The organism is Pseudomonas sp. NMS19W (assembly GCF_051554255.1).
GTDB classification, from domain to species: domain Bacteria; phylum Pseudomonadota; class Gammaproteobacteria; order Pseudomonadales; family Pseudomonadaceae; genus Aquipseudomonas; species Aquipseudomonas kribbensis.
The window spans coordinates 292,256-349,926 of the sequence record NZ_CP136718.1 but is presented as its reverse complement, the minus strand read 5'-3'; the positions used below and the strand labels follow the sequence as shown (position 1 = coordinate 349,926).

Genomic DNA, 57,671 nt, shown 5'->3' with positions numbered 1-57,671 from the left:
GCCACGCTCTTGAGACCGGTGCGCGCCTTGGCCAGTACCCGGGACAGGGCATGCCCGACGCCCTCAAGTTCGGCGATGTTCTTCTCGACCACGGCATTGGCCGGCAACGGCTCCACCGCGTACGCCTCGACCCGGTAGCGCTCCCCCTGGCGACTGAGCTCCAGCAGCTTCACCGAAGTGGAGCTGATATCGATCCCCAGCAACGTATTGGTCTTTTTATTGAAGAGTCCTAGCACTACCAATTCCCTATGACTTTCCGTGAGTTACGGACTCTGTAATGCGCATTGCGTTCCCTCGCCCCGTCTTGACAGAAGCGCAAATGACGCCCCCAGCGGAAAAGTGCTTATAATGCCCAGCGATTTTTTCCGCTTTTTACTGCCGGCGCGGGCCGTTCTGTGTGTTCCCGGAACCCTGTCGCCCAATTCATTCTTTGCCCTGGATGTCCAAAAGCCTTGATTCGTCTGCTGAAATTCTTCGGTTGGTCCATCGTCGCCGTTTTCTGCGGACTGCTTTTAGTTCTCAGCGGCGCGTTTCTTTACCTTAGTCCGGGTTTGCCATCTGTGGAGGCGCTGAGAAGCATTCAGTTGCAGATTCCGCTCCGGGTCTACAGCAGCGACAACAAGTTGATCGCAGAATTTGGCGAAATGCGCCGTACTCCGATCCGTTTCGCCGACATTCCCCCCAATTTCATCAATGCGTTACTAAGTGCTGAAGACGACAACTTCGCCAATCACTATGGCGTCGATCCGAGCAGCCTGATGCGTGCCGCGACCCAACTGGTCAAGAGCGGGCACATCCAGTCCGGCGGCAGCACCATCACCATGCAGGTGGCGAAGAACTTCTTCCTGACCAGCGAACGCAGCTTCTCGCGCAAGACCACGGAAATCCTTCTGGCCCTGCAGATCGAACGCCAGCTGACCAAGGACGAGATCCTTGAGCTGTACGTGAACAAGATTTATCTGGGCAACCGCGCCTACGGCATCGAGGCGGCGGCGCAGGTGTATTACGGCAAGTCGATCCGCGAGGTCAGCCTGGCGCAGATGGCGATGATCGCCGGCCTGCCTAAGGCTCCGTCGCGCTTCAACCCGCTGGCCAACCCGGCGCGCAGCAAGGAGCGTCGCGACTGGATCCTCGGGCGCATGTACAAGCTCGGCAAGATCACCGAAGCCGACTACACCGCTGCCATCAACGAGCCGCTGAACGCCAGCTACCACGTGCCGACCCCGGAAGTGAACGCGCCGTACATCGCCGAGATGGCCCGCGCCGAAATGGTCGGCCGCTATGGCAGCGACGCCTATACCGAAGGTTTCCGCGTCACCACCACGGTGCCGAGCAACCTGCAGGAAATGGCCAACACCGCGCTGCACGAAGGCCTGATGACCTACGACCAGCGTCACGGCTACCGTGGTCCTGAATCGCGCCTGCCGGGCAAGACCCGCGAAGCCTGGGCCATCGAGCTGACCAAGCAACGCACCATCAGCAGCCTCGAACCGGCCATCGTTACCCAGGTCGACAAGAACGGCCTGCAAGTGCTGACCCGCACCGGTGAAGAGCATGTGGCGTGGGACACCATGAAATGGGCCCGTCCGTTCCTCAATACCAACAGCATGGGCGCCGCGCCGCGTCAGCCATCGGATGTCGCGCAGGTCGGCGATCTGGTGCGCGTACAGCGCCAGCCGAACAACTCGCTGAAATTCAGCCAGATTCCACAGGCCCAGGGCGCGCTGGTGTCGCTGGATCCGCAGAACGGCGCAATCCGCTCGCTGGTCGGCGGTTTCGCCTTCGAGCAGAGCAACTACAACCGCGCCATGCAGGCCAAGCGTCAGCCGGGTTCGAGCTTCAAGCCATTCGTCTACAGTGCCGCACTGGATAATGGCTACACCGCCGCCACGCTGGTCAACGACGCGCCGATCGTGTTCGTCGACGAGTATCTGGACAAGGTCTGGCGTCCGAAGAACGACACCAACACCTTCCTCGGCCCGATCCGCCTGCGCGAAGCGCTGTACAAGTCGCGCAACCTGGTTTCGATCCGCCTGCTGCAGGCGATGGGCGTAGGCAAGACCATCGACTACATCACCCGCTTCGGCTTCAACAAGCAGGACCTGCCGCCAAACCTGTCCCTGGCGCTGGGCACCGCGACCCTGACCCCGATGGAAATCGCCACCGGCTGGAGCACCTTCGCCAACGGCGGCTACAAGATCACTCCGTACATCATCGACAAGATCGAAAGCCGCAACGGCGACACGCTGTTCGTCGCCAACCCGCCGACCGTGCCACAAGGCGCCTCGGCCACTGACGGCATCGCGGCGCCGGCCAGCCAGTCGTTCACCGTCAACGCCGCACCGGTGCCGGGCGAAGCGCCGGGTGCTGCAGCGGTGCCACAAGCGCCGGCAGTCGCCGAGCGCATCGTCGATGGCCGCACCACCTACATCCTCAACAGCATGCTGCAGGACGTGATCAAGCTCGGCACCGGTCGTCGCGCACTGGCCATGGGCCGCAGCGACATCGCAGGCAAAACCGGTACTACCAACGAATCCAAGGATGCGTGGTTCTCCGGTTACAACGCCGATTACGTGACTACGGTCTGGACCGGTTTCGACCAGCCGGAAAGCCTCGGTCGCCGGGAGTTCGGCGGCACCGTGGCGCTGCCGATCTGGATGAACTACATGAGCGCCGCGCTCAAGGACAAGCCGCCGCATGTCCAGCCGGAACCGGAAGGCATCCTCAGCCTGCGGGTAGACCCGGTCAGTGGCCGCGCAGCCTCGCCGAGCACACCAGGCGCCTACTTCGAGCTGTTCAAGGCCGAAGACACGCCGCCGTCGGTCAACGAGATCGGCAACGGCACGGCACCGGGCAGCCCGCTGCCGGCGGACGAACAGGCGCCGATCGATCTGTTCTAGAAAAGCAGCCAGAAGTTTCGAGCTGCAAGCCAAAAGCAAAAGCCGTACTCGGCGCTTTTAACTCGCAGCTTGTAGCTTGTAACTTGAAGGCCATAAAAAAACCCAGCGCTTGGCTGGGTTTTTTATGGCCGGCTGCTCTTAACCGTTGAACACGTCATCCACGCTTTTCAGCGGGTAGTTCTTCGGATACGGCAGGGTCGCTACGCCGGTCTCGATCGCAGCCTTGGCCACGGCGTCGGAGATCACGGTGATCAGGCGCTTGTCCATTGGCTTCGGAATGATGTACTCACGACCGAATTCCAGGGAGATACCGCCGTAGGCGTCGCAGACTTCCTGAGGAACCGGCAGCTTGGCCAGTTCGCGCAGGGCGTTGGCGGCAGCGATCTTCATTTCTTCGTTGATGCGCTTGGCGCGAACGTCCAGGGCACCGCGGAAGATGAACGGGAAGCCCAGCACGTTGTTGACCTGGTTCGGGTAGTCCGAACGGCCGGTGGCCATGATCACGTCGTTGCGGGTGGCGTGAGCCAGTTCCGGGGAGATTTCCGGATCCGGGTTGGAGCAGGCGAAGACGATCGGGTTGGCCGCCATGCGCTTGAGTTGCTCGGCGCTCAGCAGGTTCGGGCCCGACAGGCCGACGAATACGTCAGCACCTTCGATGGCGTCGTCCAGGGTGCGCTTCTCGGTCGCGTGGGCGAACACAGCCTTGTACTGGTTCAGGTCGTCACGGCCAGCGTGGATCACGCCGGTACGGTCGATCATGAAGATGTTCTCGACCTTGGCGCCCATGCTCACCAGCAGTTTCATGCAGGAGATGGCGGCAGCGCCGGCGCCCAGGCAGACGATCTTGGCTTCGCCGAGGGTTTTGCCAGCGATTTCCAGAGCGTTGATCATGCCCGCAGCGGTCACGATCGCGGTGCCGTGCTGGTCATCGTGGAATACCGGAATGTCGCACTGTTCGATCAGAGCGCGTTCGATCTCAAAGCACTCAGGCGCCTTGATGTCTTCCAGGTTGATGCCACCGAAGGTGATGGAAATGCGTTTTACGGTGTCGATGAAGGCTTGCGGGCTTTCGGAGTCGACTTCGATGTCGAAGACGTCGATGCCGGCGAAGCGCTTGAACAGCACGCCTTTACCTTCCATCACTGGCTTGGAAGCCAGTGGGCCGAGGTTACCCAGGCCCAGAATCGCGGTGCCATCGGAAATGACTGCAACCAGGTTGCCCTTGCCGGTGTACTTGTAGGCCAGTTCAGGATCGCGGGCGATCTCGCGCACTGGTTCAGCTACGCCGGGGCTGTAGGCCAGCGACAGGTCGCGGGCGGTAGCAGTGGCCTTGGTGAGCTCGACACTCAGCTTTCCTGGACGAGGATTGGCGTGATATTCGAGAGCGGCAGTTTTCAGATCAGACATTTTGGCATTCCGCTTTTTACTGTTGGACAGACTGGTCAGCGAGGATACGCGCCTCGCAAAGTCCCCACAAGACTGCCCGGTCACCCGTGTCAAGCGCCCTGCCCTACGACTTTGGGCCAAGAGCCACGGCGCACAAGGGCTAGACTGTTCACAATCGGCTGAAAAAATGTCTACAACTTTTTCTTCAGCGGGACGATTGCAACATTGAAGGGTCGGTCAGCGGCAACAGCCAGCGAGCCTGACCGGGTTTCAATCCGCCCCGTCGTGAGCGGTCGACCACCCAGCCCCGAGCCTCGATCTGCCTGCCCTTCAGCGCTTGCAGGGCGTTGCCATCAAAACGCTCCAGCAGATTGGGTGCAACGCGCAGTACAAGCTTGTCCTGCAACTCGATCCAGATTCCGCCACGATTGCGCTGAACCTTGCTCACACGCCCGCTGACGATGGCGAAACCCGGGCGTTCGATCTGCTCCGCTTTCAGTACAGGCGAGCGCTTCCACAAGCCAAGCCCGGCCTGCCGCGCGCTGCGCTCGGCGGCTTGCTGACAATCGACAAGATCGACATTCGGTGCCACCGCGACCTGGAATCCAAGGCCATCGGCGAGCATTTGCGCTTCGAGACTGGCGCCGCTGACGCTGTAGAGGTGGGCAAGCGTACGCCCGTAATGGTCTTTTGCTTGCGCGCCGAGGCGCAAACCAACCCGTCCGCCACTGTCTGCCACCAAGGCTTCCAGGCGTTTGCGCGCGGCCACGGCAAACGGTTCGTCGCTGCGCCCCTGCTTGCCCAGCTCAGGCGTGTTGAGGCCGATCAGGCGTACGCTGCGGCCGTCACTCAGGCGCACCGTGTCGCCATCGACAACTCGCTGAACCACCACGCTCGATAGCCCCGAGGGCATCGGGCAGAAGGCCTGGGCGCCGGACAGCCAAATCGCGGACACAAAAAAGGCGCCCACAAGGGACGCCTTTTTCATCAGTCTGGAGAAGCCGATATGACTTTCCAAAATGATCAGCCTCAGGCTTTTTTGCCGACGCCGAAAGTAGCGAAACGGTCTGCGAACTTCTGCACACGGCCGCCGGTGTCCAGAGTCTTCTGCTTACCGGTGTAGAACGGGTGGCATTCGTTGCAAACGTCGATCGCCAGGGCTTTGCCGAAGGTCGAACGGGTTTCGAACTTGTTGCCGCAGCTGCAAGTTACTGCAACTTCTGGGTAATTCGGATGGATATCGGCTTTCATGGTGTTTTCCTCAGCTGGCGTGCCGCCATCCAACACGATTGTTGAATACCGCACGTAATTAGGCCGCGGATTCTACCAGACAATGCCAATCACGCAAGCTGTCGCTGAGACCGACCGTCTGCTAGGCTCCGGCCCTTCTTTACCCACACGCCCATTGAGATCCCCCCGCGTGCCCGACGCCATTCTGCGCCTCGCCCTGCCTTCGCCCCTGCGCCGCCTGTTCGACTATCGGGCCCCGGCCGGTGTGCTGCGCTCGCAGTTGCAACCGGGCATGCGCCTGCGGGTGCCGTTCGGTCGGCGGGAGATGATCGGGATTCTGGTGGAAGTCACTGACACCAGTGAAGTGCCGGTAGAGAAACTCAAACCGGCGCTGGCCCTGCTCGACGCCACGGCGCCGCTGCCGACGGCATTGTTCAAGCTGTGCCTGTGGACCGCCCAGTATTACCAGCACAGCCTCGGCGACACCCTGAGCTGGGCACTGCCGGTGCTGCTGCGTCAGGGCGAACTTGCCGAAGCCCGCCAGGAACGCTTCTGGTCCGCCGCCCCCGGCGCCAGCCTCGATGACCCGCGCATCGCCCGCGCCCCGCGCCAGCGAGAAGCCCTGGCAACGCTGGCCCAGCACCCTCATGGCGTCGCCCATCAGTTGCTGAGCAAACTGATGCTGAGCAAGGACAGCCTCGATCTGCTGCTGGCCAAGGATCTGGTGCAGGTCGAAGTGCGCCGCCATGCCCCCGGCGCGCGCCACGAACACTGGTTGGCCCAGCCCGAGCTGCCGCTCAACAGCGAGCAACGCGCCGCGTACGAGGCGATTCGCGCCGGATTCGACAGTTATCACGCGTTCCTGCTGGCCGGGGTCACCGGCAGCGGCAAGACCGAAGTCTATTTGCAGTTGATCCGCGAAACCCTCGAGGCCGGCAAGCAGGCACTGGTGCTGATCCCGGAGATCAACCTCGGCCCGCAGACCCTGGCCCGTTTCGAACAACGTTTCAATGCGCGCATCGCCCTGCTGCACTCGGCGGTCAATGACCGCGATCGCCTCGATGCCTGGCTCGCTGCCCGGGACGGCGAAGCCGACATTATTATCGGCACCCGCTCGGCGCTGTTCACCCCGATGAAAAATCCGGGGCTGATCATCATCGACGAAGAACACGACGGCTCCTATAAACAGCAGGAAGGCCTGCGCTACCACGCGCGGGATCTGGCGCTGGTGCGCGCGCGGCAGGAAAACATTCCGATCGTGCTCGGCTCCGCGACGCCATCGCTGGAAAGCCTGCACAACGCCTACACCGGACGGTACGGACTCCTGCGCCTGAACGAACGGGCCGGCGGCGCCAAACAGCCACGCTTCCTGCGTCTGGATGTGAAAAGTCGCCCACTGGACAGCGGCATTTCCGGGCCGATGCAGCAAGCCATCGGCCAGACCCTCGCCGCCGGCCAGCAGGTGCTGGTGTTCCTCAACCGCCGGGGGTTTGCCCCGACCCTGCTGTGCCACGATTGCGGCTGGATGTCTGAGTGCCAGCGCTGCGATGCGCGGATGACCGTGCACCAGCGCTACGGCGAGCTGCGCTGCCACCACTGTGGTTACGTCGAGCGCGTGCCGCGCCAGTGCCCGAAGTGCAACAAGGTCGATCTGCGGCCGGTGGGCGCTGGCACCGAGCGGGCCGAGGAACGGCTGGCGATTCTGTTCCCGGACTATCCGGTACTGCGCGTTGATCGCGACAGCACGTCGCGCAAAGATGCGATGAACCAGTTGTTCGCCACCATTCAGAAAGGCCAGCCGTGCATCCTGGTCGGCACTCAGATGCTGGCCAAGGGTCACCACTTCCCCCGCGTCACTCTGGTGTCGATCCTCGATGCCGACGGCGGACTCTTCTCCGGCGACTTCCGCGCCAGCGAGCGCATGGCGCAGCTGATCGTGCAGGTTGCCGGGCGCGCCGGGCGGGCGGAAGAGCCGGGCAAGGTGATCATCCAGACCCATCTGGCCGACCATCCTTTATTGGTACAACTGACCGAACAGGGTTACTTCGCCTTCGCCGAACAGGCCCTGAGCGAACGCCGTGCCGCCGGCCTGCCGCCGTTCGCTCATCTGGCGCTGCTGCGCGCCGAAGCGCACAAACCGGGGCAGGCCGAGGGCTTTCTCGATGAAGCCTGCAGCGAGGCCGAGCGTTTACTGGCCGAACAGAACTTGAGCGGCATTGAACTGCTGGGGCCGGTGCCGGCACCGATGGAACGCCGGGCCGGACGCTTCCGCGCGCAACTGCTGCTGCAGGCCACGGCCCGGGCGCCGCTGCACCGGTTGCTGGCGAGCTGGCTGCTGGTGCTGGAGCAGATGCCGAGCGGCCGGGCGGTGCGCTGGTCGCTGGATGTCGATCCGGTGGATCTGTACTGACCGGGCAAAACCGCTCGAATTGTCACCACACATCCGCATCCTGCCTGCTAAGGTTGGCAAGCCCGTCTTCGCAACGGATAATGCCCAGTTTTTCCACCCGCGCATCGATGCGCCGCCGCGCTTGCGGTCGAAAGAGAAGACCATGAAAGACACCATTCGCCAGCTGATCCAACAAGCCCTCACCCAACTCGTCAACGAAGGTGTGTTGCCTGAAGGCCTGACGCCGGCGATCCAGGTGGAAAACGCCCGGGACAAGACCCACGGCGATTTCGCCAGCAACATCGCCATGATGCTGGCCAAGCCTGCGGGCATGAAGCCGCGTGACCTGGCGGAAAAAATCATCGCCGCCCTGCCGGCTGACGAGAACGTCACCAAAGCCGAAATCGCCGGCCCAGGCTTCATCAACTTCTTCCAGAACACCCAGGCGCTGGCCTCGCGCCTCGACGCCGCCCTGGCCGACGCTCACGTTGGCGTGCGCAAGGCCGGCCCGGCGCAACGCACCGTGGTCGACCTGTCGGCACCGAACCTGGCCAAAGAGATGCACGTCGGCCACTTGCGCTCGACCATCATCGGCGACGGCGTGGCCCGTGTGCTGGAGTTCCTCGGCGATACCGTGATCCGTCAGAACCACGTCGGCGACTGGGGCACCCAGTTCGGCATGCTGATGGCGTATCTGCAGGAAAACCCGATCACCAGCGACGAACTGTCGGACCTGGAAAACTTCTACCGCGCCGCCAAGCAGCGCTTCGACGAGTCCCCGGAATTCGCCGACCGCGCCCGTGGCCTGGTGGTCAAGCTGCAGGCCGGCGATGCCGAATGCCTGGCGCTGTGGACCAAGTTCAAGGACATCTCGCTGTCGCACTGCCAGAAGATCTACGAACTGCTCAACGTCAAACTGACCATGGCCGACGTGATGGGCGAAAGCGCCTATAACGACGACCTGATCAACGTGGTCAACGACCTGAAAGCCGCCGGCATGCTGGTCGAAAGCAACGGCGCCCAGTGCGTGTTCCTCGACGAATTCAAGAACGCCGAAGGCGAGCCGCTCCCGGTGATCATCGTCAAGGCTGACGGCGGCTATCTGTACGCCACCACCGACCTGGCCGCCGTGCGCTACCGCAGCGGCAAACTGAAGGCCGACCGTGCGCTGTACTTCGTCGACCAGCGTCAGGCCCTGCACTTCCAGCAAGTGTTCGCCGTGGCGCGCAAGGCCGGCTTCGTGACCCATCCGATGGAAATGGAGCACATGGGCTTCGGCACCATGAACGGCGCCGACGGCCGTCCGTTCAAGACCCGTGACGGCGGCACCGTGAAGCTGATCGATCTGCTGACCGAAGCGCAAGAACGTGCCTACAGCCTGGTGAAGGAAAAGAACCCTGAGCTTGCTGAAGACGAACTGCGCGCCATCGCCAAAGTCGTGGGCATCGGTGCGGTGAAATACGCCGACCTGTCGAAGCACCGCACCAGCGACTACAGCTTCAACTTCGACCTGATGCTCAACTTCGAAGGCAACACCGCGCCATACCTGCTGTACGCCTACACACGTGTGGCCGGCGTATTCCGCAAACTGGGCAAGGATTTCAGCGAAGTCGACGGCCAGATCGTCCTCGAAGCGGCGCACGAGCAGGAACTGGCGGCGAAACTGGCGCAGTTCGGTGAAGTGCTGAACAACGTCGCGGAAAAGGGCACGCCACACACCCTGTGCACTTACCTGTACGACGTGGCCGGCCTGTTCTCCAGCTTCTACGAGAACTGCCCGATCCTCGCGGCCGAGACCCCGGCACAAATGCAAAGCCGCCTGCGCCTTGCCGCGCTGACCGGCCGTACCCTCAAGCAAGGCCTGGAACTGCTCGGCCTGGAAACCCTGGAGCGCATGTAAGTTGGCTGCCAAGAAAAAACCTGCACCCAAGCGTGGCGCCAGCCGTTACCAAGCTCCAGCGAAGCAGCCGATTCCGGGCTGGCTGTGGATGGCCATCGGCCTGACGGTCGGTGCGTTCATCGTGTTCCTGATGAAACTGGAGCCGGGCAAAGGCAGCGACACGGTCAAGCGCGAGAAGGTCGAACAACAGCAACAACAGAAAGCCACCAAGATCGCCGAGGCCAACAAGACCCCGCCGAGCCCGACGCAACCGGTGAAGCCGAAGTACGACTTCTACACCCTGCTGCCGGAATCGGAAGTGATCGTGCCGCCTGACGCCGTGCCGGAGAAAACCCTGCCGACGCCACAGGTGCCGGCGATCCCGACCACGCCAGTGACCCCGGCGGAAGCGGCGAAGATCGACACCGCACGGGCCCAGGCTGCTCTGGCCGGGATCACCCCGCCGCCAGCGCCACCGGTGACCAAGGCTGCACCGGTGACCAAGTTCTTCCTCCAGGCCGGCTCGTTCCGCAAGCAGACAGATGCCGACAAGGTCCGCGCGCAGATCATTCTGCTCGGCCAGGCGGTCGCAGTTGAATCCGGGACGGTGAAGGATGAAACCTGGTACCGCGTACTGGTCGGCCCGTTCAGCAACCGCGAACAGCTGACCACCGCCCAGAAGCAACTGGCGGGCGCCGGCTTCAGCAACCTGTTGTTACAACAACGCCAGAGCCGCTGATTCCCCTCGAATGATCCTTCCCCCGCTCTGCGTGGGGAGGATCAGCGCAACACCACCGCTCGTCCCCTCTCCCTCCCCGCAGTTGAAATCCTCTCCACCACCCCCATATGAATGGGCATAAGGCATTTTCGCCCCGCAGTGTGGAGACTCTTCCCTTGACCACCATCGTTTCAGTCCGCCGCCACGGCAAAGTCGTCATGGGCGGCGACGGCCAGGTTTCTCTCGGCAACACCGTGATGAAAGGCAACGCGAAGAAAGTTCGTCGCCTGTACCACGGCCAGGTCATCGCCGGTTTCGCCGGTGCCACCGCCGACGCCTTTACCCTGTTCGAACGTTTCGAAGGCCAGCTCGAGAAACATCAGGGCCACCTGATCCGCGCCGCTGTCGAACTCGCCAAAGAATGGCGCACCGACCGCTCCCTGAGCCGCCTCGAAGCGATGCTCGCGGTCGCCAACAAGGACGCCTCCCTGATCATCACCGGCAACGGTGACGTGGTCGAACCCGAAGACGGCCTGATCGCCATGGGTTCCGGTGGCGCCTATGCGCAAGCCGCCGCCAGCGCCCTGCTGAAGAAGACCGACCTGTCGGCCCGCGAAATCGTCGAGACCGCGCTCGGCATCGCCGGCGACATCTGTGTATTCACCAACCACACCCAGACCATTGAGGAGCAGGATCTCGCTGAATAAGCCTGACGCGGCCCTGTGCCACGGCTTGTTTCTGCTTGAGGACCGTCAATTATTATGTCCATGACTCCCCGCGAAATCGTCCACGAACTCAACCGCCATATCATCGGCCAGGACGATGCCAAGCGCGCCGTCGCGATTGCCCTGCGCAACCGCTGGCGCCGCATGCAGCTGCCTGAAGAGCTGCGCGTTGAAGTGACCCCGAAGAACATCCTGATGATCGGCCCGACCGGTGTCGGTAAAACCGAGATCGCCCGTCGCCTGGCCAAGCTGGCCAACGCGCCGTTCATCAAGGTCGAAGCAACCAAGTTCACCGAAGTCGGCTACGTCGGCCGTGACGTCGAATCGATCATCCGTGATCTGGCCGATGCCGCGATCAAGATGCTGCGCGAGCAGGAAATGACCCGCGTGCGTCACCGCGCCGAAGACGCCGCCGAGGATCGCATCCTCGACGCCCTGCTGCCGCCGGCACGCATGGGCTTCGGCAACGAAGACGCGCCGACCCAGGACTCCAACACTCGCCAGCTGTTCCGCAAGCGTCTGCGCGAAGGTCAGCTGGACGACAAGGAAATCGAGATCGAAGTCGCCGAAATGGCCGGCATCGAGATCGCCACGCCTCCGGGCATGGAAGAAATGACCAACCAGCTGCAGTCCCTGTTCGCCAACATGGGCAAGGGCAAGAAGAAGGCCCGCAAGCTGAAGGTCAAGGAAGCGCTGAAACTGGTGCGCGATGAAGAAGCCGGGCGCCTGGTCAACGAAGAAGAGTTGAAGGCCAAGGCCCTGGAAGCGGTCGAGCAGCACGGCATCGTGTTCATCGACGAAATCGACAAGGTCGCCAAGCGCGGCAATGTCGGCGGCGCCGATGTCTCCCGCGAAGGCGTGCAGCGTGACCTGCTGCCGCTGATCGAAGGCTGCACCGTCAACACCAAGCTGGGCATGGTCAAGACCGACCACATCCTGTTCATCGCCTCCGGTGCGTTCCACCTGAGCAAGCCGAGCGATCTGGTGCCGGAACTGCAAGGCCGCCTGCCGATCCGCGTCGAACTCAAGGCCCTGAGCCCGGAAGACTTTGAGCGCATCCTCAGCGAACCGCACGCCTCGCTCACCGAGCAATACTGCGCGCTGCTGAAGACCGAAGGCCTGAACATCCAGTTCCAGCCTGAAGGCATCAAGCGTCTGGCGGAGATCGCCTGGCAGGTCAACGAGAAGACCGAGAACATCGGTGCCCGTCGCCTGCACACGCTGCTCGAGCGCCTGCTGGAAGAGGTGTCGTTCAGTGCCGGCGACCTGGCCAGCGCCCACGACGACAAGGCGATCCTGATCGACGCCGAGTACGTCAACAGCCACCTGGGTGAATTGGCGCAGAACGAAGACCTGTCCCGTTATATTCTGTAGAGCTGCAAGCTCAAGCTACGAGCGGCAAGCTGAGTTAAGCTTGCCGCTTGTAGCTTGCAGCTAAAGGCTTTTTCTATGCTTCCCACCGACATCAAACTGCACAAAGCCTCGAAAACCCTGTCGCTCAAATACGCGTCCGGCGAGGAATACACCCTGCCCGCCGAATTCCTGCGCGTGCGTTCCCCCTCCGCCGAGGTCCAGGGCCACGGCAAACCGATCCTGCAATTCGGCAAGCTCCACGTCGGCCTGACCAAGGTAGAACCGGCCGGTCAGTACGCACTGAAACTGACCTTCGACGACGGTCACGACAGCGGCCTGTTCACCTGGGATTACCTCTATGAACTGGGGCGACGTTATGACGCACTCTGGGCGGATTATCTGGCCGAGCTAAAAGCCGCCGGCAAAACCCGCGACCCGGACGAGTCCGTCGTCAAGCTGATGCTCTAGTCCGCGCCTCGGACTGTTTAGAGGGCATTTTCTAAATTCATCTGTTTGAATGCTCCGCTAAAGCGGCCCGGGATCGGCTGCTTGCGAAAAAAATTAAACTCGGGTAACCAATGGAGCTGGCAAGTTCCCTGCAGTGCTCTACGACTGTAAAGCAGCTATGCAGAATCAACGGTCACCCGAGCAGTAGTACCTGGCATTGGCTGTGGAACTGCACAGCAGAAACCGGGTACTCGTCTCAGGACAATGGAGCGTCGTAGATGAGTAACAAGAATAACGATGATTTGAAGTACCAAGCCTCGGAAAACACCCTGGGGCTGAATCCTGTCGTTGGGCTTCGCGGAAAGGATCTGCTGGCCTCTGCTCGAATGGTGCTGACCCAGGCCATCAAACAACCGATCCATAGCGTCAAACACGTCACTCATTTCGGCATCGAACTGAAGAACGTGCTGTTCGGCAAATCAGAACTGCAACCGGCAAGCGATGACCGTCGCTTTGTCGACCCGGCGTGGAGTCAGAACCCGCTGTACAAACGTTACCTGCAAACCTACCTGGCGTGGCGCAAGGAACTCCATGCCTGGATCGACGACAGCAGCCTCTCGCCCAAGGACATCGCGCGCGGCCACTTCGTGATCAACCTGATGACCGAAGCCATGGCGCCGACCAACACCGCAGCCAATCCGGCGGCGGTCAAACGCTTCTTCGAAACCGGCGGCAAGAGCCTGCTCGACGGCCTCTCGCATCTGGCCAAGGATCTGGTGCACAACGGCGGCATGCCGAGCCAGGTCAACATGGGCGCCTTCGAGGTCGGCAAGACCCTGGGCGTGAGCGAAGGCGCGGTGGTGTTTCGCAACGACGTGCTGGAGCTGATCCAGTACAAACCGATCACCGAGCAAATCCACGAGCGTCCGCTGCTGGTGGTGCCGCCGCAAATCAACAAGTTCTACGTATTCGACCTGAGCCCGGACAAGAGCCTGGCGCGCTTCTGCCTGCGCAACAATGTGCAGACCTTTATCGTCAGCTGGCGCAACCCGACCAAGGAACAGCGCGAGTGGGGCCTCTCGACCTACATCGAAGCCCTGAAGGAAGCGGTCGACGTGGTCACCGCGATCACCGGCAGCAAGGACGTCAACATGCTGGGCGCCTGCTCCGGCGGCATCACCTGCACCGCCCTGCTCGGCCACTACGCCGCCACCGGGGAAAACAAGGTCAATGCCCTGACTCTGCTGGTCAGCGTGCTCGACACCACCCTGAACAGTGACGTCGCCCTGTTCGTCGACGAGCAGACCCTGGAGATGGCCAAGCGTCATTCGTATCAGGCCGGCGTGCTCGAAGGCAAAGACATGGCCAAGGTCTTCGCCTGGATGCGCCCCAACGATCTGATCTGGAACTACTGGGTCAACAACTACCTGCTGGGCAACGAGCCGCCGGTGTTCGACATCCTGTTCTGGAACAACGACACCACCCGGTTGCCGGCGGCGTTCCACGGCGACCTGATCGAGATGTTCAAAAACAACCCACTGACCCGCCCCGATGCACTGGAAGTGTGCGGTACGCCGATCGACCTCAAGAAAGTCACGGCCGACATCTTCTCGCTGGCCGGCACCAACGACCACATCACCCCGTGGAAGTCCTGCTACAAGTCGGCGCAGCTGTTTGGCGGCAAGGTGGAGTTCGTGCTGTCCAGCAGCGGGCATATCCAGAGCATTCTGAACCCGCCGGGCAACCCGAAATCGCGCTACATGACCAGCGACGAAATGACCGCCAATGCCGATGACTGGCAGGAAAACTCGACCAAGCACGCCGACTCCTGGTGGCTGCACTGGCAGGCCTGGCAGGCGGCGCGTTCGGGCGAACTGAAAAAGGCCCCGACGAAGCTGGGCAACAAGGCATATCCGGCAGGGGAAGCCTCGCCGGGTACTTACGTTCACGAAAGATAGCCGCAAGCCTCAAGCTACAAGCTTCAAGCTGAGCAGGTTCAGCTTGAAGCTTGCAGCTCGTAGCTGCTCCCCGCTAACCCGAAGGGCCCTGAAGCATGCCGCAACCGTTCATCTTCCGTACCGTCGAGCTGGATGGCCAGACCCTCCGGACCGCCGTACGCCCCGGCAAGCCTCACTTGACGCCCTTGCTGATTTTCAACGGCATCGGCGCCAACCTGGAGCTGGTGTTCCTTTTGTCGCGGCGCTGGATCCGGACCTGGAAGTGATCGCCTTCGACGTGCCCGGTGTCGGTGGTTCTTCGACGCCGAGCCGGCCGTATCGCTTTCCGGGCCTGGCCAAACTCACGGCACGGATGCTCGATTACCTCGACTACGGCCAGGTCAATGTGATCGGCGTGTCCTGGGGTGGCGCGCTGGCGCAGCAGTTCGCCCATGACTATCCCGAGCGCTGCAAGAAGCTGGTACTGGCCGCCACGGCGGCGGGCGCGGTGATGGTGCCAGGCAAGCCGAAGGTGCTGTGGATGATGGCCAGCCCGCGCCGCTACATCCAGCCGTCCCATGTGATCCGCATCGCCCCGATGATCTACGGCGGCTCGTTCCGTCGCGACCCGACCCTCGCTGCCAGTCACGCGGCCAAGGTGCGTTCGGCGGGCAAGCTCGGCTACTACTGGCAACTGTTCGCGGGCCTTGGCTGGACCAGCATTCACTGGCTGCACAAGATCCATCAGCCGACCCTGGTGCTGGCCGGCGACGACGATCCGCTGATTCCGCTGATCAACATGCGCCTGCTCGCCTGGCGCATCCCCAACGCGCAATTGCACATCATCGATGACGGGCATCTGTTCCTCATCACCCGGGCCGAAGCCGTGGCGCCGATCATCATGAAATTTCTCCAGGAGGAACGTCTTCGCGCAGTGATGCACCCCCACCCGACACCGCTGGGCGGATAACCGGCCCGGTCCGGTTTTCTGGACAGCTCCTTGCAGAGCTTTTCCAACACGCGTGACAGGACGCCGCGCAGGCAACAAGCCGCAACAGCGTCTATGGTGTTCTGGTTCGGTGTGTTTGTTTTTGACCTGAAGACGAAGGAGTGTTGAGTCATGCGCGACAAACCAGCGACGGGCGTAGTGCCCAGTCCCGCCGTTTTCATCAATGCACAAAGTGCAATGACCGGCCTGCGAGGCCGCGACCTGATTTCGACGTTGCGCAGCGTAGCCGCCCATGGTCTGCGCAACCCCATTCACAGCGCGAAGCACGCGTTGAAACTCGGTGGCGCGCTCGGACGCGTGCTGCTCGGTGAAACCCTGCACCCGACCAACCCCAATGACAGCCGGTTCGCCGATCCGGCCTGGAGCCTCAACCCGTTTTACCGCCGGGGCCTGCAGGCCTATCTGAGCTGGCAGAAACAGGTGAAGAGCTGGATCGACGAAAGCAGTATGAGCGACGACGACCGCGCCCGTGCGCACTTCGCTTTTTCCCTGATCAACGATGCCGTGGCGCCCTCCAACACGCTGCTCAATCCACTGGCGATCAAGGAGCTGTTCAACTCCGGGGGCCACAGTCTGGTGCGCGGTTTGAGTCATCTTTTCGATGACCTGCTGCACAACGACGGCCTGCCGCGTCAGGTGACCAAACAGGCTTTCGAAGTCGGCAAGACTGTCGCCACCACCACCGGTTCGGTGGTGTTTCGCAACGAACTGCTCGAGCTGATCCAGTACAAGCCGATGAGCGAAAAGCAGTATTCGAAACCGCTGCTGGTGGTGCCGCCGCAAATCAACAAGTACTACATTTTCGACCTCAGCCCGAGCAACAGCTTCGTCCAGTACGCTCTGAAGAACAGCTTGCAGACCTTCATGATCAGTTGGCGCAATCCGGACGTGCGTCATCGCGAATGGGGCCTGTCGACCTACGTCGAGGCCGTGGAAGAAGCGATGAACATCTGCCGGGCGATCACCGGTGCCCGCGAGGTCAACCTGATGGGTGCCTGCGCCGGCGGGTTGACCATCGCCGCATTGCAGGGGCACTTGCAGGCCAAGCGGCAGTTGCGGCGGGTCTCCAGCGCGACCTATCTGGTGAGCCTGCTCGACAGTCAGATCGACTCCCCGGCAACGCTGTTCGCCGACGAACAGACCCTCGAGGCGGCCAAGCGGCGCTCCTATCAGAAAGGCGTGCTGGACGGTCGCGACATGGCCAGGGTGTTCGCCTGGATGCGCCCCAACGATCTGATCTGGAGCTACTTCGTCAACAATTACCTGCTGGGCAAGGAGCCGCCGGCGTTCGACATCCTCTACTGGAACAACGACAGCACCCGCCTGCCCGCCGCGTTTCACGGCGACCTGCTGGACTTCTTCAAGCACAACCCGCTGATTCATTCGGGCGGCCTGGAAGTCTGCGGCACGCCGATCGATCTGCAGAAAGTCACGGTCGACAGCTTCAGCGTGGCCGGCATGAACGACCACATCACGCCATGGGACGCGGTGTATCGCTCGACCCTGCTGCTGGGCGGCGAACGACGCTTCGTGCTGTCCAACAGTGGCCACGTCCAGAGCATTCTCAACCCGCCGAGCAACCCCAAGGCCAACTACGTCGAAAACGGCAAGATGAGCAGCGACCCGCGCGCCTGGTACTACGACGCGAAAAAAGTCGACGGCAGCTGGTGGCCGCAGTGGCTGGAATGGGTCCAGCAGCGCTCCGGCACCCTGCGCGAAACCCAGATGGCCCTTGGCAACGCGAACTATCCACCGATGGAGGCGGCGCCCGGCACTTACGTGCGCGTGCGCTGACCGGCCCCAACCGCCCTTTAAGAAGACTGGATGAAAACAAGCGAACGGATCCTCGAATGTGCCCTGCAGTTGTTCAACGAAAAGGGCGAGCCGAACGTCTCGACCATGGAGGTTGCCAATGAAATGGGGATCAGCCCCGGTAACCTCTACTACCATTTCCACGGCAAGGAGCCGCTGATCCTCGGGCTGTTCGAGCGTTTTCAGAGCGAGCTGGCGCCACTGCTCGACCCACCCGCCGATGTCGAACTGGCACCGGAGGATTACTGGCTGTTCCTGCATTTGATCGTCGAGCGCCTGGCGCAGTACCGGTTCCTGTTCCAGGACCTGTCGAACCTGGCCGGACGCCTGCCGAAACTGGCCAAGGGCATTCGCAGTTTTCTCAATGTCCTGAAGCGCACGCTGGCCTCATTGCTGGCGCGGTTGAAGGCATCGGGGCAACTGGTCAGTGATACCCAGGCGTTGGGGCAACTGGTGGAGCAGATCACCATGACGCTGCTGTTCTCACTGGACTATCAGCGGATTCTTGATCGCGAGGGGGAAGTGAGGCTGGTGGTGTACCAGATCATGATGCTGGTGGCGCCGCACCTGTTGCCGCCGGTGAAGGTGGCGACGGAGCGGATGGCTTTGCAATATCTCGAAGATCACGAGTGAGTCAGGTAGATCGCTGCCCTCACCCTAGCCCTCTCCCGGAGGGAGAGGGGACTGACCGTGGGATGCTCGGGAATTACGCCGACCTGAAGTTGTTATACCGAATCCATAATCGACTCGAGCTTTCAGGTCGATGCATAACGCGAAACACCTCGGTCGGTCCCCTCTCCCTCGGGGAGAGGGCTAGGGTGAGGGGGCTCTTGGATCAGACATACAAAAACGCCCGACCTTCACAGGCCGGGCGTTTTCTTGTGCCCTGAATATCAGGACTGACTGGTCGGCGTCGACGGAGTCGATGCAACAGTCGAAACAGGCGCCGGGGTTGGAGCCGAGGCGGAGTTCGACGTGCTGGCCAGTGCTTGCGGTGTGGTCACCGGTTTTGGTGCAGCTGGTTTCGGCGCAGCGGCTTTCGGCGCGGCCGGTTTTTTCACTGCAGGTTTTTTCGCTGCAGCCGGTTTGGCGGCAGGCTTGGCAGCGGGTTTGGCGGCAGCGGTTTTCGCTGCTGGCTTGGCCGCTGGTTTTGCAGCAGGTTTGGCGGCGGCCTTGGCGGCAACCGGTTTGGCTGCGGCTTTCGCTGCTGGCTTGGCGGCAGCAGTTTTGGCTGCTGGTTTTGCTGCCGGTTTGGCGGCGGCTTTAGCCAGTGGCTTGGCAGCGGTTTTGGCCGCAGGCTTGGCTGCTGCGGTTTTGGCCGCGACAGGTTGGGTTTTCAGGCCGGTGAGTTTCTCGATCTGCTTGGTCAGGGTATCGACCTTCTTGTGCAGATCCTTCACCTCATTGCGGCTCGGTACGCCCAGGCGCGAAATCGCACTGTTCAGGCGCTTGTCGAAAGCCCCTTCCAGTTGATCCCAGGTGCCCAGCGCGCGATCTTTCACGCCGCTGATGCGCGATTTGGCCGAGCTCGCGGTGTCCTTGGCAGCATCGACTTTTTTGCCGACCGCAGCCTTGGTGAGCTTCTCGGCTTTCTCGCCGTCTTTGACCAATGTATCGAAGAGCTTGCTGCCGTCAGTGTCGATCTTCGAGTACACGCCTAAACCAGCCAGCCAGATCTTGCGGGAATAGTCTTCGACTTTTCCGATCCACGAGCTGCCTTCTTTATCGGTGTTCTTTTTACCAGCCATCCCGTTCTCCTTAAGATTTACGCGCGACGCGTTCGAGCAATGCCGTCAGCTCATCGAGCTTAGCAGAGAGTGCCTCAACGTCATGTTTAGACGGAATGCCGATACGATTCAAGGCACTGGCGACACGCGTGTCGAACGCCTTCTCGACCTTGTCGAGCTGAACTTCGACGCGACCTTTGAAAGAGCTGACTTCACTCCTGGCTTCGTCGATCTCGGCGTTGGCCGCTTCGAGTTTTTCGGTGACGGCTTTTTTGCCTTTCTTTTCAACAGTTTGACCAGCCTTGATCAACTCCTGAAAGTACTCGCTGCCCTCCTGACCGACCTTGGTGTAGGCACCCAGGCCTGCCAGCCAGATCTTGCGGGCATAGGATTTGACGTCGCTCAGGGCAGAAGTCGAGGCGTCGATTTTTTTCTTCAAAATAGCTTTGGCCATGGTGCACCTCACGCGCAGAAGGTTTGAGGAACTGCCCTGACGAGTGTCGGGCTCAGGCACAAAGTAGGGAGAAAAATTAGAAACGGCACCCTAACAACTGACATAAAAGGCAGGTGCACAAGAAAAGAAAGGGGAGCCCGAAGCCCCCCGCTTGTCCTGATCAGACCAGCGCTTTATCCAGCGCCTTTTCGATCTCGGCTTTGATCATGCCGCTCATGGCCGACATCATCAGGCCCAGTTCGACATCGACCCGGATCGAATCCTCGGCCACATGCACCGCACCCTTCACGCCCGAACGCTTGAGGTTCAGGGTGTCACCCGCCCACTGCGGCTCGAGGCCATATTGATCGGAGAGTTTCTGCGCCAGTTTGTCGGCTTTCTCGCGGGCAACTTCCTTGCCCAGGCTGTGGGAACGCTCAACACTGATATGGGCCATTGAATGACTCCTGCTTTTTGAATGGGGCTATGAATGCCTGCAACGAATCTTGACCGCCACTGCGGCAAATCGTCCCGAAGGTTGCCCATCTTACCTTTAGCCATTCCAAGACAAAGCATGGCTTGGGGATTAGAATGTCGCGCATTCTCTTTTGGTGACAGCGATATGACTGATCAGCGCAAAGGCAGCGATGCCGAACCCACCACTCACTTCGGCTTCAAAAACGTTCCGGAAAGCCAGAAAGCGGAAAAAGTCGCTGAGGTGTTCCACTCCGTGGCCGCCAAGTACGACCTGATGAACGACCTTCTGTCGGGCGGCATGCACCGTCTGTGGAAGCGCTTCGCAATCGAACTGTCGGGCGTGCGCGCCGGCAACCGCGTGCTGGACATCGCCGGCGGTACCGGCGACCTGACCAAGAAATTCTCGCACCTGGTCGGCCCGACCGGTCAGGTGGTTCTCGCGGACATCAACGAATCCATGCTCAAGGTCGGCCGTGACCGCCTGCTGGATGTCGGTGTGTCGGGCAACGTCGAGTTTGTCCAGGCGGACGCTGAAAAGCTGCCGTTCCCGGACAACCATTTCGACTGCGTGACCATCGCCTTCGGCCTGCGCAACGTGACGCACAAAGAAGACGCCCTGCGTTCGATGCTGCGCGTGCTCAAGCCCGGCGGCCGTCTGCTGGTGCTGGAATTCTCCAAGCCGACCAACGCGCTGATGTCCAAGGCCTACGACGCCTACTCGTTCGCCTTCATGCCGCTGATGGGCAAGCTGATCACCAACGACTCGGAAAGCTATCGCTACCTGGCCGAATCGATCCGCATGCACCCGAATCAGGAAACCCTGAAGTCGATGATGGTCGACGCCGGTTTCGACCGCGTGACCTATCACAACATGACCGCAGGCATCGTCGCCCTGCACCGCGGCATCAAGCCCTGATGCTGCTGACCGGGCTGCTGGCCAGCGTCGAACTCGGCCTGAACCGCGTGCTGCGTCTCGACAGCACGGCGCTGCCGCGACTGGCGCATCTGACCGGCAAAGTGATTGCCGTGGATTGCCGCAGCCCGGCGCTGCAACTGTTCATCCTGCCGAGCGACGAAGGTTTGATGCTGGCGTCTCACTGGGAAACCGGCGTCGACTGCACCCTGCGCGCCCCGGCTTCGAGCCTGGTGAAACTGGCCCTGAGCAAGGACAAGACCGCAGTGCTGCACGCACCGGAAGTCGAACTCGACGGCGACAGCGGCGTGCTGCTGGAACTGGCGGGCGTGCTGCAGGACCTTGAGCTGGACTGGGAGTACGAACTCTCGCGCTGGCTCGGCCCGGTCGCCACGCAACTGGTCGGCGGTCACCTGCGCAGCCGCGCCCGCTGGTATCAACAAGGATTTGCCAGCCTCAACCAGAACCTCGCCGAATACCTGGCCGAAGAATCGCGCACCCTCGTCGGGCAGCGCGAAGCCGAAGCCCGCTTCAGCGAACTGGACCGGATCAAACTCGATCTGGAACGTCTCGAGGCGCGCTTCGAGCGCCTTTCCCGATCCCTCGACCCAAGCGATAACGCATGAAGCTGCTCGCCGTCCGCCGTCTGTTGCGCATCCAGCGCGTCGTGATCCGCTACCGCCTCGATGATCTGCTGTTCGATCTGCCCTTGCCGTGGTTCCTGCTGGCGCTGCGCTATGTCCTGCCGTGGCGCTGGTTCCCGCGCAAGCCGCTGGACCTGAGCCGTGGCGCACGCCTGCGCCTGGCGTTGCAGGACCTGGGGCCGATCTTCATCAAGTTCGGGCAGATCCTCTCGACCCGCCGCGACCTGCTGCCGGAAGACATCGCCGATGAGCTGATGCTGTTGCAGGACCGCGTGCCGCCGTTCGATTCGCAGCTGTCGGTCAAGTTGATCGAAGAACAGCTGGGCAAAAAGATCAGCGAAGTGTTCAGCCGCTTCGACGTCGAACCGCTGGCCTCGGCCTCGGTGGCGCAAGTGCATGCCGCGCAGCTGAAGACCGGCGAAGAAGTGGTGGTCAAGGTGATCCGCCCGGGCCTGAAACCGGTGATCGCCCAGGATCTGGCGTGGCTGTTCATTCTCGCCCGCGCCGCCGAAAAGGTCTCCGCCGACGCCCGCCTGCTGCACCCGGTGGACGTGGTCAGCGACTACGAAAAAACCATCTACGACGAACTCGATTTGCTGCGCGAGGCGGCCAACGCCAGCCAGTTGAAGCGCAACTTCGAAGGCTCGCCGCTGCTCTACGTGCCGCAAGTCTATTGGGACTGGTGCCGGCCGAAAGTGCTGGTGATGGAGCGTATCTACGGGATTCAGGTGACGGACCTGGCGACCCTCGCCGACCAGCGCACCGACATGAAGATGCTTGCCGAACGTGGCGTGGAGATCTTCTTCACCCAGGTGTTCCGTGACAGTTTCTTCCACGCCGACATGCACCCGGGCAACATCTTCGTCAGCACCGTCAACCCGTGGAGCCCGCAGTACATCGCGATCGACTGCGGCATCGTCGGCAGCCTGACCCCGGAAGACCAGGATTATCTGGCGCGCAACCTGTTCGCCTTCTTCAAACGCGACTACCGGCGCGTGGCGCAACTGCACATCGATTCGGGCTGGGTGCCGGCGGAAACCAAACTCAACGAATTCGAAGCGGCGATCCGTACCGTGTGCGAGCCGATTTTCGAAAAACCGTTAAAAGATATTTCATTTGGTCAGGTGCTGATGCGCCTGTTCCAGACCGCGCGCCGCTTCAACATGGAAGTGCAGCCGCAACTTGTACTGCTGCAAAAGACCCTGCTGAACATCGAAGGCCTGGGCCGTCAGCTGTACCCGGATCTGGATCTGTGGAACACCGCGCAGCCGTTCCTCGAACGCTGGATGCGCGAGCGCGTCAGCCCGAAAGCCTTGATCGGCAACGTACAGAGCCAGTTCGAACAGCTGCCGCACCTGGCCAACATGGCCCGCGACCTGCTCGAGCGCATGTCCCAGCCCCACGCCAACGACCCGCCACCGCCGTGGAAAAAGCGCAAGGACGACTGGTTCCTGCGCCTGCTCGGCAGCGCCCATCTGGCGGGCGGCACGATCCTCGCCGCCGGTGGCCCGCTGAATGAACTGGGGCATTGGCCCGCCGGGATCATGGTGGCAGTCGGCTTGTATCTGGTCGTTCGCCGATAGCAGGAATCAGCTGCAAGTTATAAGCTGCGAGCTTCAAGCTAGAAGCTACAGACACACCGCAACCTGCTTTTACTTGCAGCTTGAAGCTCGAAACTCGAAGCTGCTTTTGTCAGGAATCGAAGATGAAAAACTGGCTGGACGAGATCAAGTGGGACGCCGATGGCCTGGTGCCGGCGATTGCCCAGGATCACAAGACCGGACGCGTGCTGATGATGGCCTGGATGAACCGCGAAGCCCTGGAGCTGACCGCATCCGAAAACCGTGCCATCTACTGGTCACGTTCCCGTGGCAAGCTGTGGCGCAAGGGCGAAGAGTCCGGCCATGTGCAGACCCTGCATGAAATGCGTCTGGACTGCGACGCCGACGTGATCATCCTGATGGTCGAACAGATTGGCGACATCGCTTGCCATACCGGCCGTCAGAGCTGCTTCTACCGCGTCTTCGAAAACGGCGACTGGAAAACGGTCGATCCGGTCCTGAAAGACCCGCACGCTATCTATTCCGCAGGACACAAACATGAGTGACACCCTGACCCGCCTCGCTCAGGTACTTGAAGAGCGCAAGGGCGCTGCTGCCGACAGCTCATATGTAGCTAGTCTGTATCACAAGGGCCTGAACAAGATTCTGGAAAAGGTCGGCGAAGAGTCGGTCGAAACGATCATTGCCGCCAAGGACGCCGCCGTCAGCGGTGACTGCAGCGACGTGATCTACGAGACCGCCGACCTGTGGTTCCACAGCATGGTCATGCTCGCCCAGCTGGGGCAGCATCCGCAGGCTGTACTCGACGAACTGGATCGTCGCTTCGGCCTGTCCGGACACGTCGAGAAAGCCTCGCGTCCGTCCGCCTGAACAACTTTTAGAGAGGAACAGCAACATGGGCATTTTTGACTGGAAACACTGGATCGTCATTCTGGTTGTCGTGGTGCTGGTGTTCGGCACCAAGAAACTGAAAAACCTCGGCACCGACGTCGGCGAATCGATCAAGGGCTTCCGTAAAGCCATGAACGACGACGAAAAACCGGCCGATCCGACCGTCACGCCTGCGCAGCCGGTGCCACCGGTCCAGCCGCAAGCCACCGCTCAGGCCAACCCGCCGCACACCATCGACGTGCAGGCGCAGAAAGTCGAAGAGCCGATCCGCAAAGACGTGTGAGCACTGACTAATGTTTGGTATCAGCTTCTCTGAACTGCTGCTCGTCGGCCTCGTTGCCCTGCTGGTGCTGGGCCCCGAGCGTTTGCCGGGTGCCGCGCGCACCGCCGGCCTGTGGGTCGGACGGCTGAAGCGCAGCTTCAACGCGATCAAACAGGAAGTTGAACGTGAAATCGGTGCCGACGAAATCCGTCGGCAACTGCACAACGAACACATCCTGTCGCTGGAGCAGGAGGCGCGGAAGATCTTCACGCCACCGGTTCAGCAGGAGCCGACGCCTGTGCAGCCGGCGGCAGACCAGACGCCAACGCCGCCTGTCGCAGAGCAAACGATTCATGCACCGGCGAGCGTCGAACACGTCTCTGCCGCAGCCGCTGAAACTGCCCCGGTCATGAAGCCGATCGAACCCGTTGCTCCAGCCGCCGCGCCAGCCACACCAGCGCCCCAAGACACCACTTTGCCGCCGCGAGCCCCATGAGCGATCTCCCCGAAAACGACCAGCACATGCCGCTGGTATCGCACCTCACCGAGTTGCGCACCCGCCTGCTGCGCTGCGTCGCGGCGATCTTCATCATCTTCGCCGGGCTGTTCGCCTTCACCCAGCAGATCTACACCTTCGTCTCGACGCCGCTGCGCCAGTACCTGCCGGCCGGCGCGACGATGATCGCCACCGACGTGTCGTCGCCGTTCCTGACGCCGCTGAAGCTGACGATGATGGTCTCGCTGTTTCTCGCGATCCCGGTGATCCTGCACCAGATCTGGGGCTTCATCGCGCCGGGCCTGTACAAGCACGAGAAGCGTGTTGCGGTGCCGCTGCTGATTTCCAGCATCCTGCTGTTCTACACCGGCATGGCGTTCGCCTACTTCTTCGTGTTCCCGCTGATTTTCAAGTTCTTCGCCTCGGCCACCCCGGCCGGCGTGGAAATGATGACCGACATCACCAGCTACCTCGATTTCGTCATGACGCTGTTCTTCGCCTTCGGCGTGGCGTTCGAAATCCCGGTGGCCGTGGTATTGCTGGTATGGATCGGCGTGGTCGACGTCAAATACCTGAAGAAGATCCGCCCGTACGTGATCATCGGCTGCTTCGTGGTCGGCATGATCCTGACCCCGCCGGACATCTTCTCCCAGACCCTGCTGGCCGTACCGATGTGGATGCTGTTTGAAGTCGGCATTCTGTTTGGCAGCCTGGTCAGCAAGCGCGAGCGCCCGGACGAGACCGTCGACGACCACAACGACCAGCCGCCAGCGACCCAGCCATGAACCTGCTGCTGCTCGAAGAGGCCGATTTCATTGCGGCCGACCGCGTCGTGCTGCGCGACCGGCGCCTGACCCACATGCAGGAAGTCCATCGCTCGGAAGTCGGCGACAGCCTGCGGGTCGGGCGCATCAACGGCCTGATGGGCTCGGCCGAGCTGATGCGTCTGGAAGCGGGCGAAGCCGAACTGCGGGTCACCCTCAATCAGCCACCGCCGGCCAAACTGCCGCTGACCCTGGTGCTGGCCCTGCCCCGCCCGAAGATGCTGCGTCGGGTGTTCCAGACCGTGGCGACCATGGGTGTGTCGAAGGTGATTCTGGTCAACAGCTATCGCGTCGAGAAGAGCTTCTGGCAGACGCCGTTCCTGGAGCCGGAAGCGATTCGCGAGAACCTGATCCTCGGCCTCGAACAGGCCCGCGATACTGTGCTGCCGGAAATCATCATCGAGAAGCGCTTCAAGCCGTTCGTTGAAGATCGCCTGCCGGCCATCACCGACGGCACCCTCGGTCTGGTCGGCCATCCGGGCAACTTCCCGCCCTGCCCACGCGCCCTGAGCGAACCGGTGACCCTGGCTATCGGCCCCGAGGGTGGCTGGATTCCCTACGAAATCGACCTGCTGGGCAAATCCGGCCTGCAACCGGTGCAGCTGGGCGATCGCATCCTGCGGGTCGAAACCGCCGTCACCGCCCTGCTCGCCCGTCTGTTCTGAACCTGCCGGCGCCATTCGGCGCCGGACAAATCGCGTTACAGATTGCCATCATCCAGCCGATACAGTCTCCATAAGTCCAATTAGTGGTCCGAGGGGAGTCGTCGCATGTACCGTTGGTTAGCCGAGAATCTTGGAAACGTCAGCGTCAAACGCAAGCTGGGCATCGGTTTCGGCCTGGTGCTGCTGCTGACGCTGTTGATCACCTTCACCGGCTGGACCGGCATGAGCGGCATCATCAGCCGCGGTGACAAACTCGGTTTCATCTCGAGCCTCAACGAGCTGACCAAGGACCTGCGTCTGGCGCGTCTGGACTACGAAATGCGCCGTGGCGAACAAGGCCCGGGCGCGGTCAACGACCTGCTCGGCAAACTCGACAGCGGCCTGCAGACAGCCCGCAGCCTGATCGAGCAACCGTCGGACGCAACGAAAGTCGATCAGCAACTGGCGGCCGTCGCCGAGTACAAACGCGCCTTCGCCGACATGGTGCAGGCCGGTGCCAACCGCGAAGATGCCCGCAGCAAGCTCGGCGCCACCGCCGACAACGCCGTGGCCAAGGTCGCCGAAGTCGAAAAATCCATGCTGCAGGGCGACAGCGTTGCCCAGTTCAATGCGGTGATCGACCTGAGCAAACTGATCCAGCAGGCGCGCTTCCAGGTCCGTGGCTACACCTACAGCGGCAAGACCGAAGCCGAGCAACCGGCCCTCGACGCCATCGACAACGCCCTGAAAAACCTCGAGACCCTGCCGGCCAAGCTGCCTGAGCAACACATCGCCAACCTGCAACAGGCCACCGATTCGCTCAAGGCTTATCGCGCTGCCGTCAGCCAGTTCCGCGACTCCCAGGTGGCCAGCGCCAAGGCTCTGGCCCGTATGTCGGTGCAGGGCGACATCCTGCTCGATGTCAGCAAGCAGCTCACCGAATCCCAGACCGTCGTTCGCGACACCGATGCCGCCAGCGCCAAGAACCAGTTGCTGATCGCCACCCTGCTGGCCGTGGCCTTCGGCCTGCTGGCCGCCTGGGCGATTACCCGGCAGATCATCATTCCGCTGAACCAGACCCTGAAAGTCGCCGAACGCGTAGCCTCCGGCGACCTGACCCACAACCTGATCTCCCAGCGCCGCGACGAACTCGGCCAGCTGCAGCGCTCGATGCAGAGCATGACCCAGGGTCTGCGCGAACTGATCGGCGGCATCAGCGATGGCGTCACCCAGATCGCCAGCGCCGCGGAGGAGCTGTCCGCCGTGACCGAGCAGACCAGCGCCGGCGTGAATAATCAGAAGGTCGAGACCGATCAGGTCGCCACCGCCATGAACGAAATGGCCGCCACCGTGCAGGAAGTTGCGCGCAACGCCGAGGAAGCGTCGGAAGCCGCTGTCGCCGCTGACCAGCAGGCCCGTGAAGGCGACAAGGTCGTCGGTGAAGCCATTGCCCAGATCGAACGTCTGGCCACTGAAGTCGGCCATTCCACCGAGGCCATGGGCGAGCTCAAGCGCGAAAGCGACAAGATCGGCAGCGTGCTCGACGTGATCAAGTCCGTGGCCCAGCAAACCAACCTGCTGGCCCTCAACGCCGCCATCGAAGCGGCCCGTGCCGGCGAGGCCGGACGCGGTTTTGCGGTGGTCGCCGACGAAGTCCGCAGCCTCGCCCAGCGCACGCAGAAGTCCACCGAAGAGATCGAAGAGCTGATCGTCGGCCTGCAGAACGGCACCCAGCAAGTGGCGACGATCATGGACAACAGCCGCACCCTGACCGACAGCAGCGTCGAACTGACCCGCCGTGCCGGTGGTTCGCTGGAAAGCATCACCCGCACCGTCTCCGCGATTCAGGCGATGAACCAGCAGATCGCCGCGGCGGCCGAACAGCAGAGCGCCGTGGCCGAAGAGATCAACCGCAGCGTGCTGAACGTGCGGGATGTATCGGATCAGACGTCGGCAGCGAGCGAAGAAACGGCGGCGTCCAGCGTCGAACTGGCGCGCCTGGGCACTCACCTGCAAACGCTGGTGGGACGGTTCAAGGTTTGAGGTGATTCATCTGCCCAAGCTCGCTCAGAGCCGAGGTGATGCCTTCGCGAGCAAGCTCGCTCCCACAGAGATGCATTCCAATGTGGGAGCGAGCTTGCTCGCGAAAGCGCTTGATCAGGCGCTGAAGGCTAGAGGACTTGCCGCAAAAACGCCTGGGCTCGCGGATCCTTCGGCGCGTCGAAGAATTCCGTCGGCGAGGCATCTTCCAGCAGTTTGCCGTGATCGAAGAACAGCACCCGATCCGCCACTTCCCGGGCAAAGCCCATTTCGTGGGTCACGCAGACCATGGTCATGCCTTCCACAGCCAGGTTCTTCATCACGTCCAGCACTTCACCGACCATTTCCGGGTCGAGGGCCGAGGTCGGCTCATCGAACAGCATGACCTTCGGGTCCATCGCCAGCGCCCTGGCAATCGCCACGCGCTGCTGCTGACCGCCGGACAGACGCGAAGGGTATTCGCGGGCCTTCTGCGCAATGCCGACCTTCTCCAGCAACGCCAAAGCCTTGGCTTCGCTTTCCTTCTGGCCACGCTTGCGCACGACTTTCTGCGCCAGGCAGAGGTTTTCCAGCACGGTCATGTGCGGGAACAGATTGAAATGCTGGAACACCATGCCGACTTCGCGGCGGTAGGCATTGACGTCGGTTTTCGGGTCGGCCAGTTGCAGGCCGTCGATGCTCACCGAACCGGAATCGAACTCCTCAAGACCATTCAGGCAGCGCAGGAAGGTCGACTTGCCGGAACCGGACGGGCCGAGCACTACCAGCACTTCGCCCTTGGCCACATTGGTGCTGACATGATCCACGGCGCGCACCACCTGACCCCGGGTGTCGAAGACTTTTACCAGATCGCGGACTTCAATCACTTTGCGCGAGCCTCCGCTCAAGCCGGCTGGCGATTTTCGACAGCGGCAGGTTGATCAACAGGTACAGGCCGGCCACGCAGAACAGGATTTCGAACGGCGAAAACGAGGTGGTGATCACTTCACGACCGCTTTTCAGCAGCTCGGTAATCGCAATCACCGACACCAGCGAAGTGTCTTTCACCAGACTGATGAACTGCCCGGCCAGCGGTGGCAGCACACGCTTGAACGCCTGCGGCAGCACCACATGGCGCATCGACTGGCCGGCGCTCAAACCCAGCGAGCGGGCTGCTTCGTTCTGTCCACGGGCAATCGACTGCACGCCGGACCGGATGATTTCCGCCACGTAGGCGCCGGTGAACAGCGACAGCGCGGCGATCCCGGCGAACTCCCGGGACAGGTTCATCACCGTGCCGATGAAGAAGTAGAAAATGAAGATCTGCACCAGCAGCGGCGTGCCGCGTACCAGTTCGACATAGATTGTCGACAGGTCGCGCAGGGTCGGGTTGCTCGACAACCGGCACAGCCCGGTCGCCAGACCGATCAGCAGACCCAGCACGCCGGACACCACCGATAGCCAAAGCGTCGTCCACAGGCCCCACAGCAGCGGACCCGCCGCCCAATGCCGGGTCACGCCCACGACGTCACCTTCGGCCACATCGTCGCCCTGGGCGAATTGCAGGCTGTTTTCGTCGACGGTCAGGTGCTGCTCGTCACCGGCATCGTTGCGCAGAGTGACCTGCGCGCTGCCGCCCTTGCGCACCAGTTCGCTGACGGTGGAGATGTCAGTCGCGCGCTGGGTTTCCTCGGCCTGATAGGCGAAGTACTGCGGCACGCGGTTCCAGCGCCATTCGTAGGACATCAGCGACGTGGCGTAATACAGCGCGCCAGCCAGGCCGACCAGCACCAGCACGGTCAGGACGTGCCAGGGCCATTGGGCTTTTTTCTGTTTCATGGGTTTAGCGAAATCCGAAAGTTGTGTCGCCGGGGAGGCCGCCTTCGCGGGCAAGCCCGCTCCCACAAGGGACCGGGTCAGACACACCGATCACTGTGGGAGCGAGCTTGCTCGCGAATGGGGCGACTCGGTCTATAGGACCGAGTTATTCCATGTCCTTGAGCCACTCGGTGCTCTTGAACCACTTGTCATGGATGCGATCGTAGGTGCCGTCTTCGTGGATCTGGTGCAGGAAGTTGTTGATGAAGTTGATGCTGTCGTAATCACCCTTCTTCAGACCGAAGGCCAGCGGCTCGTAGGTGAACGGCTTGTCGAGGAACACCAGTTTGCCGGCGCCGACCTTGTTCACCGCGACCACGTTGTACGGTGCGTCGTAGATGAAGGCATCGGCCTTGCCGTTGACCACGTCGAGCACGGCTTCCTGCTCGTTGTCGTAGCCGTGGTACTTGGCCTTGGCGATGAGTTTTTTAGCGACCATTTCGCCGGTGGTGCCGAGCTTGGAGGTGATGCGGTAATCGGCGGTGTTCAGGTCTTTATAGGACTTGATGGTGCCTTCCAGCTCCTTGCGGATCAGCAGGGTCTGGCCGACAACGATGAACGGTTCGCTGAAGTTCAGGCGCAGGTTGCGTTCCTGAGTCAGGGTCATGCCGCTACCGATCATGTCGAACTTGTCGGTCATCAGCGCCGGGATGATCCCGTCGTAACCGGTCGAAACCAGCTCCAGCTTGACGCCCATGGCCTTGGACATGGCTTTGAGGATGTCGACTTCGAAACCGATGATCTCGCCACGCTTGTTGGTCATCTCGAACGGCATGTAGGTCGGGTCCATGCCGACTTTCAACGTGCCGCGCTTGACCGCGTCATCGATTGCGCCGGCCTGCGCCGCATTGACTGCAACCAGTGCCGTGACGCCGACCAGCAGCATCGACAGATACTTCTTCATCTTCAAGTCCCCAAAACCATTGCGTTTGCGGCGCGAAAACCGACAGAGGTGGACAAAAGTGTCCGGGTGCGCCAATTCGGGGACGGATGCTAACGCACTCGTCCGTTTGCACAAGGTTTTTTCATGAGTGGCTGACCGATGCCAGCATTCGGCAGGCAAAAAAACCCCGCTTTCGCGGGGTTTCTTCATCAGGCCGGTTGCACCTGCAAGCTCACAGGCTTGAGCGGCAGCAGCGGCGCATGGGGATCGGCTTTCACCGAGGCCCGCCACGCGTCCAGCCACTCGGCATGACCTTCGGCCCACACTTGCTCGTGCAGACGGGCCAGGGCCACCGGATCGCTCAGCAGTTGCAGGCGATCATGGTTGTTCAGCCCGGCCGGGCCGACCTTGATCGCGTGACGCACACGTTCCTGACGCAACCACTCGATCGGCTCGGCCTGACCGTGACGCGAGGTCGCCAGCGAGCACGCCAGGGCGTTTTGCTGCGGATCGACCACGGCACGGACAAAGCCGTCGTTCAGCGCATGCCAGCGGTTTTCGTGGGTGTACTGATCGGTGGCCAGCAGCGCCTGTGGCGGATTGTATTCCTCAGGGATGAGGAACAGGCTCTCGTCACGGGATTTGAGGCCCAGGCCCACACGGCTGGAAATCACCGACACCGGAATCGACAGCATCAGCGAACCGACGATCGGCACCAGCCACCACAGGAAGCTCGGGTTCAGCCAGATCACCAGCAGCGCCCAGAAGAAGCCCAGCAGGGTCTGCGGACCGTGGCGCTTGACCGCTTCACTCCATGGCGTGGAGTCGTCGTCACGCTGCGGCGAGTTCCAGGTCGCGGCCCAGCCAAGGAACGCGGCCAGAACGAAACGGGTGTGGAAAATCATCCGCACCGGCGCCAGCAACATGGAGAACAGCATCTCCAGCAGCATCGACAGGGTCACCTTGAACTTGCCGCCGAACTCTTTCGCGCCCTTGGCCCAGATCAGGATGATGCTCAACAGCTTCGGCAGGAACAGCAGCACGATGGTCGTCGAGAACAGCGCGATCGCCTTGTCCGGGTGCCATTGCGGCCACAGCGGATAGAGCTGGCGCGGTTCGAGGAAGTACTGCGGCTCCATCAGCGTGTTCACCGCCAGCAGCGCGGTGGACAGCACCAGGAAGAAGAACCACAGCGGCGCCGACAGGTAAGACATCACGCCGGTCAGGAACACCGCGCGGTGCACCGGGTGCATGCCTTTTACCAGGAACAGGCGGAAGTTCATCAGGTTGCCGTGGCACCAGCGACGGTCACGCTTGAGTTCGTCGAGCAGGTTCGGCGGCAGTTCTTCGTAGCTGCCCGGCAGGTCGTAGGCAATCCACACGCCCCAGCCGGCACGGCGCATCAGCGCGGCTTCAACGAAGTCGTGGGAGAGGATCGCACCGGAGAACGCGCCTTTACCCGGCAACGGCGCCAGGGCGCAGTGGTCGATGAACGGCTTCATGCGGATGATCGCGTTGTGACCCCAGTAGTGGGATTCACCCAACTGCCAGAAGTGCAGGCCGGCAGTGAACAGCGGACCGTAAACGCGAGTGGCGAACTGCTGCATGCGTGCATACAACGTGTCCATGCCCGAAGCACGCGGCGCGGTCTGGATGATGCCCGCGTCCGGAGTCGCCTCCATCAGGCGCACCAGACTGGTCAGGCACTCGCCGCTCATCACCGAGTCGGCGTCGAGCACGACCATGTACTTGTAGTCACCACCCCAGCGACGGCAGAAGTCGTCGAGGTTGCCGCTCTTGCGTTTGACGCGACGGCGACGGCGGCGATAGAAGATCTTGCCGAAGCCCTTGGCTTCACGGCAGACATCCAGCCAGGCCTGTTGCTCGGCAACGCAGATATCGGTGTCGTTACTGTCGCTGAGCACGAAGAAATCGAAGCGATCCAGGTCACCGGTGGCCGCAACGGACTCGAAGGTCGCGCGCAGACCGGCGAACACCCGAGGCACGTCTTCGTTGCAGATCGGCATCACCAGCGCGGTGCGCGCGTCCTTCGGAATCGGCTCGTTGCCGGCACTTTTACCGGAGATCCGGTATTTATCGTGACCGGTGAGCAACTCGAGGAAGCCCATCAGCGCGGTCCAGAAACCAGCCGACACCCAGCAGAACAGAATCCCGAACATGATCAGGATGCTGGTCTGCAGCGCATACGGCAGCACTTGCGTGGCGGTCTGCAGCAGCGGTTGATGCAGGACTTCTTCCAGATCGACGAACGACCAGCCCTGGTACGGCATGATGCCTTTCATGTACCAGCCGGCGACGATGGTCTGGCCGAGCATCAGGATCAGCAGGATGTAGCGACGGATCGAACCGACGGTGCGCCAGCGGGCAGCCGGCAGCACGTTCTGGTCTTTCGGCGGCTGCGGCGGGTTGGTCCGGCCGGTCAGGCGACGCCAGCCACGCACCAGGATGTTGGTGCGCCACGGCTCCGGCACGACCTTGGTCCGACGGATCGGCGGCGTGGCCTTGAGACTGACCCGGCCGCTGGCATCGAGCACCAGCATTTCCGCGTCTTCCAGCTCTTCGGCGGTGCTCAGGGTCAGGCGCTTGCCCACCGAAGCCTGGGCGGCTTCGGTCGGCGCGTCGAACGTCGAGGACGACAGGCGTTGATGCAATTCGCTGAAAGACTGGCAGCCCGCGAGTTCCGCGCGCTGCTCGTCGGTCATCGGCAGATGCGCCAGATACTCGGACAGAGTCTCTGGCTGTACTTGAGAGTTACTCATCGGCAGGCAACTGATAGCTCCAGGTCTCGGTCAGGACTTCTTCAGTCGAGGCCGGTTCCGGTGTGGCTGGGGCCGCGTCCGCAGCCGCTGGCTGCTTGGCGTCTTTGTTGGCCTTGTCCTTGGCATCTGCCGCTGGCTTGGCGTCGGCCTGTTTGGCTTCGGCGGCCTTGGCTTCCTTGTCGGCTTTTTCCTGTTGCTTGGCGGCGATCTTGTCGGCCTTGGCAACCGAGGAGTTGGAAGCCGGCAGCGAGGTCTTGGCCAGATCGGCCGGAACGATGTTCTGCACCAGCGCGGCACGCATCTCGGTCGACTTGCTCGCGTCCTTGATCTTCATCCGCAGGGTCAGGCGCCAGCCCTTGGTTTCAGGGTTGTAGCGCACGCTGTTCTCGACCAGCTCGGCGTTGTCGCCGACGCTGACCTGGCTGCGCACGTCCGCATCCGGGGCCAGGGCCGCCAGGGACGGGCCTTCGAAGTCGACCAGATAGGCAACGCTGCCATCCGGCTGACGGATCAGGTTCGATTGCTTGACGTCACCGGTCGAACGCAGGGTCTGCTTGACCCAGGCGCTGTCCGGCGCGTGGATTGCCGCTTCGTCCATGGTCCAGTGCATGCGGTAGGCGAAGTCCAGCGGCTGGCCTGGTTCCGGCAGTTTTTCCGGGTTCCAGAACGCAACGATGTTGTCGTTGGTTTCGTCGGCGGTCGGGATCTCGACCAGATCGACGGTGCCTTTGCCCCAGTCGCCCTTCGGCTCGATCCAGGCGCTTGGACGCTTGTCGTAGCGGTCGTCGAGGTCTTCGTAGTGGCTGAAGTCACGGCCACGCTGCAGCAGACCGAAACCGCGCGGGTTGTCGACGCTGAACTGGCTCACGGCCAGATGTTTAGGGTTGTTCAGAGGACGCCAGATCCACTCGCCGTTGCCGGCATGGATCGACAGACCGCTGGAGTCGTGCAGTTCGCGACGGTAGTTGAGCACTTTCGACGGCTGGTTGGCGCCGAACAGGAACATGCTGGTCAGCGGCGCGATGCCGAGTTTGCCGACCTTGTCACGCAGGAACATCTGGCCTTTGACGTCGACAATGGTGTCGCTGCCCGGGCGCAGGATCAGGCGGTAGGCGCCGGTCGCGCGCGGCGAGTCCAGCAGGGCGAAGATCACCAGGTGCTTGTCGCCCGGCTTCGGCTGCTGAATCCAGAACTCGCGAAAACGCGGGAATTCTTCGCCGGACGGCAGAGCGGTATCGATCGCCAGGCCACGGGCCGACAGACCGTAGGTGTGACCCTTGCCGACGACGCGGAAGTAGCTCGCGCCCAGCATGGTCATGATTTCGTCTTGCTTGTCAGCCTTGTTGATCGGGTACAGGACACGGAAACCGGCATAGCCCAGTTGTTCGGTGGCCTTTGGATCGAACTGCAGATCGCCGAAATCGAAACGGCTCGGATCGTATTTGATTTCTTCGACGGTGTTTGCGGTGATTTCGTTGATTTTCACCGGCGTATCGAAGTGCATGCCCTGATGATAGAAGGACAGCTTGAACGGGTTCTTCTGGTCGGCCCATTCGGCTTTTTCGGTGCGGAAACGAATCTTCTGATAGTCCGCGAACTTCATGTCACGGAATTCGTTCGGCAGGTTGCTGCGCGGGGCTTCGAATTTCTGCCCGGCCAGCTCTTTGGCCTTGGCCGACACATCGTCAAGATTGAATGCCCAGAGCTGGCCGGCGCTGAGCAGGCAGAGTACTGCCGAGCCCGCTACCAGAGCGCTGCGCAAGCGTTTGGCAGACAATTTTGCTGCATTACAGGGACTAACAATCACGAGCAACCCTCGCCGAAAACAGATCAATAAACCAACGGCCAGATGAAGTGCCTGTGAGGTTTTCGGTACAAAAATACCGGCCTTGCAGGGCACCCTTGCCAAGTTGGCGAGCATTGTTCCGACTCCGCTGGGGCAAAATGATTCCCCAATCGGATCCGGACAAGTCTCTTACCTAAGTCAAAATGGACCAACGAACGCTGATCCCCGTAGCGCGCGATTATCTAGTAGCCCGCGTGACAACGCATCAGGGGTAACAAAGTATTTATCGCGAAAATTCCCTGTTTTCAGTCGAAAAGCCCTTAAAAACTTGTTTCAAGCGCTTTCATGTCTGTAACAGGAAGGTTACCGGGCCATCGTTGACCAGGTGCACCTGCATATCCGCGCCGAATCTACCTGATGCCACAGTGCCATGCATCTGTTTCGCTTTGCTGAATAGATAGTCGAACAATTCCTCGCCCAGCGCCGGAGGGGCGGCGGTCGAGAAACTCGGACGCAGCCCGCTTTTGGTGTCGGCAGCCAGGGTGAACTGAGAGACCAGCAGCAGCCCGCCGCCCACATCCGCCAAAGACAGATTCATCTTGCCCTCGGCGTCACTGAATACTCGATAGTTAAGCAGCTTATGCAGAAGTTTGTCGGCGCTGGCCTGCGTGTCGTCGGGTTCGACCGCCACCAGCACCAGCAAACCCTGATCGACGCTGCCGACCACCTCCCCCGCCACTTCGACCCGCGCGCCTTTCACGCGCTGCAAAAGCCCCTTCATGCTTCTTCGGGCGGCAGGTCGAGCAGGCGCCGGGCCATTTTGCTGGCGGCGCGTACCAGTGCGTCGGTGATACCCGGTTCGGAGGCGGCGTGACCGGCATCGCGGATCACCTGCAGCTCGCTGTTCGGCCAGGCCTGATGCAGCTCCCACGCATTGTCGAGCGGGCAGATCACGTCGTAACGGCCATGGATGATCACACCCGGCAGATGAGCGATCTTGCCCATGTCGCGGATCAGCTGGTTCGGTTCGAGGAAGGCGTTATTGGTGAAGTAGTGGCATTCGATCCGCGCAATCGACAAGGCGCGCTGCGGCTCGGAGAAACGGTCGACCACCAGCGGGTTCGGGCGCAGGGTCGCGGTGCGCCCTTCCCAGGTCGACCAGGCCTTGGCGGCATGCATCTGGGCGATCTGGTCGTTGCCGGTCAGGCGTTTGTGGAAAGCGCTGAGCAGGTCGTCGCGCTCGTCCAGCGGGATCGGCGCGAGGTAGTCCTGCCAGTAATCGGGGAACAGACGGCTGGCACCGGCCTGGTAGAACCATTCGATTTCCTGCGGACGGCAGAGAAAGATCCCACGCAAGATCAGACCATGCACACGCTCCGGGTGGGTCTGTGCGTAAGCCAGCGCCAGGGTCGAACCCCAGGAACCGCCGAACAGCACCCATTTATCGATGCCCAGGTGTTTGCGAATGCGCTCGAGGTCTTCGACCAGATCCCAGGTGGTGTTGTTTTCCAGGCTGGCGTGGGGGGTGGAGCGTCCGCAGCCACGCTGGTCGAAGGTGACGATGCGATACAGATTCGGATCGAAGTAGCGACGGCTCTGGGCATCGCACCCGGCGCCCGGGCCACCATGGATGAACACCACCGGCAAACCTTCCGGTGAACCGCTTTCGTCGACGTACAGCGTATGGGTGTCGTCGACGGCCAGATCGTGCCGTGCGTGAGGTTTGATCTGCGGAAACAAAGTCTGCATTGCGCGCTCCGTAAGGGGTCGAGGTCATCCCTGGGGGGACTTCTATTATTCTGCCGTCCGGCATCATAAACCCGATTTACGTCAATGAGCATGCCCGTGCGCTGTCACATTTTGTCAGCCATGAACCCCAGCAGGTTTTCGTAGAGACGATCGACTTCGGCGACCTGATGCCGCGCCCGCAGGCAGCCGTGCACCAGCCCTTCGCCGTAATACAGCGTGGCCTCGCCCCCGGCGGCGGACAGGCGTTCGGCGTAGCGCACACCGTCGTCGCGCAACGGATCGAACTGCGCCACGCCGACCCAGGCCGGGGGCAATCCGCTGAAATCATCGGCAAGCAACGGCATGGCCCAGGCATTCGGTTGTGGCGTGCCGCGCAGGTACAACGCGTGATAACAATCCACGTCGCTGCTGGAGAGTAACGGCGCATCGCTGCACTCGCTGCGCGACGGCAGTTGTTCGTCACCGCCCAGTCCGGGATAGATCAGCACCTGGGCTTTGGGCGGCACTTCGCCGGCATCGCGCAGGGCCAGGCACAACGCAGCAGCGAGATTGCCGCCGGCACTGTCGCCGGCCACCAGCATGCGCTCACGGTCGAAGCCGAACGATCCGTCGCGCAGGGCACGCCAGACACTCAGGCAATCTTCGAACCCGGCGGGAAACGGATGCTCCGGCGCCAGCCGATAATCCACCGCCACCACCATCGCCCCCAGCGCCATGGCCAGTCCGCAGCAGATGAAGTCGTGGGAATCCAGCCCGCCGACCACCCATCCGCCACCGTGCAGATACACCACACAGGATGGTGACCCAGCAGGCGGGCGATAGGCGCGAACCGGCACCGCACCCAACCGAAAGTCCTCTACCTCAAGCCCTGCCGGTCGCGGCGGGGTGAACGCCCGGCACATCTCGTCATAGCCACGGCGCAATCCGGCGAAGCTGCTGTCATCGCTGGCGAAGCTTTCGGTTCTGGCGACAAACGCCGCCATCGCCGGTGAAAGTGGATAAGTGCTCATCAGTTTTTCAGACTGGCCTGAACCGTGGCCACGCCGTCCTTGCCATCGAAACTGCTGACACCCGCCAGCCAGCGCTGCAGATCTTCGGGATGCTCACGCAGCCAGGTCTTCGCCACTTCCTGAGGTGTCTTGCGCTCCATGATTGGCACCATCAACTGGCTTTCCTGAGCGGCGTTGAAAGTCAGGTTCTCCAGCAGTCGATTGACGTTAGGGCAGCGCTCGGCGTAATCCGGCGCGGTGACCGTGGAAACGGTGGCGGCGCCTTCGTTCGGGCCGTAGACGTCTTCGCTGCCGGTCAGGTAGGTGATTTTCATGTTGATGTTCATCGGATGCGGGGTCCAGCCAACGAACACCACGAACTCCTTGCGATTCACCGCCCGCTGCACGGCGGCGAGCATGCCGGCTTCACCGGATTCGATGATCTTGAAATCCTTCAGGCCGAAATGGTTGGTTTCGATCATGGTCTTGATCGTGGTGTTGGCGCCGCTGCCGGGCTCGATGCCGTAGATTTTGCCGCCGAGCTGATCCTTGAATTTTGCGATATCGCCAAAGGTTTTCAGCCCCGCCGCCGCGACGTAGTCCGGCACTGCCAGGGTTGCCTGGGCATCCGCCAGACTTGGCTTGTCCATCACTTTGACTTGATTGGCAGCGAGGAATGGCGCGATGTTCTTGTCCATCGCCGGTTTCCAGTAGCCGAGGAAGATATCGAGTCGTTTGTCGCGAATGCCGGCAAAGATGATTTGCTGCACGGCGCTGGTCTGTTTGCTTTCGTAGCCGAGGCCGTTGAGCAGCACGTCGGCCATGCCGCTGGTGGCGATCACGTCGGTCCAGTTGACCACGCCCATGCGCACGGTTTTGCAGGAAGCATCGTCGGAAGCCATGGCGCCGGCGCTGAGCAGCGCACTGCCGGTGAGGATTAACGCACAACGAGTGAACAGTTTTTTCATGTGGGATCGTCTCGTGCGGCAGCGGTTTATTGTTCGGATCGGTGTCTTCTTGCACCGTGGCCGAAACATTACGCAGCAGGCGAGACGGAAAAGCGACCTGTGGCGACCGGGATTTGCACGGTGGCGACTTCTCCCGATCATTCCCACGCAGAGCGTGGGAACGATCACAGCTGACTCAGTTGTAGTGCTTTGCGCCCCAGGCGAGCAGCCCTTGCAGCAACTCCTTGAGCACCACCCGCGTCGGCTCCGCCAGATCGGCGCGGTAGCGGAACGGTTCGAACTCTTCCATGTAGGTGCACTGGCCCAGTTCCAGTTGCACGGCATGGATGTTCTCGGCCGGGTTGCCGTAGTGACGGGTGATGTGGCCGCCCTTGAAGCGTCCGTTCAGCACATGGCTGTAATCGCCGTGGCGTGCGCAGATCGCTTCCAGTTGCGTGGCCAGTTGTGGGTCGCAACTGGCGCCGTTGAAGGTGCCCAGATTGAAGTCCGGCAACTTGCCGTCGAACAGGTGCGGGATGATCGAACGGATCGAGTGCGCATCGAACAACAGTGCGTAACCGAACTCGGCCTTCAGCCGCGCCAGCTCTTCCTGCAAGGTGCGGTGGTACGGCGTCCAGATCTGCTCCAGGTACGTCGCGCGTTCTTCTTTCGACGGCTCCTTGCCTTCCTTGAACAATGGAATGCCATCGAACAACGTTGCCGGGTACAGCCCGGTGGTGGCGCCGGCATACAACGGTTTGTCGTCGGATGGCCGGTTCAGATCGATGACGAACCGCGAATACTCGGCCGCCAGGGTGCTGGCGCCCAGTTCGGCGGCGAAATCGTAGAGCTGCGGAATATGCCAGTCGGTGTCCGGCAGGCTTTTCGCGTCCGGGATCAATCCGGCCTCGACCGCCGGGGTCAGGCGCACACCCGCGTGGGGCATGCTGATCAGCAGCGGCACACGACCTTGTTTGAAGTTCAGAACCTTATCCACAACCGCTCTCCTACAGACTTGATTCAACGCCGTGACGCACGACGCGTTTGTCCAGTTCGCCGCCCAACCAGTACGCCAGGTCCGCCGGCCGGTCGATCTGCCAGGCGACGAAATCCGCCACCTTGCCGACTTCCAGCGAACCGTGGGTATCGGCCATGCCCAGGGCTTGCGCCGCATGAATCGTGGCGCCGGCCAAAGCTTCTTCCGGGGTCATGCGGAAACAGGTGCAGGCCATGTTCAGCATCAGGCGCAATGACAGCGCCGGCGAGGTGCCGGGGTTGAGGTCGCTGGCGATGGCGATTTTCACCTTGTGCTTGCGCAGGGCTTCCATCGGCGGCAATTGGGTTTCACGCAGGAAGTAGAACGCCCCCGGCAACAGCACCGCGACGGTGTCGGACTTGGCCATGGCAATGGCGTCGTCTTCATCCATGAATTCCAGATGATCGGCGGACAACGCGTGATAGCGCGCCGCGAGGCTGGAACCGTGCAACGACGACAATTGCTCGGCGTGCAGCTTCACCGGCAGACCGAGTTTTTGCGCGGTAACGAACACCCGCTCGACCTGCTCCGGGGAGAACGCCAGGTATTCGCAGAAGGCATCCACCGCGTCCACCAGCCCTTCGGCGGCCAGTGCGGGCAGCATCTCGGCGCAGATGTGATCGATGTAATCGTCAGCGCGATCCTTGTACTCCGGCGGCAACGCATGGGCGGCCAGACAGGTGCTGCGTACGCTGATCGGCAGCTCGTCGGCGAGGCGACGGATGACCCGCAGGATCTTGCGTTCGCTGGCCAGGTCGAGGCCGTAGCCGGACTTCATTTCGACCGTGGTCACGCCGTCGCGCATCAGGCTTTTCAGGCGTTTGGCGGCGCTGGCGAACAGCTCGTCTTCCGACGCTTCGCGGGTGGCGCGCACGGTGCTGGCGATGCCGCCACCGGCTGCGGCGATCTCCGCGTAGCTCACACCTTGCAGGCGTTTCTCGAATTCACCGCTGCGGTTGCCGCCGAACACGGTGTGGGTGTGGCAGTCGATCAGGCCGGGGGTGACCCACGCGCCTTGCAGATCGTTGACCGCCGGATATTCGCCGGACGGCAATTGAGTGCGCGGGCCGATCCACTCGATGTGTGCACCGGACGTCACGATGGCCGCATCCTCGATGATCGAGTAGACGCCTTGCGCCATGGTTGCGACGTGGCAGTGTTGCCAGAGGGTTTTCACTGTTGGCCTCCGTTGAAATTCTGTTTGGTGGGCAGCCTTCAAAAGCCCCTCACCCTAACCCTCTCCCGGAGGGAGAGGGGACTGACCGCGTTGTTCTTTCGATTGTTGCCGACCTGATAGTTTGAGCCGAACTCAGGCCTAGAAGCTCACCGAGATCGGCTCCCTCTCCCTCCGGGCGGTCCGACGTTTCGGGAGGGCTGGGGTGAGGGGTGTCTCTTACAGGCTCGGCAGCAACTTGGCCGGAACCAGTTCAGTCAGAACCCGCGACGCCAGCAGTTCGGTCGCGGCATTGATGTCCGGCGCAAAGAAGCGGTCCTTCTCGTAGAACGGCACTTCACGACGCAGAATGCCCCGGGCCTTTTCCAGTTTGGCCGAGGTCTTCAGGCCGTTGCGCAGGTCCAGACCCTGCACCGCCGCCAGCCATTCCACTGCCAGAATGCCGCGAGTGTTCTCGGCCATTTCCCACAGACGCTTGCCGGCAGCCGGGGCCATCGACACGTGGTCTTCCTGGTTGGCGGAGGTCGGCAGACTGTCCACCGAATGCGGGTGGGCCAGCGCCTTGTTTTCGCTGGCGAGGGCTGCCGCAGTCACTTGGGCAATCATGAAACCGGAGTTCACGCCGCCATTGGCCACCAGGAACGGCGGCAGTTGCGACATGTGCTTGTCCATCATCAGCGAGATGCGGCGCTCGCTCAGGGAGCCAATTTCGGCGATGGCCAATGCCATGTTGTCAGCGGCCATAGCGACTGGTTCGGCGTGGAAGTTGCCACCGGAAATCACGTCGCCTTCAGCCGCAAACACCAGTGGATTGTCGGAGACGGCGTTGGCTTCGATGACCAGCACTTCGGCGGCCTGACGGAACTGGGTCAGGCAGGCGCCCATGACTTGTGGCTGGCAGCGCAGCGAGTACGGGTCCTGGACCTTTTCGCAGTTCTGGTGCGAATCGGAGACTTCGCTGCGCTCGCCCAGCAGATCGCGGTAGGCAGCGGCGGTGTCGATCTGGCCTTTCTGGCCACGGGCGGCGTGGATGCGCGCGTCGAACGGCGAGCGCGAACCGAGCACCGCTTCAACTGTAAGACCGCCCAGCGCCAGCGCGCCGGCGAACAGGTCTTCACCTTCGAACAGACCGCGCAGGGCGAATGCGGTGGAAACTTGCGTACCGTTGAGCAGCGCCAGACCTTCTTTCGCGGCCAGGGTCAGCGGCGTCAGACCGGCGACCTTCAGCGCTTCGGTGGCTTCCATCCATTCGCCCTTGTAGCGCGCCTTGCCCTCGCCCAGCAGCACCAGCGACATGTGCGCCAGCGGTGCCAGGTCACCGGACGCACCGACCGAACCTTTCAACGGAATGTGCGGGTAAACCTCGGCGTTGATCAGGGCGATCAGCGCGTCGATCACCACGCGGCGGATACCGGAGAAACCACGGCTGAGGCTGTTGACCTTGAGCACCATGATCAGGCGCACCAGCTCATCGCTGATCGGCTGACCGACGCCGGCAGCGTGGGACAGCACCAGCGAGCGCTGGAGGTTTTCCAGGTCTTCGCTGGCGATGCGGGTCGAGGCCAGCAGGCCGAAACCGGTGTTGATGCCGTAGGCGGTGCGGTTCTCGGCGAGGATCTGCTCGACGCAGGCGACGCTGGCTTCGATCTGGGCCGAGGCGCTGTTGTCGAGAGTCAGCTTGACCGGTTGCTGATAGACATCACGCAGTTGGGACAGGCTCAGTTGGCCGGGGATCAGGTTCAGCGCAGTCATTTAAATGCTCCTTTTGAGAGTTTGTTATGAACTACCAGTCGCTCCGGAGCATTCCGTTATCCGTCGCCTCTCGTCTTTTGGACGATCCGCGCCTTGGCACGCTGGTATGGGTAATTGTCAGTGCAAATTCGGCAGTACGCGGTGCAGCAGATCCGGGTCTTTCAACACGCTCGCGGCAGCGGCGATATCCGGCGCCAGCCAACGGTCCTGATCGTAAGCCGGGACCTTCTCACGCAGCAGTCGCCACGCCACATCGGTGCCGGCGCCAAAGCGCTGTTCCTTGAGAAATTCAAAGGCCTGAGCCGCCAGCAGGTACTCGATGGCGAGGATCTGCGTGCAGTTTTCCAGTGCGCGATGCAGCTTCAGCGCGGCGTTGGTGCCCATGCTCAGGTGGTCTTCCTGCAGGCCCGAAGTGACGTAGTTGTCGAGTACCGCCGGTTGCGCCAACTGGCGGTTTTCCGCGCACAGCGACGCGGCGACGTATTGCACGATCATCATCCCGGAGTTCACCCCCGGATTGGCCACCAGAAACGCCGGCAGACCGCTGACATGCGGGTTGATCAGACGGTCCAGACGCCGCTCGGCAATCGAGCCGATTTCGGCCATCGCGATAGCCAGCAAGTCCGCCGCCAGCGCTACCGATTGCCCGTGCGGGTTGGCCTGGGACATCACCCGGAAGTTGTCCGGCGTACCCAGCAGCAACGGGTTGTCGGTGCAGCCGTTGAGTTCGGTTTCGATCTGCTTGATCGCGTGTTGCAGTTGATCGCGCGCGGCGCCGTGTACCTGCGGGATCGAACGGATGCTCAGCGCATCCTGAGTGCGAATGCCTTTGCTCTTCGCGATCACTTCGCTGCCATCGAGCAGCGCCCGCAGATTGACGCCGACCTGTTGCATGCCCGGGTGCGGCTTGAGCGCGATGATCTCGGCGTCGAATGCGGCGATCTGACCGCGCTGCGCTTCAAAACTCATGGCGCCGACCACGTCGGCCCATTGCACCAGACGCGTGGCATCGGCAATCGCCAGGCAGCTGAGACCGGTCATGCACGGCGTGCCGTTGACCAGGCACAAACCGTCCTTCGCCCCGAGTTGCACCGGTTGCAGGCCTTCTTCGGCCAACGCCTGCTGCGCGGAAATCACTTGCCCGCGATAGCTGACATTGCCCACGCCCAGCAGCGCGATACCGATGTGCGCCATGTGGGTCAGGTAACCGACCGAACCCTGGGACGGCACTTGCGGGGTGATGCCGCGATTGAGCAGCGACAACAGTGCTTCGACCACTTGGCGATGAATCCCGGATTTGCCGTGGCTGTAGTTGCGGATCGCGGCGCACATGATGGCGCGGGTCTGCTCGTCGGCCAGTACCGGGCCGACGCCGCAGGCGTGGCTGAGCAAGGTGTTGCGCGATAACTGGCTGAGTTGTTCGCCCTGCAGCGAGACGTTGGACAGACCGCCCAGCCCTGTGTTGACGCCATAGGCGCGCTCGCCGCTGGCGACGATGCGCTGGACGATGCCCTGAGCATTTTCGATGCGCGCCCAGGTCTGGGCCGACAGCTCGAGCTGCGCGCCGTGACGGGCTACCGCGACCACATCCTGCCAACGCATCGGGGCGTCGGCGATAACGATTTTTTCAGCCTGGGACATCTAAAACCTCTTTAACCTGATCGTCACGAAATGCATTCCCACGCAGACGGTTCGACGTGGGAACGAACCTCAAACCACCGCCGCCCGCCGCTGCACGAAGCGATCGACATACTCGTCCGCCGGCGAATGCAGGATCTCTTTCGGCGTACCGACCTGAATCAGGCGGCCGTCCTTGAGGATCGCGATGCGGTTGCCGATGCGCACGGCCTCGTCGAGGTCGTGGGTGATGAAGACGATGGTCTTGTGCAGGGTCTTTTGCAGCTCCAGCAACTGGTCCTGCATCTCGGCACGGATCAGTGGGTCGAGGGCGCTGAACGCCTCGTCCATCAGGATGATGTCGGTGTCCGCCGCCAGGGCGCGGGCCAGGCCGACACGCTGGCGCATGCCGCCGGAGAGCTGGTGCGGGTATTTGTTTTCGTAGCCCTTGAGGCCCACGGTGTTGATCCAGTGCAACGCGCGCTCGGCGCACAGCTGCTTGCTCTCGCCGCGCACTTTCAGGCCGTAGGCGACGTTGTCGAGCACGGTCTTGTGCGGCAGCAGGCCGAAGCTCTGGAACACCATGCTGATCTTGTGCCGGCGAAATTCGCGCAGGGCGTCCATGTCGTATTGCAGGATGTCCACGCCGTCCACCAGGATCGCGCCGCTGGTCGGGTCGATCAGGCGGTTGAAGTGGCGCACCAGCGTGGATTTGCCGGAGCCGGACAGACCCATGATCACGAAGATCTCGCCGGTGCCGATGCTCAGGGACAGGTCGTTGACCCCGACCACGCAACCGGTTTCGTTCAGCACCTGCTCCTTGGTCTTGCCCTGGCCGACCATCGCCAGTGCATCCTTGGACCGGTTGCCGAAAATCTTGAAGACGTTTTTGACTTCGATCTTGCTCACGGTTGCGTTGCTCATTTGCTCACCTCATGCCGTGGGCGACCATACGCCTGGGTAATGCGGTCGATGACCACTGCGAGAATCACGATCGCCAGACCGGCTTCAAGGCCGCGTCCGACGTTGAGGGTCTGGATGCCCACCAGCACATCTTCACCCAGGCCACGGGCGCCGATCATCGAGGCGATCACCACCATCGACAGGGCCATCATGGTGGTCTGGTTGATCCCGGCCATGATGCTCGGCAAGGCCAGCGGCAGTTGCACGCCGAACAGTTGCTGCCAGCGGTTGGCGCCGAAAGCGTTGATGGCTTCCATCACTTCACCGTCGACCTGGCGGATGCCCAGATCGGTCAGGCGGATCAGCGGCGGCGCAGCGTAGATCACGGTGGCGAAAATCGCCGGCACCTTGCCCAGGCCGAACAGCATCAGCACCGGAATCAGGTACACGAAGCTGGGCATGGTCTGCATGATGTCGAGCAGCGGCATCAGGAACGAACGCAGGCGATTGCTGCGGGCCGAGAGGATCCCCAGCGGCACACCGATCAGCACCGAGATGACTGTGGCGACCATCATCAGCGCCAGCGTCTGCATGAGTTTGTCCCAGAGGCCGACGGCGCCCACCAGGAACAGCAGACCAACGATCACGGCGGTGGTCACGAGCTTGCGCGTGGCGTGCCAGGCAACCCCGGCAACGATGGCCAGCATCAGCCACCACGGTGCGGCGCGCAGCAGGCCTTCAAGGTTGACGATGGCCCACAGCAGGGTGTCGGAGATATGGCGGAACACGTCACCGTAGTTGGTGACCAGTGCATCGACCCAACCGTTGACCCAGTCGGCGATGGAAAACGTAAAGCGTTCGGGAAACATAAGCGGCTCTCAATCAGAAATCTCAATCAAGCGATGACGGCAATTCTCCCGGCCAGCCTCACGGTTAGCCGGGAGGTATCGACCTACAGCGCCGCGTCGATTTTCTTGGCAGCGTCGTCGCTGACCCACGCATGCCAGACCTCAGGATGTTCCTTGAGGAAGATTTTCGCCAGCTTCGGCGACTCGATCCGCTCCTTGGTCATACGACCCAGGTTCTGGTTCAGCAGGTCGATCGGCAGGTTGACCTTTTCCAGCACGGCCACCAGCTCGGGGGCTTCCTCGTGGAAGGTCTTGGACAGGCCGACCTTGATGGTCACGCGCTTGTCGACGCCCGGTTTCTCTTCCAGTTTGACCGCATCGATCTGGCCCATCAGCGGGGTTGGCGACCAGTAGTAGAACAGGATCGGCTCGCCGCGCTTGTAGCTCGACAGCACCGCCGCATCCAGCGCCGGGCCGGTGCCCGGGCGGAAGTTGGTGTAGCTGTTTTCCAGGCCGTAGCTTTTCAGCATTTCGCTGTTGTCCAGCTCGCAGGTCCAGCCGGCCGGGCAGTTGTAGAAGCGGCCCTTGGACGGCTCTTCGGCATCCTTGAAGATTGCCGAGTATTTGCCCAGGTCAGCGATGTTTTTCAGGTCCGGCGCCTTGGCTTCGATCTTGCGCTTGGCATCGCCTTCGATCACATAGCGCGGTACGTACCAGCCTTCCACCGCACCGACCACCGGCGCGCCGACACCGACGACCTTGCCGGCCTTCTCGGCCTTGTTCCAGACCTCGCTGCGGCCGACCCACTCTTCGGCGAACACTTGAATATCGTTGCTGCTCAGGGCGTTTTCCATGGTGATGGAGTTGCCCGGCAGGCTGTCGGTCTTGCAGTCGTAACCTTTCTCCAGCACGACCTGCAGCACGTCGGTCAGCAACATCGCGCTTTCCCAGTTCAGGCCGGCGAATTTCACCGGTTTGCCGGATTCGCACCAGCCGGCGGCCTGAGTGGCACCGGCACTGGCCAGCAGGCCCATGGACAGCAATGTGGTCAGCAGGGTCTTGTTCGATTTCATTGTTGTGACGCTCCTAATCATGAATTGGCTTACGGCAGTTCAAGAGGCATCCAGCCCTGTCCACGTCCAGATCAGGCCTGCGCCGCAGCGCGGCCGGTCCCGTTTGCTTCAGGTTGTACAACGCTGTTCTGCTCGACCGGCAGAATCAGGTGATCGGGCACGCTGCCGTGCCATTTCTTTGCGCACACGTAGTAAAGCGCAGCGGGCAGCACCAGACCGATGATCCACGAGATATCCACATCACCCAGTGCGGCTACCAGCGGACCGGTATAGAACTTGGTGGAAATGAACGGCAGCTGCACCAGCACACCGAACACATAGACGCTGATCCCGAGGAGGTTCCAGCGACCGTAGCGACCGTTCGGATCGGCCAGCGCCGGGACGTCGTAGTGCTCACGGGTAATGCAGTAGTAGTCCACGAGGTTGATCGCGCTCCACGGCGTGAAGAACGCCAGCAGGAACAGGATGAAAGACTTGAACGCCCCGAGGAACGAGTGCTGGCCGAGCAAGGCGATCAGGGTCGCGGCACCGACGATCACCAGCACGAACACCAGGCGCTGCATCCGGGTGACCGTCAGGTGGCCACGGAAGCCGCTGATGATGGTGGCGATGCACATGAAGCTGCCGTAGGAGTTCAGCGTCGAGATGGTCACCTTGCCGAACGCGATGCTGAAATAAAGCAGCGCCGCGGTGGCACCGGTGCCGCCCAGACCGACGATGTAAGCCACTTCATGGCCGGCGAACTGGCCGTTGGCCGAAGCCGCCGCGAACACGCCGAGAATCATCGCCACCTGCGCGCCGATCACCGAACCGGCGCCGGCAGCGAAGAAGGTTTTCACCGAGGAAACCTTGCTCGGCAGGTAACGCGAATAGTCCGCCACGTACGGGCCGAAGGCGATCTGCCAGGACGCTGCCAGCGACACCGCCAGCAGGAAACTGCTCCAGCTGAAGTGACGAATTTGCAGAAGTGCGCCGACGTCCACCTGACTCATCAGACGGCTGAACAGGTAAACGAAAGCAATCACGCCGATGACACTGGCGATACGGCCGATCCAGTGGATCACCCGATAGCCGAGCACCGTGACCACCACGATGACGCTGGCGAAAAGCAGGATGCCGACGGTGTCACTGACCCCGAACAACTGGCCCAGCGCCTGGCCTGACAGCACGGTGCCGGTGGCGGTGAAGCCGAGGTACATCAGGCACACCAGCACGATCGGAATCGCCGCGCCATAAACCCCGAACTGCACACGGCTGGAGATCATCTGCGGCAGGCCCAGCTTCGGCCCTTGCGCCGCGTGCAGCGCCATGACGCCGCCGCCCAGCAGTTGACCGATCAACAGACCGATCAGCGACCAGAACACGTCACCGCCCAGCACCACAGCCAGGGCCCCGGTGACGATTGCAGTGATTTGCAGGTTGGCACCCATCCACAGGGTGAACTGACTGAATAGACGACCGTGTCTTTCCGCTTCCGGGATGTAGTCGATCGAACGCCTTTCGATCAACGGTTTGTTGCTTGCACGATCGGTGTTGCCAGCCATGATTCAACCTCTGTGGATTGTTCTGGGTTTTGTTGTTGTATTGGCTTGCGCGGGAGCGAGCACGCTCGCTCCCGCCGTTTTTTATTTGCCGGTGATCATCGGCAGGTTCAGCCCTTGCTCCTTGGCGCAGTCGATGGCGATCTGGTAACCGGCATCGGCGTGACGCATGACGCCGGTGCCCGGGTCGTTGTGCAGCACGCGAGCAATACGCTCGGCTGCTTCGTCAGTCCCGTCGCAGACGATCACCATGCCCGAGTGCTGGGAGAAGCCCATGCCGACGCCGCCGCCGTGGTGCAGGGACACCCAGGTCGCGCCGCTCGCGGTGTTGAGCAAAGCGTTGAGCAGTGGCCAGTCGGAGACTGCATCGGAGCCATCCTGCATCGATTCGGTTTCGCGGTTCGGGCTGGACACCGAGCCGGAGTCGAGGTGGTCGCGGCCAATGACGATCGGCGCCGACAGCTCGCCGCGACGGACCATTTCGTTGAACGCCAGACCGAGCTTGGCGCGCTGACCCAGGCCGACCCAGCAGATCCGCGCCGGCAGACCCTGGAAGCTGATGCGCTCGCGGGCCATGTCCAGCCAGTTGTGCAGGTGGGCGTCGTCCGGGATCAGTTCTTTGACTTTGGCGTCGGTCTTGTAGATGTCTTCAGCGTTGCCCGACAGCGCCGCCCAGCGGAACGGGCCGATGCCACGGCAGAACAACGGACGGATGTAAGCGGGTACGAAACCCGGGAAGTCGAAAGCGTTTTCCACGCCCTCTTCCTGGGCCATCTGGCGAATGTTGTTGCCGTAGTCGAAGGTCGGGATGCCTTGCTTCTGGAAATCCAGCATGGCTTTGACGTGCACCGCCATCGACTGCTTGGCGGCCTTGATCACAGCGGCCGGCTCGGTCTTGGCGCGGGCGCGGTATTCGTCCCAGGTCCAGCCGGCCGGCAGGTAACCGTTGAGCGGGTCGTGGGCGCTGGTCTGGTCGGTGACCATGTCCGGACGCACACCACGACGGACCAGTTCCGGGAGAATTTCGGCGGCGTTGCCCAGCAGCGCGATGGAGATCGCCTTGCCTTCCTCGGTGTATTTCTCGATGCGCGCCAGGGCGTCGTCGAGGTCTTTGGCCTGCTCGTCGACGTAACGGCTTTTCAGGCGGAAATCGATGCTCACCTGCTGGCATTCGATGTTCAGCGAGCAGGCACCGGCCAGAGTCGCGGCCAGCGGCTGGGCGCCGCCCATGCCACCGAGGCCGGCGGTCAGGACCCAGCGGCCCTTCAGGTTGGAATCGTAATGCTGGCGACCGGCTTCGACGAAGGTTTCGTAGGTGCCCTGCACGATGCCCTGGCTGCCGATGTAGATCCAGCTGCCGGCGGTCATCTGGCCGTACATCGCCAGACCTTTGGCGTCGAGTTCGTTGAAGTGTTCCCAGGTCGCCCAGTGCGGCACCAGGTTGGAGTTGGCGATCAGTACGCGCGGGGCATTGCTGTGGGTCTTGAACACGCCGACCGGTTTGCCGGATTGCACCAGCAGGGTTTCGTCGTCATTCAGGTTGGTCAGGCTTTCGACGATCTTGTCGTAGCACTCCCAGTTGCGCGCGGCGCGGCCGATGCCACCGTAGACCACCAATTCTTTCGGGTTCTCGGCCACTTCCGGGTCGAGGTTGTTCATCAGCATGCGCAGCGGCGCTTCGGTCAGCCAGCTCTTGGCGGTCAGCTTGTTGCCGCGCGATGCACGAATTTCAACGTCACGGAATTTAGTAGTTTTTGCGTCAGTCACGAAAAAGACTCCTCAGCGATCAATTCAAACCAACCCTGGCGATGGGCAAGCGGCTTGTGCGCTTCAATGCGCGACAAGCGAATCAGGGACGCTGCGGAGAACCTCTGACGACTCATACGCATACGTCTTTACTTGTACATACAAGCATATGCAATCGAGCGGCCAACTTGTTGGAGGGTTGATCAATAAAAATGCGGGGACGGCTGGAGGACGCCTGAATCAAGGGTTGTGGCGTGTATGAATTTTTTCGCGGGGTTGGTTTGAACAAGCGGAGGGCGAGTTCACGTGCGTGGTTTTGCGCCACGCTGGGGCGTTCGGTAACAAGTTGGTGCGCGTTCGGGAACGTCGGGATGAAAAAAAACCGCCGCTCTCAACAGCCCCTACAGGCACTGTTCATAGCGGCGGTTTTTCAGGAATCGGATCAGTGCGCAGTCAGTTCGATCACACAGCAGCCCGCGTTGACGGCGATGTCCACCAGACCGGTGTTGCCGTCCAGTTGCAGGCAATCATGCCGGCCAAGTTGCGCAGCACTGTCACCGACCTGCACTTGCAGCAACTCGCTGACACTGAAAACGAGAACGGTGCCGGCGGAGCTGAAAAACCGTTGCTCGCCCTCCAGCCACTGCAAGCGCGCGCTGTAACGCTGCGGTGCGTAGATCAGGTTGAAGTCGCGGATAGCACCGCCGAGCAAGGTGCAGGACACCTGGCTTTCACCGCTGAAGGCAAACGGGTCGAGGGGTAACAGCGGCCGGGTGTCGTCACCGTCGACACACAGGGTCATACCGTCGCCCTGCAACACCGTGATCACCCGTTGATAACCGGTGAACGTCGAGAAACCACCGGATTCGGCGATGTCGGCAATCGACAGGCGCCAGCCGAAACCGTCGAGACCGGCACCGGCGTCACGGGTGATTTCTTCGGTGCTGCCGCCGCCGTTTTTCCACGGCATGCGCGGGTAACCTTCGGCGCGTAAAACCTTCAACTCTTTCATTTATGAAACCGACCTTCCAGACGATGACGGGAACCGGGATGGATCAGGCGCGCAGCGGTCACCGGCTGACGGCCCGACCAGGTACGGCGACGGATCAGCAGGCACGGTTCGCCTTTTTCGATCTGCAGCAATTTGCATTCGGACGGCTCGGCGAGGATCGCTTCGACCACATGCTCGCCTTCGGTCAGCGGCGCAACCTGGTTCAGATAGGCGTATGGCGTTTGCAGGGTGAAGTCCTGCTTGAGGTATTCCGGGGCGACCAGCGCGTTGACGAAGCGGTCTTCGATCTGCACCGGAATGTCGTTCTCGTAATGCACGATCAGCGAGTGGAACACCTTCTGCCCTTCGCGCATATCCAGCGCCAGGGCGCGCTCGGAACCGGCAGCCTCTTCCTCCAGTGTGATCACCTGGCAGGTATGGCGATGGCCACGGGAGGCGATTTCGTCGGCGATGTTGTGCACTTCGAACAGCGCGGACTGACTCTTCGGCTCGGCGACGAAGGTGCCGACGCCCTGCATGCGCACCAGCAGACCATCGGCGGTCATCTCGCGCAGCGCGCGGTTGATGGTCATGCGGCTGAAGCCCAACTGGCTGACCAGCTCGCTTTCCGACGGCACGCGGTAATGCGGCGGCCAGTTACCACTGTCGATCTGCTGGGTAATCATCTGTTTGACGCGGGCGTACAAGGGCGCCGGACTGTCGCCCATGTTCGCGGCCAACGGAGAAACTGGAGGCGGAGTCGGCACGATGGATCCCTGTTCATTGGATAAGGTTGCTAGCTTGCCGGAGTTTACCGGGCAGGCAAACGTCTGTATATGTATATACAAATAACACACGATGGGGTGCTGAACCATGTCCGCCTTCTTTGCCGAACGCGCGCTGCTGCCTAACGGATGGGCCAACAATGTACGTCTCGAGGTCAGCGCCGCCGGCGTGTTGACCCGAATCCAGGCCGATTCCACCGCAGACGGCGCCGAACGGCTGAGCGGTCCGCTGCTGCCGGGCATGCCGAATCTGCACTCCCACGCGTTCCAGCGAGCGATGGCCGGGCTGGCAGAAGTGGCCGGCAATCCCAATGACAGTTTCTGGACCTGGCGCGATCTGATGTACCGGCTCGTCGGAAAAATCAGCCCGGACCAGCTCGGCGTGATTGCCCGTCAGCTGTACATCGAAATGCTCAAGGCCGGTTACACCTCGGTCGCCGAATTCCATTACGTTCACCACGATCACAACGGTCAGCCGTACGCCGATCCGGCGGAGCTGGCGTTGCGCATCAGCCAGGCCGCCAGCTCCGCCGGTATCGGCCTGACACTGTTGCCGGTGCTTTACAGCCACAGCGGTTTCGGCGGCCAGACGCCGAACGAAGGCCAGCGCCGCTTCATCAACAGCACCGAAAACTACCTGAAACTGCAATCGCGCCTGCAACCGTTGCTGGCGCAGCAGAAGGCCCAGTCGCTGGGATTGTGTTTCCACTCGTTGCGCGCGGTCACCCCGCAACAAATCAGCGAAGTGCTGGCGGCCAGCGACAAGCAATGCCCGGTGCACATCCACATCGCCGAACAGCAGAAAGAAGTCGACGACTGCCTGAGCTGGAGCGGTCGCCGCCCACTGCAATGGCTGTACGAAAACACCGAAGTCGATCAGCGCTGGTGCCTGGTCCACGCGACACACGCCAATCCGGAAGAAGTCACGCTGATGGCCAAGAGTCGCGCCATCGCCGGCCTGTGCCTGACCACCGAGGCCAACCTCGGCGACGGGATTTTCCCGGCGGTGGATTTCCTCGCTCAGGGCGGACGCATGGGCATCGGTTCCGACAGCCATGTGTCGTTGAGCGTGGTGGAAGAACTGCGCTGGCTGGAATACGGCCAGCGTCTGCGTGACCAGCGTCGCAATCGCTTGTATGGCGCGGATCAGCCGATGGTTGGCCGCACGTTGTATGACGCCGCACTGGACGGTGGCGCTCAGGCGCTGGGCCAGCCGATCGGCGCGCTGGCGGTCGGCAAACGCGCCGACTGGATTGTGCTCGATGGCAGCGATCCGTACCTGGCCACGGCCAGCGGTGACGGCATCCTCAACCGCTGGCTGTTTGCCGGTGGTGACCGTCAGGTGCGGGACGTGCTGGTCAACGGTCAGTGGGTCGTTCGCGAGGGGCGACATGCCGGGGAAGAGGACAGCAATCGCGCCTTCACCCAGGTCCTGCGAGAGCTGTTGGGCTGACACAAAAAAACCTGTGGAGGGCAACCTCCACAGGTTTTTTGTTGTGCGTCAGTTGGACGTCTTGGCCATCTGCTGATCCGACGCGCGCCAGATCAAACGCGTGGTGTCATAACCCTGCTGACGCGCCTTGCTCAGCAGTTCTTCGCGCACCACACCATTGACGGTCGGCGTGCGAGACAACAGCCACAGGTAACGTCGGCTCGGGTCGCCAACGATGGCGGTCTTGTAGTCGTCGCTGACGTACAGCACCCAGTATTGGCCCTTCGCCGAGCCCGGAATCAGCCGCGAAAACCAGGTATCGAACTCGACCCACAATTTGTCGGTCTTGCCCGGCATCTGCGGATAAGCCGTGCCCTTGACCTCTTCCCATTGCCAGTCCTTGGTCAGGCAACGGTTGAACACGCCCAGGTTGCCGTCCGATTCGAGGGTGTAACGGGCTTCGGATTGTGCGCAGTTGCGCTGAAAATACATCGGCAGTCGCGCCAGCTCGTACCAGGTGCCCTGGTAACGCTTGAGGTTGACGCTGTGGACTGTCTTGGGCGCCAGCGGATCTTCACCGGTGGTGGCGCAGCCGGCCAGTACCAGGCCGGCAAAAAGGACAAGCAATAACCGCTTCATTGTTTTTCTCCCGTGGGCACGTAGCCCCGGTTTACTTCAGGCCTTGGCCGGAAAACATCAACACTTTGTCACCGGCGTACTGCACGCTGATAAAGCTGTTCTTGTCGCCCCAGGTGCAACTGGACATGCCGAGCGCGCCCGAGCAATCAGTGGGCTTGCCGAGCAGCGTCTCCACTTCGGCCTTGGCCATGCCGGCCGAGAGCTTCGAGTAGTTTTCCTGATTGACCTTGCTGCATGCGGCCAACAGCACGCAAAACGACAGAAGGGCGATAGATCGCAGCGACATGGTGTAACTCCTGGAACGGAAGGGGGATGGCCTGGCGCCAACCAGAAGCTTAGAAGAGAAAACCCCTGTCTGGTTCCCTCGGCAGGTGGCTATTTATTGGCCCGCTCGTCCGGCATTCATCGGTAAATCAGACACTTTGTAGGGCTATTGAGCATTTCGTCGCCTTTAACAAAAGCGTCCTCATCTTTGTCGCGCGGCGGTCGAAATAAGAGCAGCGCAAAGCCCGAGAGTGTGGCAAATTGCCGCCCTTTCTTGACCAGCCCCTTCGCGGTAGCTCACTTAATGACCAGAAACATGAAATTCAGCCACAAGATCTTGTTGGCTGCCGCCCTCGTGGTGGCCGTAGCGTTCGCCTGTTTCATTTTGTTCAACGACTATCGACAACGCGAAGCCCTGCAAAGCAGCACCGAAGCGTCCATGCAGGAACTGGGCAGCCTGACCACCAGCAACATCCAGACCTGGCTGGAAAGCCGCATCCAGTTGCTGCAATCGATGTCGCAGCAGGTTGTCGCCGACGGCAGCGCCCCGGCCAGCCTGAAGCGCATCATCGACCTGCCCGCCTACACCGGCAATTTCCAGCTCAGCTATTTCGGCGGCGCCGACGGCGTGATGTTCTCGGTCCCGGCCGGCAACCGCGCGCCGGATTACGATCCACGCGCCCGTGGCTGGTACAAGGCCGCGAACAGCGCGCAGCAAACCATCGTCACCGAACCGTACATCGCCGCGTCGTCGGGCAAACTGGTGATCACCGTCGCCACCCCGGTGCAGCGTCAGGGCCAGATGATCGGCGTGGCCGGCGCCGACATCGACCTGAGCAGCGTCAGCGCAATCATCAACTCGCTGAACTTCGGCGGCCACGGCCACGCGTTCATCGTCAGTGCCGACGGCAAAATCCTGATCCACCCGGACAGCAAACTGGTGCTCAAGACCCTGGCCGAGGCTTACCCAAGTGGGGCACCGAAAGTCAGTCCGGGCCTGAAAGAAGTCGAGTTCGACGGCAAGACCCAGTTGATCTCCTTTACCCGCGTCAACGGCGTGCCGTCGGCCGACTGGTACGTGGGCCTGGTGCTGGACAAGGACACCGCGTTCTCGATGCTCAGCGAGTTCCGTACCTCGGCGCTGATCGCCATGGTCATCGCCGTGGTGATCATCATCGCCCTGCTCGGCATGCTGATCCGCGTTTTGATGCAACCGCTGCTGACCATGGGCCGCGCCATGCATGACATCGCCGAAGGCGAAGGCGACCTGACCAAGCGTCTGGTGATCCATGGCCACGACGAGTTCGGCGCGCTGGGTTTGTCGTTCAACCGTTTCGTCGAGCGTATCCACACCTCGATCCGCGAAGTGTCCTCGGCCACCGGGCAGGTCAACGAAGTCGCCCTGCGCGTAGTCGCGGCGTCCAACTCGTCGATGTTCAATTCCGACCAGCAGGCTTCGCGCACCAACAGTGTGGCCGCCGCGATCAACCAGCTCGGCGCCGCCGCCCAGGAAATCGCCCAGAACGCCGCCCTCGCCTCGCAGCACTCCAGCGACGCGCGCAGCCTGGCGGTCGACGGCCAGCAGGTTGTGGATAAAACCATCCACGCGATGCAGCAGCTGTCGGCGAAGATCAGCGACTCTTGCGGCAACATCGAAACCCTGAACAGCAACACCGTGAACATCGGGCAGATTCTGGAAGTGATCACCAGCATCTCCCAGCAGACCAACCTGCTGGCGCTCAACGCCGCCATCGAAGCGGCCCGTGCCGGTGAGGCCGGTCGTGGTTTCGCCGTGGTCGCCGACGAAGTGCGCAACCTGGCGCACCGCACCCAGGACTCGGCGCAGCAAGTGCAGAGCATGATCGAAGAACTGCAGGTCGGCGCACGTCAGGCGGTCGGCATCATGACTGAGAGCCAGCGCGAGAGCGAAAGCAGCGTCGGCATCGCCAACCAGGCCGGCGAGCGCCTGGAAAGCGTGACCCAGCGCATCGGCGAAATCGACGGCATGAACCAGTCGGTGGCGACCGCGACCGAAGAGCAGACGGCAGTGGTCGAGTCGATCAACGTCGACATCAACGAGATCAACACGTTGAACCAGGAAGGTGTGGAGAACCTGCAGGCGACGTTGCGCGCTTGTGCGGATCTGGAGCAGCAGGCTGCCCGACTCAAGCAGTTGGTGGG

The 57,671-nt window shown here is 61.9% G+C and carries 51 protein-coding genes and 3 pseudogenes (2 of these 54 running past the window's edge); 25 read left to right on the top strand and 29 right to left on the bottom strand.

What is annotated here, in order from left to right:
* Window positions 1-236 carry the beginning of a pilus assembly protein PilM gene (locus R1A29_RS01525; protein ID WP_085711055.1) on the bottom strand. The gene continues 829 nt to the left of window position 1, outside the view, so the window shows 236 of its 1,065 coding nt (coding positions 1-236); it begins with the start codon at window positions 234-236; the stop codon falls past the left edge of the window.
* Between the two features lie 219 nt (window positions 237-455).
* Here R1A29_RS01525 and R1A29_RS01520 point away from each other — a divergent pair, with 219 nt between their 5' ends.
* Complete coding sequence (locus R1A29_RS01520) at window positions 456-2,900, top strand: penicillin-binding protein 1A (protein ID WP_438302002.1); 2,445 nt, start codon at window positions 456-458, stop codon at window positions 2,898-2,900.
* 138 nt (window positions 2,901-3,038) lie between these two features.
* On the opposite strand, the gene R1A29_RS01515 is transcribed toward R1A29_RS01520, so the two are convergent.
* From R1A29_RS01515 to rpmE, 3 genes are all read right to left on the bottom strand, one after another.
* Window positions 3,039-4,307, bottom strand: a complete 1,269-nt coding sequence (locus R1A29_RS01515; protein WP_085711053.1) for a malic enzyme-like NAD(P)-binding protein — start codon at window positions 4,305-4,307, stop codon at window positions 3,039-3,041.
* A 184-nt stretch (window positions 4,308-4,491) separates the two neighbouring features.
* Window positions 4,492-5,274: a thermonuclease family protein gene (locus R1A29_RS01510; protein WP_438300456.1), complete on the bottom strand. Its 783-nt coding sequence runs from the start codon at window positions 5,272-5,274 to the stop codon at window positions 4,492-4,494.
* Window positions 5,275-5,315: 41 nt separating this feature from the next.
* Window positions 5,316-5,537, bottom strand: a complete 222-nt coding sequence (gene rpmE, locus R1A29_RS01505; protein ID WP_438300455.1) for a 50S ribosomal protein L31 — start codon at window positions 5,535-5,537, stop codon at window positions 5,316-5,318.
* Between the two features lie 169 nt (window positions 5,538-5,706).
* On the opposite strand from rpmE, the gene R1A29_RS01500 reads away from it, so the two are divergent.
* The 10 genes and pseudogenes from R1A29_RS01500 (at window position 5,707) to R1A29_RS01455 (ending at window position 18,418) form a co-directional block, all read left to right on the top strand.
* Window positions 5,707-7,926, top strand: a complete 2,220-nt coding sequence (locus tag R1A29_RS01500) for a primosomal protein N' (protein WP_438300454.1) — start codon at window positions 5,707-5,709, stop codon at window positions 7,924-7,926.
* 142 nt (window positions 7,927-8,068) lie between these two features.
* Entirely contained in the window at window positions 8,069-9,805 is a 1,737-nt protein-coding gene (gene argS, locus R1A29_RS01495; protein ID WP_408986362.1) for an arginine--tRNA ligase, read from the top strand.
* Window position 9,806: 1 nt separating this feature from the next.
* Window positions 9,807-10,523, top strand: coding sequence for an SPOR domain-containing protein (locus R1A29_RS01490; protein ID WP_085711050.1), 717 nt, complete (start codon window positions 9,807-9,809; stop codon window positions 10,521-10,523).
* 155 nt (window positions 10,524-10,678) lie between these two features.
* Window positions 10,679-11,209: an ATP-dependent protease subunit HslV gene (gene hslV, locus R1A29_RS01485; RefSeq protein ID WP_007968352.1), complete on the top strand. Its 531-nt coding sequence runs from the start codon at window positions 10,679-10,681 to the stop codon at window positions 11,207-11,209.
* A gap of 54 nt (window positions 11,210-11,263) precedes the next feature.
* Window positions 11,264-12,601, top strand: a complete 1,338-nt coding sequence (gene hslU, locus R1A29_RS01480) for an ATP-dependent protease ATPase subunit HslU (protein ID WP_085711049.1) — start codon at window positions 11,264-11,266, stop codon at window positions 12,599-12,601.
* 75 nt (window positions 12,602-12,676) lie between these two features.
* Window positions 12,677-13,048, top strand: a complete 372-nt coding sequence (locus R1A29_RS01475; RefSeq protein WP_438300453.1) for a gamma-butyrobetaine hydroxylase-like domain-containing protein — start codon at window positions 12,677-12,679, stop codon at window positions 13,046-13,048.
* Between the two features lie 257 nt (window positions 13,049-13,305).
* The gene (gene phaC / locus R1A29_RS01470; RefSeq protein WP_438300452.1) at window positions 13,306-14,985 is read left to right on the top strand and encodes a class II poly(R)-hydroxyalkanoic acid synthase; all 1,680 of its coding nucleotides are present in this window, start codon (window positions 13,306-13,308) and stop codon (window positions 14,983-14,985) included.
* A gap of 95 nt (window positions 14,986-15,080) precedes the next feature.
* Window positions 15,081-15,934, top strand: a pseudogene (phaZ, locus tag R1A29_RS01465) (poly(3-hydroxyalkanoate) depolymerase).
* Between the two features lie 150 nt (window positions 15,935-16,084).
* The gene (gene phaC, locus R1A29_RS01460) at window positions 16,085-17,767 is read left to right on the top strand and encodes a class II poly(R)-hydroxyalkanoic acid synthase (protein ID WP_248738600.1); all 1,683 of its coding nucleotides are present in this window, start codon (window positions 16,085-16,087) and stop codon (window positions 17,765-17,767) included.
* 30 nt (window positions 17,768-17,797) lie between these two features.
* Complete coding sequence (locus R1A29_RS01455) at window positions 17,798-18,418, top strand: TetR/AcrR family transcriptional regulator (protein ID WP_438300451.1); 621 nt, start codon at window positions 17,798-17,800, stop codon at window positions 18,416-18,418.
* A 260-nt stretch (window positions 18,419-18,678) separates the two neighbouring features.
* On the opposite strand, the gene R1A29_RS01450 is transcribed toward R1A29_RS01455, so the two are convergent.
* The 3 genes from R1A29_RS01450 to R1A29_RS01440 form a co-directional block, all read right to left on the bottom strand.
* Window positions 18,679-19,533 carry a phasin family protein gene (locus tag R1A29_RS01450; protein ID WP_114881125.1) on the bottom strand — a complete coding sequence of 285 codons (855 nt, stop codon included), beginning with the start codon at window positions 19,531-19,533 and terminating at the stop codon, window positions 18,679-18,681.
* A 10-nt stretch (window positions 19,534-19,543) separates the two neighbouring features.
* Window positions 19,544-19,966 (bottom strand): phasin family protein, encoded by a 423-nt coding sequence (locus tag R1A29_RS01445; protein WP_085711043.1) that lies wholly within the window; start codon window positions 19,964-19,966, stop codon window positions 19,544-19,546.
* A 160-nt stretch (window positions 19,967-20,126) separates the two neighbouring features.
* The gene (locus tag R1A29_RS01440; RefSeq protein WP_438300450.1) at window positions 20,127-20,402 is read right to left on the bottom strand and encodes a polyhydroxyalkanoic acid system family protein; all 276 of its coding nucleotides are present in this window, start codon (window positions 20,400-20,402) and stop codon (window positions 20,127-20,129) included.
* A 165-nt stretch (window positions 20,403-20,567) separates the two neighbouring features.
* Here R1A29_RS01440 and ubiE point away from each other — a divergent pair, with 165 nt between their 5' ends.
* From ubiE to R1A29_RS01385, 11 genes and pseudogenes are all read left to right on the top strand, one after another.
* Entirely contained in the window at window positions 20,568-21,338 is a 771-nt protein-coding gene (gene ubiE, locus R1A29_RS01435) for a bifunctional demethylmenaquinone methyltransferase/2-methoxy-6-polyprenyl-1,4-benzoquinol methylase UbiE (RefSeq protein ID WP_007952418.1), read from the top strand.
* Complete coding sequence (locus R1A29_RS01430) at window positions 21,338-21,961, top strand: ubiquinone biosynthesis accessory factor UbiJ (RefSeq protein WP_007952419.1); 624 nt, start codon at window positions 21,338-21,340, stop codon at window positions 21,959-21,961. The genes ubiE and R1A29_RS01430 overlap by 1 nt, the downstream gene beginning before the upstream one ends.
* Window positions 21,958-23,562, top strand: coding sequence for a ubiquinone biosynthesis regulatory protein kinase UbiB (ubiB, locus tag R1A29_RS01425; protein WP_085683997.1), 1,605 nt, complete (start codon window positions 21,958-21,960; stop codon window positions 23,560-23,562). The genes R1A29_RS01430 and ubiB overlap by 4 nt, the downstream gene beginning before the upstream one ends.
* A 122-nt stretch (window positions 23,563-23,684) precedes the next feature.
* Window positions 23,685-24,086 carry a phosphoribosyl-AMP cyclohydrolase gene (gene hisI, locus R1A29_RS01420; protein WP_025110285.1) on the top strand — a complete coding sequence of 134 codons (402 nt, stop codon included), beginning with the start codon at window positions 23,685-23,687 and terminating at the stop codon, window positions 24,084-24,086.
* Window positions 24,079-24,411: a phosphoribosyl-ATP diphosphatase gene (locus tag R1A29_RS01415; RefSeq protein WP_007952422.1), complete on the top strand. Its 333-nt coding sequence runs from the start codon at window positions 24,079-24,081 to the stop codon at window positions 24,409-24,411. Before hisI ends, R1A29_RS01415 begins: the two co-directional genes overlap by 8 nt.
* Before the next feature lie 25 nt (window positions 24,412-24,436).
* Complete coding sequence (locus R1A29_RS01410) at window positions 24,437-24,715, top strand: twin-arginine translocase TatA/TatE family subunit (protein ID WP_007952423.1); 279 nt, start codon at window positions 24,437-24,439, stop codon at window positions 24,713-24,715.
* A 10-nt stretch (window positions 24,716-24,725) separates the two neighbouring features.
* On the top strand, window positions 24,726-25,190 hold the full coding sequence (gene tatB / locus R1A29_RS01405; RefSeq protein ID WP_265812587.1) for a Sec-independent protein translocase protein TatB: 465 nt from the start codon (window positions 24,726-24,728) through the stop codon (window positions 25,188-25,190).
* On the top strand, window positions 25,187-25,975 hold the full coding sequence (gene tatC / locus R1A29_RS01400; RefSeq protein ID WP_065261773.1) for a twin-arginine translocase subunit TatC: 789 nt from the start codon (window positions 25,187-25,189) through the stop codon (window positions 25,973-25,975). Before tatB ends, tatC begins: the two co-directional genes overlap by 4 nt.
* Window positions 25,972-26,679, top strand: coding sequence for a 16S rRNA (uracil(1498)-N(3))-methyltransferase (locus R1A29_RS01395; protein ID WP_438300449.1), 708 nt, complete (start codon window positions 25,972-25,974; stop codon window positions 26,677-26,679). The genes tatC and R1A29_RS01395 overlap by 4 nt, the downstream gene beginning before the upstream one ends.
* 105 nt (window positions 26,680-26,784) lie before the next feature.
* Window positions 26,785-27,846: pseudogene (locus R1A29_RS01390) on the top strand (methyl-accepting chemotaxis protein); the annotation flags it as partial.
* The gene (locus R1A29_RS01385; protein ID WP_371856501.1) at window positions 27,829-28,701 is read left to right on the top strand and encodes a methyl-accepting chemotaxis protein; all 873 of its coding nucleotides are present in this window, start codon (window positions 27,829-27,831) and stop codon (window positions 28,699-28,701) included. The pseudogene R1A29_RS01390 and the gene R1A29_RS01385, both read left to right, overlap by 18 nt.
* 128 nt (window positions 28,702-28,829) lie before the next feature.
* Here the strand turns inward: R1A29_RS01385 and R1A29_RS01380 are convergent, their stop codons facing one another.
* The 20 genes from R1A29_RS01380 to hutC all read right to left on the bottom strand — a co-directional run bounded on the left by R1A29_RS01380 (window position 28,830) and on the right by hutC (window position 53,098).
* Entirely contained in the window at window positions 28,830-29,564 is a 735-nt protein-coding gene (locus R1A29_RS01380) for an amino acid ABC transporter ATP-binding protein (RefSeq protein ID WP_114881121.1), read from the bottom strand.
* Window positions 29,557-30,516, bottom strand: a complete 960-nt coding sequence (locus R1A29_RS01375; protein ID WP_007952431.1) for an amino acid ABC transporter permease — start codon at window positions 30,514-30,516, stop codon at window positions 29,557-29,559. The genes R1A29_RS01380 and R1A29_RS01375 overlap by 8 nt, the downstream gene beginning before the upstream one ends.
* 145 nt (window positions 30,517-30,661) lie before the next feature.
* Complete coding sequence (locus R1A29_RS01370; protein WP_085711037.1) at window positions 30,662-31,459, bottom strand: transporter substrate-binding domain-containing protein; 798 nt, start codon at window positions 31,457-31,459, stop codon at window positions 30,662-30,664.
* A 188-nt stretch (window positions 31,460-31,647) separates the two neighbouring features.
* Window positions 31,648-34,218, bottom strand: a complete 2,571-nt coding sequence (gene mdoH / locus R1A29_RS01365) for a glucans biosynthesis glucosyltransferase MdoH (protein ID WP_438300448.1) — start codon at window positions 34,216-34,218, stop codon at window positions 31,648-31,650.
* On the bottom strand, window positions 34,211-36,025 hold the full coding sequence (locus R1A29_RS01360; protein WP_134825201.1) for a glucan biosynthesis protein G: 1,815 nt from the start codon (window positions 36,023-36,025) through the stop codon (window positions 34,211-34,213). Before R1A29_RS01360 ends, mdoH begins: the two co-directional genes overlap by 8 nt.
* Before the next feature lie 322 nt (window positions 36,026-36,347).
* On the bottom strand, window positions 36,348-36,785 hold the full coding sequence (gene dtd / locus R1A29_RS01355) for a D-aminoacyl-tRNA deacylase (RefSeq protein ID WP_248743166.1): 438 nt from the start codon (window positions 36,783-36,785) through the stop codon (window positions 36,348-36,350).
* A complete protein-coding gene (pip, locus tag R1A29_RS01350; RefSeq protein ID WP_007952436.1) occupies window positions 36,782-37,753 on the bottom strand; it encodes a prolyl aminopeptidase in 972 nt (323 codons plus the stop codon). Before pip ends, dtd begins: the two co-directional genes overlap by 4 nt.
* 104 nt (window positions 37,754-37,857) lie before the next feature.
* A complete protein-coding gene (locus R1A29_RS01345) occupies window positions 37,858-38,763 on the bottom strand; it encodes an alpha/beta hydrolase (protein WP_438300447.1) in 906 nt (301 codons plus the stop codon).
* Window positions 38,763-39,710 (bottom strand): choline ABC transporter substrate-binding protein, encoded by a 948-nt coding sequence (locus tag R1A29_RS01340; protein ID WP_438300446.1) that lies wholly within the window; start codon window positions 39,708-39,710, stop codon window positions 38,763-38,765. The genes R1A29_RS01345 and R1A29_RS01340 overlap by 1 nt, the downstream gene beginning before the upstream one ends.
* Window positions 39,711-39,885: 175 nt before the next feature.
* The gene (gene hutG, locus R1A29_RS01335) at window positions 39,886-40,686 is read right to left on the bottom strand and encodes an N-formylglutamate deformylase (RefSeq protein WP_134825198.1); all 801 of its coding nucleotides are present in this window, start codon (window positions 40,684-40,686) and stop codon (window positions 39,886-39,888) included.
* A 10-nt stretch (window positions 40,687-40,696) separates the two neighbouring features.
* A complete protein-coding gene (gene hutI, locus R1A29_RS01330) occupies window positions 40,697-41,902 on the bottom strand; it encodes an imidazolonepropionase (protein ID WP_438300445.1) in 1,206 nt (401 codons plus the stop codon).
* A gap of 216 nt (window positions 41,903-42,118) precedes the next feature.
* Window positions 42,119-43,651: a histidine ammonia-lyase gene (gene hutH, locus R1A29_RS01325; protein WP_438300444.1), complete on the bottom strand. Its 1,533-nt coding sequence runs from the start codon at window positions 43,649-43,651 to the stop codon at window positions 42,119-42,121.
* A gap of 117 nt (window positions 43,652-43,768) precedes the next feature.
* The gene (gene hutH / locus R1A29_RS01320) at window positions 43,769-45,292 is read right to left on the bottom strand and encodes a histidine ammonia-lyase (protein ID WP_438300443.1); all 1,524 of its coding nucleotides are present in this window, start codon (window positions 45,290-45,292) and stop codon (window positions 43,769-43,771) included.
* A 69-nt stretch (window positions 45,293-45,361) separates the two neighbouring features.
* Complete coding sequence (locus R1A29_RS01315) at window positions 45,362-46,192, bottom strand: quaternary amine ABC transporter ATP-binding protein (protein WP_305833284.1); 831 nt, start codon at window positions 46,190-46,192, stop codon at window positions 45,362-45,364.
* Window positions 46,189-47,040, bottom strand: a complete 852-nt coding sequence (locus tag R1A29_RS01310) for an ABC transporter permease (protein ID WP_114881111.1) — start codon at window positions 47,038-47,040, stop codon at window positions 46,189-46,191. Before R1A29_RS01310 ends, R1A29_RS01315 begins: the two co-directional genes overlap by 4 nt.
* An 83-nt stretch (window positions 47,041-47,123) precedes the next feature.
* Window positions 47,124-48,092, bottom strand: coding sequence for an ABC transporter substrate-binding protein (locus R1A29_RS01305; RefSeq protein WP_085732540.1), 969 nt, complete (start codon window positions 48,090-48,092; stop codon window positions 47,124-47,126).
* A 71-nt stretch (window positions 48,093-48,163) separates the two neighbouring features.
* Entirely contained in the window at window positions 48,164-49,636 is a 1,473-nt protein-coding gene (locus R1A29_RS01300; protein WP_085711025.1) for a purine-cytosine permease family protein, read from the bottom strand.
* A gap of 81 nt (window positions 49,637-49,717) precedes the next feature.
* On the bottom strand, window positions 49,718-51,400 hold the full coding sequence (gene hutU / locus R1A29_RS01295) for a urocanate hydratase (RefSeq protein ID WP_438300442.1): 1,683 nt from the start codon (window positions 51,398-51,400) through the stop codon (window positions 49,718-49,720).
* 421 nt (window positions 51,401-51,821) lie between these two features.
* Window positions 51,822-52,391 (bottom strand): HutD/Ves family protein, encoded by a 570-nt coding sequence (locus R1A29_RS01290; protein WP_438300441.1) that lies wholly within the window; start codon window positions 52,389-52,391, stop codon window positions 51,822-51,824.
* Window positions 52,388-53,098: a histidine utilization repressor gene (hutC, locus tag R1A29_RS01285; protein ID WP_162803449.1), complete on the bottom strand. Its 711-nt coding sequence runs from the start codon at window positions 53,096-53,098 to the stop codon at window positions 52,388-52,390. Before hutC ends, R1A29_RS01290 begins: the two co-directional genes overlap by 4 nt.
* Window positions 53,099-53,243: 145 nt before the next feature.
* Here hutC and R1A29_RS01280 point away from each other — a divergent pair, with 145 nt between their 5' ends.
* A complete protein-coding gene (locus R1A29_RS01280) occupies window positions 53,244-54,608 on the top strand; it encodes a formimidoylglutamate deiminase (RefSeq protein WP_438300440.1) in 1,365 nt (454 codons plus the stop codon).
* A gap of 48 nt (window positions 54,609-54,656) precedes the next feature.
* Here the strand turns inward: R1A29_RS01280 and R1A29_RS01275 are convergent, their stop codons facing one another.
* Window positions 54,657-55,226: a lipocalin family protein gene (locus tag R1A29_RS01275; RefSeq protein ID WP_438300439.1), complete on the bottom strand. Its 570-nt coding sequence runs from the start codon at window positions 55,224-55,226 to the stop codon at window positions 54,657-54,659.
* A gap of 31 nt (window positions 55,227-55,257) precedes the next feature.
* Window positions 55,258-55,512 carry a hypothetical protein gene (locus R1A29_RS01270; RefSeq protein ID WP_007952486.1) on the bottom strand — a complete coding sequence of 85 codons (255 nt, stop codon included), beginning with the start codon at window positions 55,510-55,512 and terminating at the stop codon, window positions 55,258-55,260.
* Between the two features lie 282 nt (window positions 55,513-55,794).
* On the opposite strand from R1A29_RS01270, the pseudogene R1A29_RS01265 reads away from it, so the two are divergent.
* Window positions 55,795-56,829 (top strand): annotated as a pseudogene (locus R1A29_RS01265) (HAMP domain-containing protein); the annotation flags it as partial.
* A 93-nt stretch (window positions 56,830-56,922) separates the two neighbouring features.
* Window positions 56,923-57,671, top strand: the 5' portion of a protein-coding gene (locus R1A29_RS01260; RefSeq protein ID WP_371320915.1) for a methyl-accepting chemotaxis protein. 16 nt of this gene lie beyond the right edge of the window; the window shows 749 of its 765 coding nt (coding positions 1-749); its start codon is at window positions 56,923-56,925; its stop codon lies off the right edge, out of view.

Excerpts from the sequence above, each read along its gene's own strand:
- R1A29_RS01515 (WP_085711053.1), bottom strand. The coding sequence starts at position 4,307 with ATGTCTGATCTGAAAACTGCCGCTCTCGAATATCACGCCAATCCTCGT.
- R1A29_RS01510 (WP_438300456.1), bottom strand. The coding sequence starts at position 5,274 with ATGAAAAAGGCGTCCCTTGTGGGCGCCTTTTTTGTGTCCGCGATTTGG.
- rpmE (WP_438300455.1), bottom strand. The coding sequence starts at position 5,537 with ATGAAAGCCGATATCCATCCGAATTACCCAGAAGTTGCAGTAACTTGC.
- argS (WP_408986362.1), top strand. The coding sequence starts at position 8,069 with ATGAAAGACACCATTCGCCAGCTGATCCAACAAGCCCTCACCCAACTC.
- hslU (WP_085711049.1), top strand. The coding sequence starts at position 11,264 with ATGTCCATGACTCCCCGCGAAATCGTCCACGAACTCAACCGCCATATC.
- R1A29_RS01475 (WP_438300453.1), top strand. The coding sequence starts at position 12,677 with ATGCTTCCCACCGACATCAAACTGCACAAAGCCTCGAAAACCCTGTCG.
- phaC (WP_438300452.1), top strand. The coding sequence starts at position 13,306 with ATGAGTAACAAGAATAACGATGATTTGAAGTACCAAGCCTCGGAAAAC.
- phaC (WP_248738600.1), top strand. The coding sequence starts at position 16,085 with ATGCGCGACAAACCAGCGACGGGCGTAGTGCCCAGTCCCGCCGTTTTC.
- R1A29_RS01455 (WP_438300451.1), top strand. The coding sequence starts at position 17,798 with ATGAAAACAAGCGAACGGATCCTCGAATGTGCCCTGCAGTTGTTCAAC.
- R1A29_RS01450 (WP_114881125.1), bottom strand. The coding sequence starts at position 19,533 with ATGGCTGGTAAAAAGAACACCGATAAAGAAGGCAGCTCGTGGATCGGA.
- R1A29_RS01445 (WP_085711043.1), bottom strand. The coding sequence starts at position 19,966 with ATGGCCAAAGCTATTTTGAAGAAAAAAATCGACGCCTCGACTTCTGCC.
- R1A29_RS01440 (WP_438300450.1), bottom strand. The coding sequence starts at position 20,402 with ATGGCCCATATCAGTGTTGAGCGTTCCCACAGCCTGGGCAAGGAAGTT.
- ubiE (WP_007952418.1), top strand. The coding sequence starts at position 20,568 with ATGACTGATCAGCGCAAAGGCAGCGATGCCGAACCCACCACTCACTTC.
- R1A29_RS01430 (WP_007952419.1), top strand. The coding sequence starts at position 21,338 with ATGCTGCTGACCGGGCTGCTGGCCAGCGTCGAACTCGGCCTGAACCGC.
- ubiB (WP_085683997.1), top strand. The coding sequence starts at position 21,958 with ATGAAGCTGCTCGCCGTCCGCCGTCTGTTGCGCATCCAGCGCGTCGTG.
- hisI (WP_025110285.1), top strand. The coding sequence starts at position 23,685 with ATGAAAAACTGGCTGGACGAGATCAAGTGGGACGCCGATGGCCTGGTG.
- R1A29_RS01415 (WP_007952422.1), top strand. The coding sequence starts at position 24,079 with ATGAGTGACACCCTGACCCGCCTCGCTCAGGTACTTGAAGAGCGCAAG.
- R1A29_RS01410 (WP_007952423.1), top strand. The coding sequence starts at position 24,437 with ATGGGCATTTTTGACTGGAAACACTGGATCGTCATTCTGGTTGTCGTG.
- tatB (WP_265812587.1), top strand. The coding sequence starts at position 24,726 with ATGTTTGGTATCAGCTTCTCTGAACTGCTGCTCGTCGGCCTCGTTGCC.
- tatC (WP_065261773.1), top strand. The coding sequence starts at position 25,187 with ATGAGCGATCTCCCCGAAAACGACCAGCACATGCCGCTGGTATCGCAC.
- R1A29_RS01395 (WP_438300449.1), top strand. The coding sequence starts at position 25,972 with ATGAACCTGCTGCTGCTCGAAGAGGCCGATTTCATTGCGGCCGACCGC.
- R1A29_RS01385 (WP_371856501.1), top strand. The coding sequence starts at position 27,829 with ATGCAGAGCATGACCCAGGGTCTGCGCGAACTGATCGGCGGCATCAGC.
- R1A29_RS01375 (WP_007952431.1), bottom strand. The coding sequence starts at position 30,516 with ATGAAACAGAAAAAAGCCCAATGGCCCTGGCACGTCCTGACCGTGCTG.
- R1A29_RS01370 (WP_085711037.1), bottom strand. The coding sequence starts at position 31,459 with ATGAAGAAGTATCTGTCGATGCTGCTGGTCGGCGTCACGGCACTGGTT.
- mdoH (WP_438300448.1), bottom strand. The coding sequence starts at position 34,218 with ATGAGTAACTCTCAAGTACAGCCAGAGACTCTGTCCGAGTATCTGGCG.
- dtd (WP_248743166.1), bottom strand. The coding sequence starts at position 36,785 with ATGAAGGGGCTTTTGCAGCGCGTGAAAGGCGCGCGGGTCGAAGTGGCG.
- pip (WP_007952436.1), bottom strand. The coding sequence starts at position 37,753 with ATGCAGACTTTGTTTCCGCAGATCAAACCTCACGCACGGCACGATCTG.
- R1A29_RS01345 (WP_438300447.1), bottom strand. The coding sequence starts at position 38,763 with ATGAGCACTTATCCACTTTCACCGGCGATGGCGGCGTTTGTCGCCAGA.
- R1A29_RS01340 (WP_438300446.1), bottom strand. The coding sequence starts at position 39,710 with ATGAAAAAACTGTTCACTCGTTGTGCGTTAATCCTCACCGGCAGTGCG.
- hutH (WP_438300444.1), bottom strand. The coding sequence starts at position 43,651 with ATGACTGCGCTGAACCTGATCCCCGGCCAACTGAGCCTGTCCCAACTG.
- hutH (WP_438300443.1), bottom strand. The coding sequence starts at position 45,292 with ATGTCCCAGGCTGAAAAAATCGTTATCGCCGACGCCCCGATGCGTTGG.
- R1A29_RS01315 (WP_305833284.1), bottom strand. The coding sequence starts at position 46,192 with ATGAGCAACGCAACCGTGAGCAAGATCGAAGTCAAAAACGTCTTCAAG.
- R1A29_RS01310 (WP_114881111.1), bottom strand. The coding sequence starts at position 47,040 with ATGTTTCCCGAACGCTTTACGTTTTCCATCGCCGACTGGGTCAACGGT.
- R1A29_RS01305 (WP_085732540.1), bottom strand. The coding sequence starts at position 48,092 with ATGAAATCGAACAAGACCCTGCTGACCACATTGCTGTCCATGGGCCTG.
- R1A29_RS01300 (WP_085711025.1), bottom strand. The coding sequence starts at position 49,636 with ATGGCTGGCAACACCGATCGTGCAAGCAACAAACCGTTGATCGAAAGG.
- R1A29_RS01290 (WP_438300441.1), bottom strand. The coding sequence starts at position 52,391 with ATGAAAGAGTTGAAGGTTTTACGCGCCGAAGGTTACCCGCGCATGCCG.
- hutC (WP_162803449.1), bottom strand. The coding sequence starts at position 53,098 with ATGGGCGACAGTCCGGCGCCCTTGTACGCCCGCGTCAAACAGATGATT.
- R1A29_RS01280 (WP_438300440.1), top strand. The coding sequence starts at position 53,244 with ATGTCCGCCTTCTTTGCCGAACGCGCGCTGCTGCCTAACGGATGGGCC.
- R1A29_RS01275 (WP_438300439.1), bottom strand. The coding sequence starts at position 55,226 with ATGAAGCGGTTATTGCTTGTCCTTTTTGCCGGCCTGGTACTGGCCGGC.
- R1A29_RS01270 (WP_007952486.1), bottom strand. The coding sequence starts at position 55,512 with ATGTCGCTGCGATCTATCGCCCTTCTGTCGTTTTGCGTGCTGTTGGCC.